The 57671-nt window shown below is 59.9% G+C and carries 56 protein-coding genes (1 of these 56 running past the window's edge); 30 read left to right on the top strand and 26 right to left on the bottom strand.

The genetic code is table 11. The annotated features are described in order from the left end of the window. The 5 genes from queC to L1075_RS11400 form a co-directional block, all read right to left on the bottom strand. On the bottom strand, window positions 1-142 hold the start of the coding sequence (queC, locus tag L1075_RS11420; protein ID WP_246894494.1) for a 7-cyano-7-deazaguanine synthase QueC. The gene continues 614 nt to the left of window position 1, outside the view; the window shows 142 of its 756 coding nt (coding positions 1-142); the start codon lies at window positions 140-142; its stop codon lies beyond the left edge, outside the window. A gap of 132 nt (window positions 143-274) precedes the next feature. Beyond that, a complete protein-coding gene (locus L1075_RS11415) occupies window positions 275-1312 on the bottom strand; it encodes an asparaginase (protein ID WP_040241481.1) in 1038 nt (345 codons plus the stop codon). A 45-nt stretch (window positions 1313-1357) separates the two neighbouring features. After that, window positions 1358-1846, bottom strand: coding sequence for a hypothetical protein (locus L1075_RS11410; protein WP_040241478.1), 489 nt, complete (start codon window positions 1844-1846; stop codon window positions 1358-1360). 30 nt (window positions 1847-1876) lie between these two features. Continuing rightward, the gene (locus tag L1075_RS11405; protein ID WP_040241475.1) at window positions 1877-2491 is read right to left on the bottom strand and encodes a CBS domain-containing protein; all 615 of its coding nucleotides are present in this window, start codon (window positions 2489-2491) and stop codon (window positions 1877-1879) included. Window positions 2492-2562: 71 nt separating this feature from the next. Continuing rightward, a complete protein-coding gene (locus L1075_RS11400; RefSeq protein WP_040241471.1) occupies window positions 2563-3063 on the bottom strand; it encodes a hypothetical protein in 501 nt (166 codons plus the stop codon). Window positions 3064-3310: 247 nt separating this feature from the next. On the opposite strand from L1075_RS11400, the gene fliD reads away from it, so the two are divergent. The 23 genes from fliD to L1075_RS11280 all read left to right on the top strand — a co-directional run bounded on the left by fliD (window position 3311) and on the right by L1075_RS11280 (window position 27738). Beyond that, a complete protein-coding gene (gene fliD / locus L1075_RS11395; protein WP_281504156.1) occupies window positions 3311-4684 on the top strand; it encodes a flagellar filament capping protein FliD in 1374 nt (457 codons plus the stop codon). A gap of 10 nt (window positions 4685-4694) precedes the next feature. Beyond that, entirely contained in the window at window positions 4695-5093 is a 399-nt protein-coding gene (gene fliS, locus L1075_RS11390) for a flagellar export chaperone FliS (RefSeq protein WP_246894496.1), read from the top strand. Window position 5094: 1 nt separating this feature from the next. Then, entirely contained in the window at window positions 5095-5478 is a 384-nt protein-coding gene (fliT, locus tag L1075_RS11385; RefSeq protein WP_246894497.1) for a flagellar protein FliT, read from the top strand. Next, a complete protein-coding gene (gene fliK / locus L1075_RS15810; RefSeq protein WP_246941908.1) occupies window positions 5475-6695 on the top strand; it encodes a flagellar hook-length control protein FliK in 1221 nt (406 codons plus the stop codon). Before fliT ends, fliK begins: the two co-directional genes overlap by 4 nt. Then, window positions 6688-6996: an EscU/YscU/HrcU family type III secretion system export apparatus switch protein gene (locus tag L1075_RS11375; RefSeq protein WP_246941906.1), complete on the top strand. Its 309-nt coding sequence runs from the start codon at window positions 6688-6690 to the stop codon at window positions 6994-6996. Before fliK ends, L1075_RS11375 begins: the two co-directional genes overlap by 8 nt. Window positions 6997-7338: 342 nt before the next feature. Further along, window positions 7339-7668 (top strand): flagellar transcriptional regulator FlhD, encoded by a 330-nt coding sequence (flhD, locus tag L1075_RS11370; RefSeq protein WP_246894500.1) that lies wholly within the window; start codon window positions 7339-7341, stop codon window positions 7666-7668. A gap of 11 nt (window positions 7669-7679) precedes the next feature. Then, window positions 7680-8291 carry a flagellar transcriptional regulator FlhC gene (gene flhC / locus L1075_RS11365; protein WP_246941904.1) on the top strand — a complete coding sequence of 204 codons (612 nt, stop codon included), beginning with the start codon at window positions 7680-7682 and terminating at the stop codon, window positions 8289-8291. A 156-nt stretch (window positions 8292-8447) separates the two neighbouring features. After that, window positions 8448-9329 carry a flagellar motor stator protein MotA gene (motA, locus tag L1075_RS11360; protein WP_246941902.1) on the top strand — a complete coding sequence of 294 codons (882 nt, stop codon included), beginning with the start codon at window positions 8448-8450 and terminating at the stop codon, window positions 9327-9329. A gap of 2 nt (window positions 9330-9331) precedes the next feature. Continuing rightward, the gene (gene motB / locus L1075_RS11355) at window positions 9332-10327 is read left to right on the top strand and encodes a flagellar motor protein MotB (RefSeq protein ID WP_246941900.1); all 996 of its coding nucleotides are present in this window, start codon (window positions 9332-9334) and stop codon (window positions 10325-10327) included. Between the two features lie 24 nt (window positions 10328-10351). Beyond that, window positions 10352-12526: a chemotaxis protein CheA gene (gene cheA / locus L1075_RS11350; protein WP_246941898.1), complete on the top strand. Its 2175-nt coding sequence runs from the start codon at window positions 10352-10354 to the stop codon at window positions 12524-12526. Continuing rightward, window positions 12519-13013 (top strand): chemotaxis protein CheW, encoded by a 495-nt coding sequence (locus tag L1075_RS11345; protein WP_040241454.1) that lies wholly within the window; start codon window positions 12519-12521, stop codon window positions 13011-13013. Before cheA ends, L1075_RS11345 begins: the two co-directional genes overlap by 8 nt. Before the next feature lie 69 nt (window positions 13014-13082). Further along, window positions 13083-15299, top strand: a complete 2217-nt coding sequence (locus L1075_RS11340) for a methyl-accepting chemotaxis protein (protein ID WP_246941896.1) — start codon at window positions 13083-13085, stop codon at window positions 15297-15299. 44 nt (window positions 15300-15343) lie between these two features. Beyond that, window positions 15344-16168: a CheR family methyltransferase gene (locus L1075_RS11335; RefSeq protein ID WP_246941894.1), complete on the top strand. Its 825-nt coding sequence runs from the start codon at window positions 15344-15346 to the stop codon at window positions 16166-16168. Between the two features lie 129 nt (window positions 16169-16297). Continuing rightward, window positions 16298-17362: a protein-glutamate methylesterase/protein-glutamine glutaminase gene (locus tag L1075_RS11330; RefSeq protein ID WP_281504155.1), complete on the top strand. Its 1065-nt coding sequence runs from the start codon at window positions 16298-16300 to the stop codon at window positions 17360-17362. An 89-nt stretch (window positions 17363-17451) separates the two neighbouring features. Further along, window positions 17452-19164, top strand: a complete 1713-nt coding sequence (locus L1075_RS11320) for a methyl-accepting chemotaxis protein (RefSeq protein WP_281504154.1) — start codon at window positions 17452-17454, stop codon at window positions 19162-19164. Between the two features lie 113 nt (window positions 19165-19277). Further along, window positions 19278-19667 carry a chemotaxis response regulator CheY gene (gene cheY / locus L1075_RS11315; protein ID WP_246941892.1) on the top strand — a complete coding sequence of 130 codons (390 nt, stop codon included), beginning with the start codon at window positions 19278-19280 and terminating at the stop codon, window positions 19665-19667. 22 nt (window positions 19668-19689) lie between these two features. Then, window positions 19690-20379, top strand: a complete 690-nt coding sequence (gene cheZ, locus L1075_RS11310) for a protein phosphatase CheZ (RefSeq protein WP_246941890.1) — start codon at window positions 19690-19692, stop codon at window positions 20377-20379. A 199-nt stretch (window positions 20380-20578) separates the two neighbouring features. Beyond that, complete coding sequence (gene flhB, locus L1075_RS11305; RefSeq protein WP_246941888.1) at window positions 20579-21748, top strand: flagellar biosynthesis protein FlhB; 1170 nt, start codon at window positions 20579-20581, stop codon at window positions 21746-21748. Then, a complete protein-coding gene (gene flhA, locus L1075_RS11300) occupies window positions 21745-23832 on the top strand; it encodes a flagellar biosynthesis protein FlhA (protein WP_246941886.1) in 2088 nt (695 codons plus the stop codon). Before flhB ends, flhA begins: the two co-directional genes overlap by 4 nt. Then, complete coding sequence (gene flhF, locus L1075_RS11295) at window positions 23829-26030, top strand: flagellar biosynthesis GTPase FlhF (RefSeq protein WP_246941884.1); 2202 nt, start codon at window positions 23829-23831, stop codon at window positions 26028-26030. Before flhA ends, flhF begins: the two co-directional genes overlap by 4 nt. 7 nt (window positions 26031-26037) lie before the next feature. After that, window positions 26038-26475 carry a hypothetical protein gene (locus L1075_RS11290; protein ID WP_246941883.1) on the top strand — a complete coding sequence of 146 codons (438 nt, stop codon included), beginning with the start codon at window positions 26038-26040 and terminating at the stop codon, window positions 26473-26475. Beyond that, a complete protein-coding gene (locus L1075_RS11285) occupies window positions 26472-26903 on the top strand; it encodes a flagellar protein FlhE (RefSeq protein WP_246941881.1) in 432 nt (143 codons plus the stop codon). Before L1075_RS11290 ends, L1075_RS11285 begins: the two co-directional genes overlap by 4 nt. A 136-nt stretch (window positions 26904-27039) precedes the next feature. Then, window positions 27040-27738, top strand: a complete 699-nt coding sequence (locus tag L1075_RS11280) for an RNA polymerase sigma factor FliA (RefSeq protein WP_040241432.1) — start codon at window positions 27040-27042, stop codon at window positions 27736-27738. A 95-nt stretch (window positions 27739-27833) separates the two neighbouring features. On the opposite strand, the gene L1075_RS11275 is transcribed toward L1075_RS11280, so the two are convergent. From L1075_RS11275 to L1075_RS11265, 3 genes are read right to left on the bottom strand one after another with little or no spacing between them, the layout of a single operon-like run. Further along, window positions 27834-28484 carry a PqiC family protein gene (locus L1075_RS11275; protein WP_246941879.1) on the bottom strand — a complete coding sequence of 217 codons (651 nt, stop codon included), beginning with the start codon at window positions 28482-28484 and terminating at the stop codon, window positions 27834-27836. After that, window positions 28481-30124, bottom strand: a complete 1644-nt coding sequence (gene pqiB, locus L1075_RS11270) for an intermembrane transport protein PqiB (RefSeq protein WP_246941877.1) — start codon at window positions 30122-30124, stop codon at window positions 28481-28483. Before pqiB ends, L1075_RS11275 begins: the two co-directional genes overlap by 4 nt. After that, entirely contained in the window at window positions 30117-31451 is a 1335-nt protein-coding gene (locus L1075_RS11265; protein WP_040241428.1) for a paraquat-inducible protein A, read from the bottom strand. Before L1075_RS11265 ends, pqiB begins: the two co-directional genes overlap by 8 nt. A gap of 292 nt (window positions 31452-31743) precedes the next feature. Here L1075_RS11265 and L1075_RS11260 point away from each other — a divergent pair, with 292 nt between their 5' ends. Next, window positions 31744-32718, top strand: a complete 975-nt coding sequence (locus L1075_RS11260) for a calcium/sodium antiporter (RefSeq protein ID WP_246894512.1) — start codon at window positions 31744-31746, stop codon at window positions 32716-32718. A gap of 24 nt (window positions 32719-32742) precedes the next feature. On the opposite strand, the gene L1075_RS11255 is transcribed toward L1075_RS11260, so the two are convergent. From L1075_RS11255 to L1075_RS11245, 3 genes are read right to left on the bottom strand one after another with little or no spacing between them, the layout of a single operon-like run. After that, on the bottom strand, window positions 32743-33684 hold the full coding sequence (locus tag L1075_RS11255) for an ArsA family ATPase (RefSeq protein WP_246894513.1): 942 nt from the start codon (window positions 33682-33684) through the stop codon (window positions 32743-32745). A gap of 42 nt (window positions 33685-33726) precedes the next feature. Next, window positions 33727-34023, bottom strand: coding sequence for a cory-CC-star protein (locus tag L1075_RS11250; protein ID WP_052444949.1), 297 nt, complete (start codon window positions 34021-34023; stop codon window positions 33727-33729). Next, entirely contained in the window at window positions 34010-35764 is a 1755-nt protein-coding gene (locus L1075_RS11245; protein WP_246941874.1) for a carbon starvation CstA family protein, read from the bottom strand. Before L1075_RS11245 ends, L1075_RS11250 begins: the two co-directional genes overlap by 14 nt. A gap of 324 nt (window positions 35765-36088) precedes the next feature. Between L1075_RS11245 and L1075_RS11240 the strand changes: the two genes are divergently transcribed. The 4 genes from L1075_RS11240 to cydC are packed head-to-tail and all read left to right on the top strand — an operon-like array spanning window position 36089 to window position 41979. Continuing rightward, window positions 36089-37510, top strand: a complete 1422-nt coding sequence (locus tag L1075_RS11240; RefSeq protein WP_040241421.1) for a cytochrome ubiquinol oxidase subunit I — start codon at window positions 36089-36091, stop codon at window positions 37508-37510. Window positions 37511-37513: 3 nt separating this feature from the next. Next, window positions 37514-38515: a cytochrome d ubiquinol oxidase subunit II gene (gene cydB, locus L1075_RS11235; protein ID WP_040241418.1), complete on the top strand. Its 1002-nt coding sequence runs from the start codon at window positions 37514-37516 to the stop codon at window positions 38513-38515. A gap of 3 nt (window positions 38516-38518) precedes the next feature. After that, entirely contained in the window at window positions 38519-40234 is a 1716-nt protein-coding gene (gene cydD, locus L1075_RS11230; protein WP_246941872.1) for a thiol reductant ABC exporter subunit CydD, read from the top strand. A 14-nt stretch (window positions 40235-40248) separates the two neighbouring features. Next, window positions 40249-41979 carry a thiol reductant ABC exporter subunit CydC gene (gene cydC / locus L1075_RS11225; protein WP_246941871.1) on the top strand — a complete coding sequence of 577 codons (1731 nt, stop codon included), beginning with the start codon at window positions 40249-40251 and terminating at the stop codon, window positions 41977-41979. 22 nt (window positions 41980-42001) lie between these two features. Here the strand turns inward: cydC and glpK are convergent, their stop codons facing one another. The 4 genes from glpK to csiR all read right to left on the bottom strand — a co-directional run bounded on the left by glpK (window position 42002) and on the right by csiR (window position 46968). Next, window positions 42002-43510, bottom strand: coding sequence for a glycerol kinase GlpK (gene glpK, locus L1075_RS11220; RefSeq protein WP_246941869.1), 1509 nt, complete (start codon window positions 43508-43510; stop codon window positions 42002-42004). Between the two features lie 50 nt (window positions 43511-43560). Further along, window positions 43561-44289 (bottom strand): MIP/aquaporin family protein, encoded by a 729-nt coding sequence (locus L1075_RS11215; RefSeq protein WP_246941867.1) that lies wholly within the window; start codon window positions 44287-44289, stop codon window positions 43561-43563. Between the two features lie 196 nt (window positions 44290-44485). After that, window positions 44486-46006: a glycerol-3-phosphate dehydrogenase gene (glpD, locus tag L1075_RS11210; RefSeq protein ID WP_246941865.1), complete on the bottom strand. Its 1521-nt coding sequence runs from the start codon at window positions 46004-46006 to the stop codon at window positions 44486-44488. A 272-nt stretch (window positions 46007-46278) separates the two neighbouring features. Beyond that, a complete protein-coding gene (gene csiR / locus L1075_RS11205; RefSeq protein ID WP_040241406.1) occupies window positions 46279-46968 on the bottom strand; it encodes a DNA-binding transcriptional regulator CsiR in 690 nt (229 codons plus the stop codon). 151 nt (window positions 46969-47119) lie between these two features. On the opposite strand from csiR, the gene glaH reads away from it, so the two are divergent. Together glaH and lhgO are read left to right on the top strand one after the other, a co-directional pair. After that, window positions 47120-48082: a glutarate dioxygenase GlaH gene (gene glaH, locus L1075_RS11200; protein WP_246941864.1), complete on the top strand. Its 963-nt coding sequence runs from the start codon at window positions 47120-47122 to the stop codon at window positions 48080-48082. Between the two features lie 128 nt (window positions 48083-48210). Next, entirely contained in the window at window positions 48211-49407 is a 1197-nt protein-coding gene (gene lhgO / locus L1075_RS11195) for an L-2-hydroxyglutarate oxidase (protein WP_246941862.1), read from the top strand. A gap of 23 nt (window positions 49408-49430) precedes the next feature. Here lhgO and L1075_RS11190 read toward each other — a convergent pair whose 3' ends face one another. The 11 genes from L1075_RS11190 to L1075_RS11135 form a co-directional block, all read right to left on the bottom strand. Further along, entirely contained in the window at window positions 49431-49862 is a 432-nt protein-coding gene (locus tag L1075_RS11190; protein WP_246894532.1) for a helix-turn-helix domain-containing protein, read from the bottom strand. An 8-nt stretch (window positions 49863-49870) separates the two neighbouring features. Next, on the bottom strand, window positions 49871-50155 hold the full coding sequence (locus L1075_RS11185; protein ID WP_040241399.1) for a type II toxin-antitoxin system HigB family toxin: 285 nt from the start codon (window positions 50153-50155) through the stop codon (window positions 49871-49873). 132 nt (window positions 50156-50287) lie between these two features. Next, window positions 50288-52030, bottom strand: a complete 1743-nt coding sequence (locus tag L1075_RS11180; RefSeq protein WP_246941860.1) for a SulP family inorganic anion transporter — start codon at window positions 52028-52030, stop codon at window positions 50288-50290. Between the two features lie 230 nt (window positions 52031-52260). After that, window positions 52261-52635 carry a flagellar protein FlaG gene (locus tag L1075_RS11175; RefSeq protein WP_246941858.1) on the bottom strand — a complete coding sequence of 125 codons (375 nt, stop codon included), beginning with the start codon at window positions 52633-52635 and terminating at the stop codon, window positions 52261-52263. 109 nt (window positions 52636-52744) lie between these two features. Continuing rightward, the gene (locus L1075_RS11170; protein WP_246894522.1) at window positions 52745-53080 is read right to left on the bottom strand and encodes a hypothetical protein; all 336 of its coding nucleotides are present in this window, start codon (window positions 53078-53080) and stop codon (window positions 52745-52747) included. 272 nt (window positions 53081-53352) lie between these two features. Continuing rightward, window positions 53353-53928, bottom strand: a complete 576-nt coding sequence (locus L1075_RS11165; protein WP_246941856.1) for a hypothetical protein — start codon at window positions 53926-53928, stop codon at window positions 53353-53355. A gap of 137 nt (window positions 53929-54065) precedes the next feature. After that, window positions 54066-54416: a hypothetical protein gene (locus L1075_RS11160; protein ID WP_246894524.1), complete on the bottom strand. Its 351-nt coding sequence runs from the start codon at window positions 54414-54416 to the stop codon at window positions 54066-54068. Window positions 54417-54642: 226 nt separating this feature from the next. Further along, window positions 54643-55008 carry a hypothetical protein gene (locus tag L1075_RS11155; protein WP_246941926.1) on the bottom strand — a complete coding sequence of 122 codons (366 nt, stop codon included), beginning with the start codon at window positions 55006-55008 and terminating at the stop codon, window positions 54643-54645. A 44-nt stretch (window positions 55009-55052) separates the two neighbouring features. Next, complete coding sequence (locus tag L1075_RS11145; protein ID WP_246941852.1) at window positions 55053-56309, bottom strand: PilZ domain-containing protein; 1257 nt, start codon at window positions 56307-56309, stop codon at window positions 55053-55055. A 382-nt stretch (window positions 56310-56691) separates the two neighbouring features. Beyond that, window positions 56692-57186, bottom strand: a complete 495-nt coding sequence (locus tag L1075_RS11140; protein ID WP_246941851.1) for a type II toxin-antitoxin system YhaV family toxin — start codon at window positions 57184-57186, stop codon at window positions 56692-56694. Next, a complete protein-coding gene (locus L1075_RS11135) occupies window positions 57183-57518 on the bottom strand; it encodes a type II toxin-antitoxin system PrlF family antitoxin (protein WP_246941849.1) in 336 nt (111 codons plus the stop codon). The genes L1075_RS11140 and L1075_RS11135 overlap by 4 nt, the downstream gene beginning before the upstream one ends. Window positions 57519-57671 lie beyond the last annotated feature (153 nt).

Raw genomic sequence — 57671 nt, 5'->3', positions numbered from 1 at the left:
CGCGATGCAGAACGGTATAGGAGTCCATCCCGCCGGAGTATATGACCACGGCCTTGGCGGTATCGTCGGGTGTGGTGAGCGCGGTCAGGGCGCTTGCCTCAGTGCCGGAGGGCTGAGGTGCATGGTGCGGTGTATCGGTCATGAAATTTGTCCTGAGCGGAGAATTTGTAGCCTCTCGCAAGTGTCGCGACACTTGCGAGAGACACGCCCGGGATCCGGTCCGGACGAAGCGCGCACAGTGTAACCGGCGAGCCCTTCACCGGCCAGCGTGGCATCAAGCCAGTGCGCTGCGCTCGCCGCATAACGAGGTCAGGAACTGGCGGCGGCGCTGGGCCTCGGGCAGCGATTGTGAGACCAGGTGGACGAGCTTGGTAAAGGCTGCTTCTGGCGTCATGTCGTCGCCGGCGAGCGCGCCGATATCCTTGAGCACATTGCCGCTGGCGTATGTGCCTAGCGTCACGGGGCCGTGCGGGCACTGACTAATGACGGCGAGCAACATGCCACGGCTGCTGGCGGTGGCCAGTTCGCCTGCCAGTGCGGTGTTTTCGGGGATATTACCACTACCCCAACTTTCGAGAACGGCGCCATGTATCGTGTCGTCGTCGAGCAATTGCGCGATCTGGCGTGCCTTAATGCCAGGCCACAATGGCAGGCGTATGACCGCCGACGTGGGTGCCAAGTCGGGGAGCTCGAAGCGTGGCGCGCCAGCGGGTGAAAGGCATCGCGCGGCATAGAGGACCGGCTCGTCATCGATGATCTCGCCCAGCAGCGGCCAGTTGGGGGCGTGAAAGGCATCGAACGCTTGAGTATCCCATTTGCGGGTGCGGCAGCCGCGCATGAGTTTGCCGCCGAAGGCGATGGCGACTTCAGTGAGATCCGTCCGAGCAGCGAAGCGTAGCGCCGTTTCGACGTTGTCGAGTGCATCGCTGTGGGGCGCTTCCAGCGGTTTCTGCGCCCCCGTGACAACGACGGGTTTGCCTAGGCCCTGTAATTGGAAGGCTAGGCTCGAAGCCGACCACGCCAACGTATCGGTGCCATGCAGCACCACAAAGCCGGCATAGTCCGCATAGCGGTCGGCAATGTCACGTGCCAGGCGTTGCCAGTCGGCGGGCGTGGCGCTGCTCGAGTCGATGGGCGTCGTGTATTCGAGCATTTCAAAAGGTGGTATGGCATCGCGCCGGTACGCTGCGAGGTGCGTGAAGGCTTGGCGCAGACGCGCCTCGAAGTCGCTACCGGGGCGAAGTCCTTGAGGCCCATCGAACATGCCGAGGGTGCCGCCGGCATAAAGGACGAGAACGGTGTTGGAGGTCATGGTGTCACGGGTGTCCGGAAAGATATCGGTATGGCGCGATGATAACTAGTCGTCGTCTCGTGCGGCCAGTGACCACCCATCGACGTTGCGCGATGGCGTTGTCGAGGCGCTCGGGGCGGTGGTCTTTTCGCGTATCGCAGCGACGTCTTCATGGCTGACGAAGCGCAATTTGCCGTCGTTGCGCTGAGGGTGAGAAATCAGTGGGCCCTGGAAGCGCCAGCAACGCTCGGGGACCCAGGAAACGTGGTAACGACGACCGGCGTACTCGACTTCACGGTCATCGATCAAGCGTAATTCGTCGCGTAGCGGTAGCCATGCGAAAAGATTGGAATGCAAGACCTCGTGGTGCTCACCGATGCGCACCGGCCCCACGAAAGTGCCGCGACCCAATGCGCGTCGGCGACGCGACACTCGCTCCGTTCCCTCTGCCATCCCCTTGCCGCAAAGATGCAAGGTCGTATCGTCGACTTGTTTGACGACCCAGATGGCAATGCCTTGTTGGCGGGACAGGCGATCTTGCAACCACTCGAGCATGCACAGCTCCTTCGACCGGTGGGGCGTGCGTTACAGGTCGTGCCCGAGAATGACTTGGCAAATGGCGGCGAAGCTACGCGCTTCCGGTGGATGATCGAGGTCGATCCCTAACGACCGGCTGATATCGGAGGCCGACACCAAACCGCGAATGATCGGAGCCTGCTCCCCGGGTGCGGTAATCAGCAAGTGCTGGTCACCGGATGCCTTGAGCGTTTCCACGAGATCACCGACGCGTGCGCTTTCCAACTGTGCTAGCGCCAGTGAGTGCAATTGCGCGCGCGGTGTCTGGATCATGTCCACGGTGACTTCCTCGCGCGGCACGTCATGTTTCTGCATAGCGATGGTGATCTTGCGTCCTCCGACCAGCTCGCGGGCGTTGATGACACCGGTGAATCGCCCGTCCGGCCCCATCACCATGAGCAAGCGCACGCCTGCCTGTTTCATGGTGTTGAGGGCCTGTGAAATGGTATTGGAGGTCAGGATGGTCTGGGCGCGCTGAGTGCTGAAATCGGTCAAGAGCCGCGCCGCCGGGCTGTCTAGCGTCAGTTTGTGCTGGGCAACGCGCGGCTGAGCTATGCCGGTGACGCCGTCGAGCTCCGACAGGGTCAGCGTGGAATAGAGGCGCGGGGTGGGGGATGTCGTCATGGTGAAGTGCCTCGCTTACTGAGCCGCCAGGCCGCGTCGGAATTCGTGGAACGAGGCCTTGGCGACAGGATTCACATGTGCTGGCGAAGATCGCCACGTACACTGTCGAGAAAAGTAATGAAATGGAGGTCTCTATCATCGTCCTGACGGTCGATGCGGCACCCCATCTTCATGGTGCGTTTGACGAGAATTTCATCGTAAATATCCAGTGTGACCTTGAGCGCTGGCTTGTCGCCAGGTGTGAGACTGCCATCTTCGAGCGTGAAACTTTCAAGCAGCGTCCCACGTACGCGCGTAATACCGCCTTCTGAAAGCACGCGGCGTACGAAGAGCCAGCCTTCGCATGTCAGCCAGGCTTCATGGGGGCGCTGGCGCAGGAAGAGAGTACGGTAACAAGCGCCCTCGGAGGCACCTTTTTCCGCCATGCTGCGGTAGCCCTCGGCGACGCGCGACGCCATTGCGCCTGACTCGGCCAGTTTGCGCACGGCAGCGTTATGTTCGCGATGGAGCTGGTCTTGACGTTGAAAGCGTTGCCAACGTGCGTAGTCGGCGAAAAGCGATGTCGAGTCCATCGTGGCTGTGGCTCCTGGGTCGGTTCGAATTGCCTATCATCGCTCATCGAGGCGTGATATTGCCAGCGTCGACGGGGGCGCGGGACGCGTCGCCTTGCCTTAAGCCGCGTGAAATGATGACGAGCCAGCGCTAAAGTTTACGCACGTGGGGCCGATGTATGAATAACGCTCGTAAAGTTAGTCTTTTCGGCGCTAGCGTCGGCGAGCCTCATGGTAAAAAGATCAACCTATTCGCTGAGGGCATGTCATGCCAACGATTACTTCCCTGGGTGTCGGCTCGGGGCTAGATTTGAGTGGCTTGCTGGACGAACTGGAAGAGGCCGAAAGCGCGAAGCTAGAGCCGATTACCGAACAGAAGGAAAGCTACGAAGCCAAGCTGTCAGCCTTTGGGCGCCTGGAAAGCAGGCTGGATTCGCTACGCGAGTCGGCAACTGCGCTCAATGATCCCGAGACCTTCCAGGCGCTGAGCAGCAAAATGCAGGGCGATGCCGTTAGCGTGTCGACCGATAATACGGCTGTTCCGGGACGTTACCAGGTTGAAGTCAGCGCCTTGGCCCGGTCACAGACGCTTGCTTCTGTGGGATTTGAAACAGAGGCCGAGCTCGACATCGGCGAACTTTCTTTCAACGTTGGCGACGAGGCGTTTTCCATCACCCTCGACGATAGCAACAACACTTTGGAAGGCTTGCGGGACGCAATCAATGCAGAAGACGCCGGCATCAGCGCTTCGATTATCAACGATGGCAGCGATATCCCACAGCGTCTGGTGCTGACGGCCACCGAGACGGGTGAAGCGAATCAAATCGCGATCTCCTCCGAAGAGGCGGGGTTGCAGGCGGCTTTCGGTTTTGACGCCGCCGCCCCCGAGGCCAGCGACATGCGTCAAACGGTGGCCGCACAGGATGCGCAGTTGAGCGTGAACGGTATCGCCATCACCAGTGCGTCGAATCATGTCGAGGGGGCGCTGCAAGGGGTGACTTTCGACCTGCAAGCGACCAATGAAGGCGAGTCGGATGCCCTGACGCTGAGTCGCGACGACGGCGCGATCAAGGATTCCCTCAATGATTTCGTCAAAGCCTACAATTCGCTGCAAGAGAGCATGTCGAGCTTGACGTCGTTTGATGCTGAGTCCGGAGTAGCAGGGGAGTTGCTCGGCAACTCCACCCTGCGAGGTGTGGAATCACAACTGCGCAATGCCATGGGGCATGTCGGGGACGGTGATTTTGCGTTGCTGTCCAACATGGGAATTTCCTTGGCGCTCGATGGAACGCTTGAGGTAGACGACGAGGCCTTGGACGAAGCGATCGAAGGCAATCTCGACAGTGTCAGCGCGTTTTTCGTCGGCGATGAAGAAAGTGACGGATTCGCCGCCAGTCTGGACACGGTGTTGGGCAACCTGCTGGATGAGGGAGGAACGCTGGATACGGCTACCAGTGGTATCGATACCTCTATCGAACGTCTCGGCGAGCGTTATACCAGTATGCAAGCCTCCATTGATGCGACGGTAGATCGCTACCGCACACAATTCGCCGATCTGGACGCACTGGTATCGCAAATGAACTCGACGAGTTCTTATCTGACCCAGCAATTCGACAGCTTGAACGCACAAATGAACCAGTAGGGGAACTATTATGAATATGATGCGAGGCGCCCAGGCCTATGCCCGTGTTGGCGTCGAATCCGGGGTGATGTCGGCCAGTCCCCATCAGTTGATCGTGATGCTTTTCGACGGCGCGCAAGCCTCTATCCGGGCCGCTAAGATGCACATGGAGGATGGCAATATCTCTGCCAAGGGACAGGCAATTTCCAAGGCCTTGAATATCGTCAACAACGGGTTGGCGGCGGCGCTTGATCATGAGCGAGGCGGTGAACTCTCGGAGCGCTTGGGAAGTCTGTACGACTATATCGCGCGGTTACTGCTGAGAGCCAACTTGCGCAACGATCAAGCCGCGCTCGACGAGGCCGCGCATCTGTTGGAAGATATCGGTTCGGCCTGGCGCGAAATCGCCCCGCAAGTGGATGGATCGTGACATGAGCAAGGCGTCGGAGCGTCTGGACATCTATGAGAATATGCTCGAGCTTTCTCGGGCGATGCTCGAAAGCGCACGTCACCAAGAGTGGGATGCGCTGATCCAGCAGCGTGCCCGCTATGTGGCCGATGTCGAGACATTACGGCGCGCACCTCAAGGCGAACAGCTCAATGCGCAAGAGCGTCAGTATTGCGCACGCATGATCGAGGAAATTCTCGAGCACGATCACGCCATTCGTGACCAGCTCGATGCCCGCTGCGAGGAACTTACGCAATTGATCGGCAGCTCTCGGCGCCAACAAGCGGTGGTACGTGCCTATAATCAAGGGCAGGGCACGCTATCACAGCGCACGCGCCCCTCTCGGGGCACTGAAGGGCACACGTGAGTAGCATCACGCCCATTATCGACACGCTGCTCCATCAGGTGCTGGGACAGCGTATCGACGCGCCTCGAACGAGCGACCTGCCCGCACCGGTCAAGCCTGTGCTCTCTAGTAATGCCGTCGAATCATTGACCCGTGAAGGCGGCGGTTTTCAGCAGCGAGGCTCCTCACAAGCCGAGTTCATCTCGGCGCGTGCCTCGGCGCTTCTCGAATCTGGCGTGTCTTCAGGCAAGGCGGGAGAGCATACGGCGACGACGCCCGGTTCATCCACGACGCATTTCAGTACCGCCGCGCGCACCATTGCCGATGTGCTGGCGCGTTTTCCCGCGCCGCCGTCATCGATTACCTCTCCGCAGCCGTTACTCCAGGAGGGAGAGGCGTCGCCGAGGCTTCTAGCGTCTCAGTTACAGCAAAATATTCAACAAAGTGGCGTGTTCTACGAGTCGCATCTGGCGCGTTGGCTGAAGGGCGAATGGTCGACGGCTGCGTTGGCGCGCGAACCGCAGATGGCGTTGGCGCCGCGTATGTCGGCGGCAGCCGGTCTTGCCACGGCCGAAACGCCTCATGCGGCGCGTATGGGGGACGCGGGACCGCCCGCTTCACGTGCGGCTATGGCTGAGATGGCATCACCGGTCACGTTGACTTCCTTGCGCCCCGCGACCGCTGTCAATCGTTTCGCCGAGGCGCCCTTGCTCGCTCAGCAAGGCGCTTCTCCTGAAGTGCTGTCGGCGCGTGGGGAGATGCTGGGGAGCGAACAGCGCCATGCCCTGGCGAGCTCGGCCTTGCAGCAAATCGGTACGGATCAAAGCGATACCTTGCAGTCTGTCGTCCGCCATCAACTGGAGATGTTGGTGACGCCGACACTACGTTGGGAAGGCATGCTGTGGCCGGGCATCATGCTAGCCATGACCCTACAGCAATGGTCGGGAGGCGACGGTCAAGATGCCGACGGGCAGGAGCAATCGCCGGGGCATGACGCATCGCCCTGGCATAGTGAGATGAATATTTCCTTGCCGCATCTCGGTGATGTGCATATCGCCATGACGCTGCGTGCCGAACAGGCCTCGTTGTCGATTTCGGCGCCTGAAGGGACGGCGTTGGAGCGCCTTTCTGAACAGGCGTCGGCGTTGCATGAGCGCCTGGATGCCCTAGGGGTACAGGCAGTGATCGACGTGCATCGTACGCCTGACAACGACCCAAGTGAGGAGCGTCATGAATGATACGTCCGACGAAAGGCGACGCGCCGTTGCGTTAGCCTATCAAGATACCTCGGCGGCGCCTGTGGTGGTGGCCAAGGGGTACGGTGACCTGGCTGAACGTATTGTCTCGACGGCCAAGAATGATGGCATTTTCGTGCATGATGCCCCCGAGTTGGTGGCACTTTTGATGCAGGTCGATCTGGATTCTCAAATCCCGCCCATGCTGTATCAAGTCATTGCCGAACTGCTGGCCTGGGTCTATGACCTGGAGCGTGAAGAGGCAAGCTTGAATACCGAGTCAGAAACGTCCGCACGTCGTTGAATTGCGACGAAGGGATGCGGTTTATTGACGCACCCCGTATTACATAGCTTGTTAATAATTAACTTGCTGTGGCGGGCCTTCAATTCACCGGCAACCCTTGCCGTTCGCGTATTACCGCCCCTTGAGCAGGGTCGATGCCGTACTAATGGGTGAGTAACCTCATTCTTTTTTTGTAAGTTTTTGTTGGTTTCCATGTAGGAGATGTTGAATCTTTTCATAGAAACGTCTCAAAATGATGCGACAGTAAGTACCGAGTCAGCCGAAAAAAGCAAAAAACTGGCTCATCGAAGAGAGGCCGTAGAAGCCTCCTTCGCCACAATAACGTCGTACGCAGGGATTTATATGGAAACCGATAGCCTTCTGGATGATATCCAAGATATCAACCTGTCCTACCTGCTGCTTACGCAGCGCATGATCAGCGAAGATCGCACCACCGCGCTCTTTCGTCTCAAGATGGACGACGAAATGGCGGATCTCATCGCTTCCTTGTCGATCAAGCAACTGACACAACTCGCGCGAACGAATCAACTGCTCTGCCGGCTCTGCTATGACGAGCCGGAGCAACTGCGCAAGCTGACCCACAATCAGCGGGAGCAGGGGTTGGGGCAGACGCATGCTGCCCTGTTGATGGCGAGCGCACATAACGAGTGCCCGTCCGTCTCTTCGAACTGAGGAGTATCGTCGTGAGCGAGAAAAGTCTAGTGGGCGAAATGCTGCAGGTGCAGCTCGCCATCGAATTGATCGATCTAGGGGCACGCCTGCAGGTGCTCGAGACCGAGACGGATTTGAGTCGTGGGCGCTTGATCAAGCTCTATAAAGAAGTGCGTGGCATGTCGCCCCCCAAGGGCATGCTGCCGTTTTCGACTGACTGGTTCATTACCTGGATGCCGAACATCCACTCCTCGTTGTTTTACAACATTTACTGGAGTCTTCTCGAAGACTGCGGTTGCGAGCGAATGTCGGCCTTCGTCAAGGCTTTCAAGCTTTATCTAGAGCAAGTCAGCCTTGAAGAAGGTGAGCCAGTGCTGGGGTTGACGCGCGCCTGGACGCTCATTCGCTTCTTCGAAAGCGGCATGATGCAGCTATCGGCCTGTACCAGTTGCGGTGGCCAGTTCGTCGCGCACGCGTACAGTCCCGATCGCGACTTCGTGTGCGGTATTTGTCAGCCGCCTTCGCGCGCCGGCAAGACACGCAAGAAACGTCAGGCCGAAGAGCGGGTGACAGTCCCGCGTCCTCAGCCTGTGTCGGCTTCTGAGGCGGATGGTATGACAGCGCGACGTCTCGTCGCTAGATAGGCGTTTTCGTCTCTAGTGTCGTCGCGATTGCCGGGGTAACGACCGAAACCGGGAAGCGATACGCGCATTTCTGCGTTTTTTCATTCAAGGCGTGTCGCTTCCTGCCGATAGAGATATCAACGGGCCAGTCATGCATGCCGCTAGGAGCTTTCTGCTGTGTTGATTCTAATCGGCTATTTGGTTGTTATCGCATCGGTCGGGGGCGGTTATACCCTCGTCGGGGGCCACTTCGGTGCGCTGTTCCAGCCATCCGAAATTCTCATGATCGTCGGTGCCGCCGTAGGCGCCTTCATCGCCGCCAATAATGGCAAGGCGATCAAGGCTACCCTACGGACATTCTCGAAGCTCAGACGTACCAATAAGTACAACAAGACGATGTACATGGAGCTGATGGCATTACAGTACCGCTTGCTGGCCAAGGCTCGGCGAGACGGCATGCTGGCCATCGAGCGCGACATCGATGCCCCTGAGGATAGTGCGATTTTTGCGGACTATCCGAAGATCTCCAATGACCCTTTGATCATGGCGTTTATCACTGACTACTTGCGCCTGATGGTGAGCGGCAATATGGATCCCTTTGAGATCGATACGCTCATGGAGCACGAGATCGACACCTTTCAGCACGAAGCGGAAATCCCCGTGCATACCTTGCACAGTGTTGGCGATGGCTTGCCTGCGTTCGGCATCGTGGCAGCCGTCATGGGTGTGGTACATGCTCTGGGCGCGGCCGATCAAGGCGCCGCAGCGATGGGGCAAATGATCGCCCAGGCGCTGGTGGGGACTTTCCTGGGGATCTTGCTCGCGTACGGGTTCGTGCTTCCCGTTTCGCAACGTTTGCAGTTGCAAGTCACCGAAGCGATCAAGATGTTGCAGTGCGTCCGCGTGACACTCATGGCAAGTCTCAACGGCATGGCGCCGCAGTTGGCGGTAGAGTTCGGGCGTAAGGCACTGTTCATTGCCGAACGCCCCTCGTTTACCGAGCTCGAGGAGCACGTTCGAGCCGAGGGTAGTGCCACGCGCGGCACCGGGACGGGATAAGCATGAGCAGCGAGCGTCGCCCGATCATCGTCAAACGCAAGAAAGTGGTCAGCAAGGGACATCATGGCGGTAATTGGAAGATTGCCTACGCCGATTTCATGACCGCATTGATGGCGCTCTTTCTGGTGCTCTGGATTTTGTCGATGGTACCTAAAAACGAGCTCAACCATATCGCCGAGTATTTCCGCACGCCCTTGGCGGTGGCAATGACAGGCGGCGACAAGTCGACAGCAAGTACCAGCGCGATCCCCGGTGGCGGAGCGGACCCCACTTTCTCTGAAGGCGAAGAGCGGCGCCTGGACATTCGCCAGCAATCCCGGCCCAGTGACGAGATGCGCCGTCTGAGGGTGCTTCGCAACCGTTTGGAACGCCAGGTTCGCGAAGATCCGAACCTGCGTCAGATGAGCTCGCAGTTGAGAACAGACTTCATTCCCGAGGGCCTGCGTATTCAACTCGTCGATACTGACAAGCGACCCATGTTCGAGTTGGGCAGTGCCCGGCTCGCACCTTATATGCGTGATCTCTTGCAGGCTTTGGCGCCGGAGCTCAATACGGTCCCCAATGCGATTAGCCTCACCGGGCATACGGATGACCTGCGTTACGCCGGTGGGGAAGCTGGGTATAGCAACTGGGAGCTTTCTGCCGACCGTGCCAACGCGTCGCGTCGTACCCTGGTCGCTGCCGGGCTTGATTCCGGCAAGCTACTGCGCGTTGCAGGGATGGGGTCACGCGTCAATCTCGAGGGGACACAGCCCAGTGATGCGGTCAATCGGCGTATAAGCATCGTCGTGTTGTCGGAGCACGCCGCCGAGCAGATCCGCGATCAGGGCGAGGCCGGCGCGGCGAACCCCGAGACGATACTCGGCGGCATGGATGATACGCGGCGAGATGGATTGTCGCCGACGCAGGGCGCCGACTCATTAATGCGTAACGCACTCCCGAAAGTGTATGAACGCACCACTGGTGGCGGTGAAGGGCAAGATCAGTCATCGCCCTAACGATCACGATCACGTGGAACGAGCATGGATATAACAGAATTCTACGAGACCTTTTTCGAAGAGGCCGAAGAGCTACTGGGCGACATGGAGCGCCACCTGCTCGAGCTGGATCTCGACGAGCCGGATCCGGAGCAACTCAACGCCATTTTTCGTGCCGCGCATTCGATCAAGGGTGGCGCGGGCACCTTCGGATTCAGCGTGCTGCAAGAAACCACGCACATGCTCGAAAACCTGCTGGATTATGCCAGGCAGGGCGAGCTTACCTTACGCACGGACATCGTCGACCTCTTTCTGGAAACCAAGGATATGCTTCACGACCAGCTTGATGCCTACCGCAATGGCGCCGAACCGGATCCGGAAGCCTATGCCCGTATTTGTCAGACGCTGAAACAGCTAGCGCTGGATGAGCTGGGACATGGCGTGGGCAGCGAGCCCGAGGCCGATATCGCGCCCCCCGAGCGGGCGGCGGATGAAACCGAAGGCCTGACTGCCGGGAATACGGTTGGTGAGGACGCGTCGGAGGATCAAGCGCATGAAGCTCAGGCCGCCGAGGCCGATACTGGCTGGCTCCGCGTCGTGCTCTTGAACGTTTCCGACAAGGACCGTGAACTTCTCGTCGAGGAACTCGGGAATCTGGGCGCCGTGAAAGAGCAGCACGGTGATGCCGCACGTTATGAGGTGGTGCTGGAAAGTGCCTCCAGCCGCGACGATATCGAAGCCGTGATGTGCTTCATCGTCGAGCCTGAGCAACTAGACATCGCTGCGATCGCCGCACCGACCGAGACGACGCAGGCCGAGGCTGCCTCGGTGCCTGCCGTGTCGCAGGGCGATGCACCGGCATCCGAGGCGCCCCCTGCCGAGCAGGTGAAGGCTCCCGCAGAAAAAGCACCAGCCCAGGCAGCGGCCGATGATAAACCTGCGAATGCGGCGCCAGGAAACAAGGGCGGCGGTGCCAAGAAAAAGGCGGGCGGGGAATCGGCGACGATTCGCGTGCCGGTGGAAAAGGTCGATCAGATCATCAACCTCGTCGGTGAGCTGATCATTACCCAGTCCATGCTCGATCAAACCGCCAGTGAACTCGACGTGGCCGCGCATGGGCCGCTGGTCAATGGCATGAACCTGCTACAGCGCAACGCGCGTGACTTGCAGGAGTCGGTGATGTCGATCCGCATGGTGCCGATGGACTACGTGTTCAGTCGCTTTCCTCGCTTGGTGCGCGATCTTACCGGCAAGCTGGGCAAGGACATCGAGCTGGTCACTGAGGGCAAGTCCACCGAGCTCGACAAGAGCCTGACCGAGCGCATCATCGATCCTTTGACGCACCTCGTGCGCAATAGCCTCGACCATGGCATCGAGATGCCTGATGCGCGTGAGGCCGCCGGCAAACCGCGCACCGGCACGCTGACGCTTTCCGCCCAACACCAGGGTGGCAACATCCTCATCGAAGTGAAGGACGATGGCGGCGGTCTCAACCGCGACAAGATCCTCGCCAAGGCGGCCCATAACGGGCTGACCGTTTCCGATAGCATGAGCGACGACGAGGTTTGGCAGCTTATCTTCGCGGCGGGATTTTCGACCGCCGATCAGGTCAGCGACGTCTCCGGTCGTGGCGTGGGCATGGATGTCGTCAAGCGCAATATCCAGGCCATGGGCGGCCACGTCGAGATTCAGTCTTGGCCTGGGAAAGGCACCACGACCCGCGTGGTATTGCCGCTGACCCTGGCCATTCTCGATGGCATGTCGATCAAGAGCGGATCGGAGATCTTCATCTTGCCGCTTTCTGCAGTGCTCGAGTCACTACAGCCCAGCAACGATGATATCTACTCGATGGCGGGCAACGACAAGTTGCTCAAGGTACGCGACGAGTACCTACCGCTGATCGCCTTGCACGACATCCTGAACATAGACGGCTCCGAGCAGGATCCGACCCAATCCATTGCGGTCATCCTGCAGGCCGAGGGGCGGCGCTATGCCTTGTTGGTCGACGATCTCGTCGGTCAGCAACAAGTGGTGGTCAAGAACCTCGAAACCAACTATCGCAAGGTGCCGGCCATTTCCGCCGCGACGATTCTGGGGGATGGCAGCGTGGCGCTGATCCTCGACGTCGCCGATGTCAACCGCTTGCACTGTCAGCGTGCCAACGCTCCCAGGCACGCTGAACTAACCGCATCACGCCAGGAGGACGTAGTTCATGAGTGATATGACCCAAGCCGCCGAAGCGGCTATCGATACGCAAAGTCAGGAATACCTGGTGTTCTCGCTGGGTAGCGAGGAATACGCCGTCGATATCCTGAAAGTTCAGGAAATCCGTGGCTATGAAAACGTAACGCGTATCGCCAATGCCCCCGACTTCATCAAGGGCGTAACCAATCTGCGCGGCGTGATCGTGCCGATCGTCGACCTGCGCATCAAGTTTCATCTCGACAAGATCGAATACGAAGGACAGACCGTGGTGATCGTGGTCAACGTCGCCGACCGGATCGTGGGCATCGTGGTTGATGGGGTATCCGATGTCATGACGCTTACCTCCGACCAGATCAAGCCTGCGCCCGAGTTCGGTGAGACGTTATCCGCCGATTATCTCAGCGGCCTGGGCAGTCTTGAGGACCGCATGCTGGTCATCGTCGATATCGAGAAACTGCTGACCAGCGAGGAAATGGCATTGGTCGAGCAACAAGCACAATAACGCTGTCGCGAGGCGTCACGAGAAAACGCCAACGCCAACCAATAAAAACGAACACCAGGGAACCGTATCATGCGCAATAACCAGCCCGTTACTCAGCGCGAGCATGAGCTCGCGGATGAAGATTACCTGTTGTCCCGCACCAATTTGAAAGGGGTCGTCACCTACGCGAATCCGGCTTTCGTCGAGATCAGCGGCTTTAGCTATGAAGAGCTCGTGGGGGCGCCACACAATCTCGTACGTCATCCGGACATGCCGCCGCCGGCGTTCGAAAACTTTTGGGTCACTCTGAAGAAGGGAGAGATCTGGAGCGGGGTGATTAAGAACCGTTGCAAGAATGGTGACTTCTACTGGGTGCATGCCACCGTGACGCCGATTTTCGAAGGCGGCGAGATCGTTGGCTATACCTCGGTGCGCGTCAAACCCACTGCCAAGGCCCGTGCCGATGCGGAGCGCGCCTATGCGGCCATGTCAGCGGGCAAACGTCGTGGGGTCAAGCTCGACCATGGCCAGATTCAGCATACCGGTGTCTTGGCGCGTCTCAAGGGTCTCAAGTTCAATACCTTCAAGGGCCGGCTGGTGACCATGATCGTCGCGGCGGTGCTGATGCTAGCGGTCAGCAGTGTCCTGTCCATGGTCAGCTTGCAGCGCGCCGGTGACAAGTTGCAGGCACACTCAGAGCAAGGCCTGGAAGACGTTGCCCGCTTGCAGAAAATCGATCAGCTGATGTCCAGCGGTCGAAACCTGGTCGATAAGCCCGTGAGCAACCCGATGTCGGGTGACATGGAAGCGGTAACGGCCGAGGCCGAAGCACTGATGACCCGGCTTTCCGAAACCTGGAGCGCGTATTACGACGGCCGTCCCGCCAATCACAGTGATGCCGCAGAAAGCTTCGATGCTTCCGTCCAGCGTTATCTGGACGATGGGCTGCGGGTAGTGTTGGATACTCTGAATGCCGGCGACTTCTATGAAGCCTATGTGGCTTACAACGATGTGTTGGAAGGCGAACGCGATCAGGTTAGCGAGCAGCTCAATAGCCTGGTCGACGAAAAGCGCAACGATGCCATGAGCATGGCCAAAGAAGCGGCCGAGACACAGCACGATATGCTGCTGTGGCAGGCGGGTGTCTTCATCTTCGGGCTGCTCATGCTGGTGGTGCTAGGGATCATCACGGTGCGCTCGACGCTGCGCCCGGTGCGCGAGGCCCTGGATTTCTCACTACAGATCGCAGCCGGTAACCTCGGCGCCAGTCTCAAAGGCGGCAAGCAAGATGAAATCGGTCGCCTCACCCGTGCGCTGGATACCATGCGTCGCAGCCTTGGCAATATCGTCAAGGAAGTCAACGAAAACGTGGGCGTGGTGACACCGGCGACCCGCAACATTGCCGAAGGCAACGAAGACCTGTCCTCGCGGACCGAGCAGCAAGCCGCATCGCTTGCCCAGACGGCCTCAAGCATGGAAGAAATGACCGCCACCGTGAAGCAGAATGCCGACAACGCGCGTCAGGCTAGCCAGCTCTCGAGCACGGCGAGCGAGACGGTGCGGCAGAGCGGCGAGGTCATGGGGCAGGTGGTCAGTACCATGGGGCGTATCCGCGACAGCTCTCATCAGGTAGCCGATATCGTCGGGATGATCGACTCGATTGCCTTTCAGACCAATATCCTAGCCTTGAACGCTTCAGTCGAAGCAGCCCGTGCGGGTGAGCAGGGGCGTGGCTTCGCCGTCGTCGCTGGCGAGGTCCGTAACCTGGCGAGCCGTAGCGCCCAAGCATCGAAGGAAATTCGCGAGCTGATCGACAACTCCACGAAGGAAGTCGAAGGCGGTACCGATCTGGTACGCAAGGCCGAGGGCAGCATCGAGGAGGTGGTCAACTCTGTCACGCGTGTCAACGACATCATGAACGAGATCACTGCGGCGTCCGACGAGCAGAGCAGCGGTATCGAACAGATCAATCAGGCCATCACGCAGATGGACGATGTCACCCAGCAGAACGCTCATCGCGTACAGCAAACGGCCTCGGTGGCTGCCGATCTCGAGTCAAGCGTCAACGAGCTGTCGCGCTCCGTGGCTGTCTTCCGCCTCGCCGGCAGTGGTGTTGAAACGGTGCGTCGCAACAAGAATTCGGCGAGTCTCGCCAAGCCGCAGGCCTCCGCAAGTACCAGTGGCGACAAGCAGGCGACGTCACATTCAGCGCAGCGTCAAGAGACTTCACTGGTGTCTCGGCGTCAGGAATCACAGGAGGCGGGCGCTCACCAGGCATCACATGAAGAAGAGTGGGAGTCCTTTTGAGCGAATTTCGTCAGTCCCCTGCGCCGCAGGAAGAGCATCCTAGCTTGTTCGGAGCCGCCGACCGGGATCTTGAATTCACGGAGGCGGATTTCGACAAGATACGCACGCTCATTTATCAGCGCGCCGGCCTCGTGCTGGCGTCGCACAAGCGTGAAATGGTCTACAGCCGCTTGGCAAAGCGGCTGCGGCTGCATGGTATGCGCCGCTTCAGTGATTATCTGGCGCGTCTGGACCAACATCCTGAGTCGCCAGAGTGGGAGGCGTTTACCAACGCACTGACGACGAATTTGACGTCTTTTTTCCGCGAGGCACATCACTTCTCGTTGCTCGCGGAGCACGTCAAGCAAGCGACCTCTCCCGTACGGATCTGGTGTGCTGCGGCGTCGACGGGAGAAGAACCCTACTCGTTGGCGATTACCCTGAGTGAGGCGCTGGGTAGCCGGGCCTCTCAGGCGCAGATTTTGGCCACCGACATCGATACCGACGCGCTGGCCAAAGCGCGCAAGGGGATCTATGCGCTGGACCAGCTTGAGAAGGTTTCCGAAGCGTGCCGTCGGCAGTTTTTCCTGCGGGGCAGTGGTGCACGTGCCGGGATGGCGAAGATTCGTCCTGAACTGGCCTCGATGATCGACTTTCAATCACTCAACCTGACATCGGGCAATTGGGTGGCGAAGGGGCCATTCGATGCCATCTTTTGCCGTAACGTGATGATTTATTTCGACAAGGAGACACAGGCGCGCATTTTGGAGCGCTTCGCTCCGTTGTTGAAATCCAATGGGCTGTTGTTTACCGGCCACTCGGAAAATTTCTCCTACCTGACGCAGCGCTTCAAGTTGCGAGGGCAGACCGTGTACGAATTATCGCGCTGACCCTTCAGCGTACATGGTACTGGCCGATAGTGGATCTATATGAGTGTGTCGTGCTCGACATCGTGACGGCCGACGTGACGTGCGTGGCCCCGCGTCACATGTGTGCATGAAGATTAAGGAGTAGTGGCGTTGACCTCGAACAAGATCAAGGTGCTATGTGTCGATGATTCGGCGCTGATTCGCGACCTGATGAGCAAGATCATCGACAGTCAGCCGGATATGGAGGTCGTTGCCACGGCACCCGACCCTCTAGTGGCCAGGGATCTGATCAAGCGCACCAACCCCGACGTATTGACCCTGGATGTGGAAATGCCGCGCATGGACGGTCTCGATTTCCTCGAGCGTTTGATGCGTTTGCGTCCCATGCCGGTGCTGATGGTGTCCTCGCTGACCCAGAAGGGCTCAGAAATCACCCTGCGTGCCCTGGAACTCGGTGCGGTCGATTTCGTCGCCAAGCCGGAAATGGGCATCCGCGAAGGCATGCTTGAATACACTCAGATGATCGCCGACATGATCCGCGCGGCAGCACGCTCGCGTCCCAAAGCCGTGGCCAAGCAACCGCCGGCGAAGGATCAGGCACCGCTAAAGGCGCCGATCCTCTCGAGTGAGAAAATCATTATCATCGGGGCCTCGACGGGCGGCACCGAAGCCATCCGCCATGTGCTGGAGCCTCTGCCAGCCAATTGCCCGGCGATTCTTATAACCCAGCACATGCCGGGCGGATTCACGAAATCCTTCGCCGAACGTCTCGACAAGCTATGTCGCATCTCGGTCAAGGAAGCAGTGGACGGTGAGCGTGTTCTACCCGGCCACGTCTATATCGCGCCGGGGGACTGGCACATGAAGCTGGCGCGCTCGGGCGCCAACTACGTCATTCGCTTGGACGCTGCGCCGCCTGTCAACCGGCACCGTCCGTCGGTGGATGTGTTGTTTCATTCCGCCGCGCAAAGCGCAGGTCGCAATGCCATCGGTGTGATTCTCACCGGCATGGGTAAGGACGGTGCGGCGGGTCTGCTCGAAATGCATCAGGCAGGCGCCTATACGATTGCCCAGGATGAAGCGAGTTGCGTGGTCTTTGGCATGCCGCGCGAAGCGGTCATCCTCGGTGGTGCCGCCGATACCATTGCACTTTCCGATATCCCCGCTGCGCTGATGAAACGCGCCGAAGCCTCCGGGCGCGCGCAGCGGGTATGACCGCGATCTAGACAATAAACCGGGGCAATCCTTACTTATCACCGATTCAACCACTGCAACCGACGCCAGGGAACTCATCAGGAGACGACATGGGAAAAATGCTGAACGACCTTTCGGTCAGGGCTAGTCTGACAATTGCGCTGACGATCATGGTCGTCATGTGCGCGATCATCAGTGCATTGGGGTTCTACTCCAACCAAAAAAGTGCCGAGGCACTGGATACCATCGGTACCATTGGTTTCGAGCAGACCAACACCGTCAACCGGGCCACCTTGAACCTGGTGCGTGCGCGCAGCCTACTGGCCAGCTATCGCAATGCCGTGGAGGACGGCGATAGCGATCGGGCGGCAAGTTTACAGGGAAGAGTCGAGGATGCCCTGGATAGCGCCCAGACCCGTTTCACCGAGTTTTCGCAAGTTTCCAAGACCGATACCGGGGAGCAATACGCCGCACGTATTGGTGAGGCCTATGCGGCATTCCGCGATGAAGTCGGTCGCCAGATGAACGAAGGTGAAGATGCTGTGCGTGCCGAGGACGATCAGCGTATCAATTCCCTGATGGATAATCTGGATGGTAGCGTGCGTGACTTCATCCAATACGCTGAAGCACGTGTCGATAACGCTATCGTAGCCGATGCCGATAACAGCCAGTTGATGGAAATTTTGTCCATCGTGTTGCTGATTCTCGCCATCGTCGTGGCGATTCTGGTGCGTCTGGTGCTCGTCAAGTCCGTGGTCAAGCCGCTGGATGAAGCCGTCGAGCATTGCGAGCACATCGCCAAAGGTGATCTTTCTCATCGCATCGCCGAGCGTGGCAAGAACGAGATCGGTCGCCTGTTTGCTGCCATGCGTGACATGCAAAGTGGTTTGGTGGGTACGGTGACGTCCGTACGTGACGCCAGCGGGTCGATTCATGGCGGAGCTCGCGAGATCGCCTCCGGTAATGCCGACCTGTCGTCGCGCACCGAACAGCAGGCTGCCTCGCTCGAGGAAACCGCTTCGAGCATGGAAGAGCTGACCTCCACCGTGCGCCAGAACGCCGACAATGCGCGTCAAGCGAGTTCCCTGGCCAGCGATGCCTCGACCACGGCCGGACGCGGCGGCGATGTCATGCAGGAGGTCTCCACGACCATGCAAGGCATCACCGAAAGCTCAAAGCAGATCTCCGACATCATCGGCATGATCGATTCGATTGCCTTCCAGACCAACATCCTCGCACTGAACGCCTCGGTCGAGGCGGCGCGTGCCGGTGAACAGGGTCGTGGCTTCGCGGTGGTCGCCAGTGAAGTACGTAACTTGGCCAGCCGCAGTGCCGAGGCCGCCAAGGAAATCAAAGGCTTGATTCATACATCGACCACTCAGATCGAGCAGGGCTCCGAGCTGGTGGGCAACGCCGAAACCACCATGCGCGATGTCGTCCAGGCGGTGAAGCGCGTCAGCGATATCATGGACGAGATCTCCGCTGCCTCGCAGGAACAGAGCGATGGCATCGAGCAGGTCAGCCAGGCCGTGACGCAGATGGATCAGGTGACACAGCAGAACGCCTCTCTCGTCCAAGAAGCATCGAGTGCTTCTGCATCGCTGGAAGAGCAGGCGCAGCGCTTGGAAGACGTCGTCTCGGTCTTCCGTTTGCCGGGCGGTGCATCGCACCAAGCGTTGCCGGGGACACGTGCGACGGCGACCAGAGCGTCGGTCTCCGCACCAAGATCGACATCAGGTGCCTCGACTCAGGCGTCGACGCGTCAAGTACCGTCGCAGCAAGCCTCGACGAGGCAGGAAGAAGACGAGTGGGAAGAATTCTAGGCCCTTTCTGAAAAGCGCCTAAGCCATGTCGCCGGGGGGCGTGTCGGATGCGCCCCGTCAAGCACCAGCTCGCGCAGCGAATGATTAGCCAGATTGAATGAATCGGAGGATGTATGGCAGACAAGAATATGCGCATTCTGGTCGTGGATGATTTCCCGACCATGCGGCGCATCGTGCGCAGTTTGCTCAAGGAACTGGGCTTCAATAATGTCGATGAAGCGGAAGATGGCCAGGAAGCGCTCAATAAGCTACGTGCCGGCGGCTTCGAGTTCGTGGTCTCTGACTGGAACATGCCCAACCTCGATGGTCTCGCGATGCTCAAGGAGATCCGCCAGGATGATGCGCTGTCGGAACTGCCAGTATTGATGGTGACGGCGGAGGCCAAGAAGGAAAATATCATTGCCGCTGCACAGGCCGGAGCGAATGGGTATGTCGTGAAGCCGTTCACCGCGGCAACGCTGGAAGAGAAGCTGGACAAGATTTTCGAGAAACTGGGCAAGTAAGTTCGCACGAGGAGGGCAGGCCATGAGCGGTGAAACGCAGCCGGAGAACAGTGCGGATGGCACCCCCGCTGACGATCTGATCCACAAGATCGGCAAGATGACACGCATGCTCCACGAGAGTATGCGTGAGCTGGGGCTGGACAAGGAGATCGAAAAGGCAGCTGAAGCGATTCCCGATGCACGGGATCGTCTCAGTTACGTCGCGGCCATGACTGAGCAAGCAGCGGAACGGTCACTGAACGCCATCGATCAGGCACAGCCGTTGCAGGAGCGTATGGAGTCGGGGGCCGAGAAACTCGATCAACGCTGGGAAGAATGGTTCGCCGCGCCTGTCGAACTGGACGACGCCAAGGAGTTGGTGAAGGATACGCGTGACTTCCTGCGTGATGTGCCGACTCAGACAAAGGCAACCAATGCGCAGTTGCTCGAAATCATGATGGCCCAGGATTTCCAGGATTTGACCGGTCAGGTCATCAAGAAAATGATGGATGTCATTCGTGAGATGGAGCAGCAATTGGTGCAGGTGCTGATCGATACCGCTCCTGAGAGCCATGACAAGGAAGAGCTGCAGCAACTTGCCGACGAGCGTTCGCGTAAATCTCAGAAGGGCGATGAGGCGTTGCTCAACGGGCCGCAGATCAAGCCCGAAGGTACCGATGTTGTCAATAACCAGAACCAGGTCGACGACCTCCTCGATAGCCTGGGTTTCTGATCCCTCCCTGCGCTGCCGGTGCCCGCCGGCAGCGTTTCAGTCTCGCGTCCCCTGAATAGCAAGGCTAAGTAGCCGCTATTCCAGTGATCGGCTGTCTCACGTTCCCGAGAAAATAGCCCGCATTCGATGAATGCGGTTGTTCGGCGCCTGGGTATTTGCCTTGGCGAAGGGCTTCTAGCGCCACGACGTCAGAGGGCCCATGGCCGAGGGTAGCGACAGCGACGAGGAAAAGACTGAAGACCCGACACCTCGACGACTCGACAAGGCGAAGGAAGACGGTGAGGTTGCGCGCTCGCGCGAGCTGACCACCTTCATGCTATTGGCGGCGGGGGTGATGGCGCTATGGTCGCTGGGTGGCCACCTCTACGAGAGTTTAGGAGGGGTCATGGAGCAGTCATTCATGTTTTCACGCGCTGAAGCGTTCGATACCGCCGTACTGATGTCGCATGTCTGGGCGTTGGGCAAAAACACGCTGGTGTCCTTGTTGCCGTTGTTTCTCATTGTATCGGTCGTCGCGCTGGCAGCACCGGTAATGCTGGGGGGATGGCTGATGACGGCGAAGTCGTTGCAGCCCCAAGTGTCCAAGCTCAATCCCCTGAAAGGATTGAAGCGCATGTTTTCATCGCAGGCGGTAGCGGAATTGGGCAAGGCCGTCGCCAAGTCGACGCTGGTGGGTGGTGTCGCCGTGATCTTTCTATGGTGGCATCGTGGCGACCTTTTAGGCTTGATGAACCTGCCGTTGAGCGAAGCTCTCGCGAAGGGCATGGAGCTCGCCGCGCTATGCCTGGCTTTCTGTGTGGCGACACTCATCGTAGTGGTGTTGATCGATGTGCCTTTCCAGTTATGGAGCTTTACCAAGAAGCTTCGCATGACTAAAGACGAGATCAAGAAAGAGCACAAAGAAAGTGAAGGCGACCCTCAGGTGAAGGCCCGCATGCGCGCCCAGCAGCAGTCCATGGCACGGCGGCGGATGATGGCCAAGGTGCCGGATGCTGATGTCATCGTGACCAACCCCACGCATTATGCCGTGGCGCTGATGTACGAGGGGAGTCAAATGGAGGCGCCGCGCGTCGTTGCCAAGGGCTCGGATATGGTCGCCACGCGCATTCGTGAGCTGGGCGAAGCGCATGGTGTGCCCTTGCTGGAAGCGCCGCCGTTGGCGCGTGCCCTGCATCAGCATGTGGACATCGATCACGAAGTCCCCGCGAATCTATATACCGCCGTGGCGGAGGTGCTGGCTTGGGCCTACCGCTTGAAACGTGTGCGCGAGGAAGGGGGTGACTGGCCGCAAACGCCATATGACCTGCCCGTGCCCGACGAGTTAGACCCGTCTCGGCAAAACGTTGCCGACGCCAAGGACACACCATGAATGCGTTGAGTCAGTTATGGGGCCGTCGTGAGTGGCTGAACGACACCCGCTTGAAGGTGCTGGCCGGCCCCGTGCTGATCATCATGATCCTGAGCATGATGATCCTGCCGTTGCCGGCGTTTGTGCTGGACCTGCTGTTTACCTTCAATATCACCCTGGCCGTCATGGTGCTGCTGGTGAGCATGTTCACGCAGAAGCCGCTCGATTTCGCGGCCTTCCCGGCGGTCTTGTTGTTTTCGACCCTACTGCGGTTGTCGTTGAACGTCGCTTCCACGCGTGTGGTCTTGATGGAGGGCCATGAAGGCGGCGATGCAGCTGGCAAAGTGATCGAGGCCTTCGGTGCCTTCTTGATCGGGGGTAACTTTGCCGTCGGTCTGGTCGTGTTCATGATCCTGGTGGTGATCAACTTCATGGTTATCACCAAGGGGGCCGGGCGTATTGCCGAGGTTGGCGCACGCTTCACACTGGATGCCATGCCCGGTAAGCAGATGGCCATCGATGCCGACCTCAACGCCGGTTTGATCGGCGAGGAAGATGCGCGGGCGCGACGCCAAGAGACCTCCCAAGAAGCCGATTTCTACGGGTCCATGGACGGGGCCAGCAAGTTCGTGCGCGGTGATGCCATCGCCGGCATCATCATCATGCTCATCAATTTGATCGGTGGCCTGGCGATCGGCATGGCGCAGCACAGCCTAAGCTTTTCCGAGGCGGCGCACACCTACACCTTGCTGACCATCGGCGATGGCCTGGTGGCGCAGATTCCGGCGCTGGTGATCTCCACGGCGGCGGGCGTCACCGTGTCGCGCGTCAATACCGACCAGGACGTCGGCCAACAGCTGATCAGCCAACTGTTCAACAACCCACAGGTATTGATGCTGGCCGCAGGCGTCATGGGGTTGCTGGGTCTCGTGCCGGGGATGCCCAATCTGGTCTTCTTGCTGTTTACGGTATTGCTGGGCAGCTTGGCGTGGTGGATGTGGCGGCGCAACCAGCGTGAGGCCGAGCCCTCGGCGTCGACACCGCAGACACCGCCACCGCAGCCCGAGGTGCCCGAGGCCAGTTGGGATGACGTGCAACTGGTCGATACCCTGGGCCTCGAAGTCGGCCATCGTTTGATCCCGCTCGTCGACCATCGCCAGAAGGGCGAACTGCTGGGGCGCATCAAGAGCGTCCGCAAAAAATTCGCCCAGGATGTCGGCTTTCTACCGCCAGTGGTACATATTCGCGACAATCTCGAGCTGGGGCCGTCGACCTACGTCATCACGCTCAAGGGAGTCGAAGTGGGGCGCGCCGATGCGCATCCGGGGCAATGGCTGGCCATCGACCCGGGGCAGGTCTCGGGCAAGGTGGAAGGCTCGGAGACTCAGGACCCGGCCTTCGGCCTGCCCGCCGTGTGGATCGACGCCGCGCAGCGTGAACGTGCCCAGGTTTACGGTTATACCGTGGTCGATGCGAGTACAGTGGTGGCCACGCATCTCAACCACCTGCTGCATCGTCATGCCAATGACATGCTGGGGCGTCAGGAAGTACAGCAATTGCTCGACAAGATTGCCGCCGAGAACAAGTCGCTGGTCGAGGACGTGGTGCCCAAGCTTCTGACTCTAACCGCGATGCAGCGCATCCTGCAGAATCTGCTCGCCGAGGAGGTCTCGATTCGCGACATGCGTACCATCCTCGATACGTTGGCCGAGCATGCGCCACAACAGAACGATCCCCACGAGCTGACCGCGGTGGTGCGTGTGGCGCTGGGACGTTCGATCACCCAGCAGTGGTTCCCCGGGGACCAAGAGATGCATGTCATCGGCTTGGAAGCCAATCTCGAACAAGTCCTCACCCAGGCGCTGAGCAATGGCGGTGGCCTGGAACCGGGCCTGGCCGACACCCTCATGGAGCAGTCGATGGCTGCCGTGGAACGTCAGGAAGCGCGTGGCGAGCCGACGGTGCTGGTTGTCCAGCATGGTCTGCGCGCGTTGCTGGCCCGCTTCCTGCGTCGCCGCATCACCCACTTGGTGGTGATGTCCAATGCCGAAATTCCCGATGACCGCACCTTGCGTGTCACCGCTACCGTCGGAGCCCGTTCATGAGCGTGATGCGTTTTCTCGGTGCTACTAGTCGCGAGGCGATGCGACAGGTACGAGACGCGTTGGGGGATGACGCCCTGATCCTCTCCAACCGGCGCGTGGATGACGGTGTCGAGGTCGTGGCCGTGGCCGAAGAGGCCCAGTCGTCACTGGTCGAGCAGGCAGAGGACGTCGCCGCGCCCGCGCAGGCTAGTGCTCCTTCAGTCGAGACCTCGCCCGCGCCGGGGCAAGATCGCCTGTATGCTGAAATGCAGGCCATGCGCGAATTGTTGATGTCGCATATCGCCGAGACACCACGCCCGCGCAGTGCAAGTCCCGGCGTGCGCGGCGTCTTGCGCCAGCGCTTGATCACCGCCGGCTTCAGCGCCCGTCTGGTGCGCGAAATGCTCGAGACGTTGCCCGACGAACTCGCCGATGTCGATGCCGATGACCCGCGTTTACTGGCCTGGAGCCGACGTCAACTCGAGACCCGGCTCGCGGTGCTCGATGACGAGGCGACGATGCTCGAGGAGGGCGGTGTGTTCGCCCTGGTGGGGCCGACCGGTGTAGGCAAGACCACGACCACCGCCAAGTTTGCGGCGCGTTACGTGATGCGCTTCGGCGGGGATGACGTGGCCCTGGTAACCACCGACGATTATCGTATCGGTGCGCATGAACAGTTGCGTATCTATGCCCGGCTGCTGGGTGTCGATGTGCATGCCGTACACCATGAAGATGACCTCGAAGGCTTGCTGTCGCGCCTTGAAGGCAAGCGCATGGTGATCGTCGATACCGTGGGCATGAGCCAGCGCGATCAGCGGGTGACGGGGCAGATCGCGCGACTCGGCGGTGCCGCCCGGCCGGTACGGCGTCTTTTGCTGCTGAATGCGGCCAGCCACGGCGATACGCTCGAAGAGGTTGTCGAGACCTATCAACGAGCCTCGCGGGACGCCGGTGCGCCGCTTTATGGTTGCCTGTTGACCAAGGTCGATGAAGCGCCACGCCTGGGGGCCGCGCTGGATGTCGTGATGCGCCATCGGCTGCGCCTTTATTACGTCTTGCATGGTCAGCGCGTGCCCGAAGACATTCGCCTGGCCGAAGCGCCAGCATTATTGGACGAAGCGCTGGCGGTGGGGCAAGGCTCGCCGTTCACCTTCGACGAAGGTGTGCTCACCGAGATGTTGCGGCCCACTGCCTCCGGACAGGGGCTGCAAGCACTATCGCGGGATCTCTTGGCACAGCGCGATCAACTGGTGCGGGTGATGGAAACGCTGCAGCGCAGCGTACCGGGGGTGGCCTGGCTCGATGCCGCGTGGCGCCGTCGCGAGTCGCCACGTGCCATACAGCAAGCCTGGCTCGAAGAGCACCTCGCACCGCCGTCGATGATCAAGGCGTGGCATGACGCCGAGGCAACTGGCCTGTTCTGGCCGGGTGGGAAGCCGCGAGGAATGGATTGGGCGGCGCCGATGCTCCCACTGGACGCCAATGGCGATGTCTTGCCGCTGGCCTGGCCTCTCCATCGTTGGCCGCCGTCCGACACGCAGCGCCTGACCCTGGCGCGTCGCCATCTGGGCAGTCATTGGCATGTGTTCGCGCGGGTACCCGATGCCGACGTCAGGAAACAGTTGCGCGAGACGGATAGCCCCTGGCTAGCACGCACACGAGTGCAGCAGCGCGTCTGGCATGCCGGGGAACGTCTGGCGATCGGCGAGCTGGTCGATCTAGCCGAACCCTGTGGCCAGCATACCTGTCGCCTGCGTGGCCGCGCACGACGCGTGACGCTGTCGCGCTTGCCCGTGGCCTTGGCCGAGACCGACGCGGACACCCTGCAACTGTGGATTGCGATGAGTCATGATTCCGAAAGCGGGCGTCGGCGGGGCGTCTATCACTGGTTGGGGCATGGGGGCGACGCGCTGGATATCGACATGCGCGCCTTCGTTTATCGCCAGCTCGAACAGGATGATCTATCGCGTTTGATGCGCACGGCGTGGCAACAGTTGGGCGCATCGGCACCTCTGGATTGCGAACTGCGCGTCTATCTTGCAGCGCAATTGGCGGCCTTGGCGCTACGGATGGACTTGAGCGAGGATGGCTGGGCGGTGGATGCGCGCCCGGTGGTGAGGCGTCTTGCCGGTGAGCGCAAGCGACGCAGTCCCGATACCCTGCTGCATGGGTTGTTGCACTTGCTGACGGCGCATGCGGCGCTGTCACAGGCCGCGTGAGGTGACGATGAACGATCAAGCGGCAGGGTTGCGCGCCTATGCGAGCCAACGACGCGACAAAGCGGCGCTGGTGACGATCGGCCATCCGTCGCCTCAGGCGGTGACGGCGATCTGCGAACGCCTTGCGTCACTCAGCGGTCTTGCCTGGGAGACCTTGCCGCTGGCCGTCGGTGATGTGACCGCCACCCAGCGTTCTTCGCCGCATTGGGGCATCTGGGTCGCCTCCGGTGCGGAAGGTTTACAGCGCGCCTATCGCGAACTCAAACAATGGTCGCAGCGCGAACGTCTGCCACGTCTGCTGGTGATACGCGATCCGGCCAGCGCGGGCGATATGCCGCTTGGCAACTTGGTGGATACGGCACGCCGCTTCCTTGCAGTCGAACTTGTCGTCGACCCCGCCGAGTGGCTGGCGCAGACGCGACCATCAAGCGAGCGCCGGTCGTGAAATCCCTTGGTTGCGTCCTGGCATTGCTGGTGGCGTTAGGGGCCACGCTGAGCATGGCACCGTTCGCGAAAGCCGTCGAAGCCGGCAGTTGGGCGGTGACGTTGCCGCGTGGGCCGCTGTTGACGACGCCGGGGCGTGACGAGCGAACGGCGCCCCTGCGTCCGCCTGAGGCTCACACGGTCGGCGATGGCCATATCACGCGGGTGTCCTGGCGTTACGTCACGAAGAGACCGAGCGATGTGCGGGCGTGGCTGTGTCATCCGCGTCGTTGTGTCGAAATGGCGACGCGTCGCGGGGGCACGCGGGCTTTGCAAGGCCTTTCCGCGCAAGGGCCTTTTGTCCTGCGCTTTCGGCGTGCCGCCTCGCGGAACGCCCCGCGCGCGGGCGTACGCATCGAAGACTTGCAACTGATCGTGAATTACCGCTGAGAGAAGGCGGTATAGACGAATTCGGGAAAAGGCCTATCAAGCGGGGGTTATTCCGGCCTTGGGTATCGGGCCGGAAGCTCGATAATGTCAGCGGGCGTCGCGTCGAGCGTCGACCCGAACATCCGAGGCGATAGAGATGTATACGGCACAGGGCAAAATCGACCAACGCGCACTGCTGGAACAATACATGCCGCTCGTACGGCGTCATGCGCTGGCATTGCAAGTACGCTTACCGGCCAGTGTCGAACTCGATGATTTGATTCAAGCCGGCATGGTGGGGTTACTCGACGCGCTGGAACGCTTCGATACCGCTCAAGGGGCGAGTTTTTCCACTTTCGCCAATCAGCGCGTGCGCGGCGCGATGATCGATGAACTGCGCAGTCGTGACTGGATGCCGCGCAGCGTGCGGCGCAGCGTGCGGGCGCTGGATCAGGTGGTACACAAGCTCGAGCAGTCATTAGGACGTTCCCCAGACGAGCGCGAGATCGCCAGTGCTCTGGATATGAGCGTCGATGAATATCATCAGCTGCTGCTGGATGCCAACAACGGCTATCTGCTGGGCTTCGACGAGGTCGTGTCCGAACTCGGCGAGCCCCCGGCGGGAGAGACCGCGCCAGCGACCCCGCTCGATGCATTGCTGAAAGGCGATGCGCGTACCCATCTAGTCGAGGCCATCGAACAACTCCCCGAACGTGAAAAGCTATTGCTGGGGCTTTATTACCAGGAAGAGCTCAACCTCAAGGAAATCGGCGCCGTGTTGGGTGTCAGCGAATCGCGGGTATGCCAATTGCATAGCCAGGCCGTTGCACGCCTCAGGGGGCGGCTCGCGGCCTGAGGCTCACTCTTCCTCATCCGCGGCGACGGGTAACGGCTGTAGCATGACCGTCCGTCCGGTTGCGACCATGTGACCTGGCTTCATAAAGCGCCGTGTCAGTTCGTCTCCGCTGTGACGGCCACCTCTGCCAGGGTATCGGCCAAGCGTTCGCCGAGCGTATCCCAGGCCGCCCCCAGCGCCCTTACCAGCGCAGGATAGCCATCGTCCTCCAGCGGGCGCTCGATCTCAAAGGATTCGCGCGACAATGTGCGGTCGTTGTCGTCACGGATACGCCACTGGCCGTCGACCACGGCCATGCCGTCGTCGCGACCCTGGAAACGGTCGACGTCGAGCTGGACATGCAGCGCCGGTGTAGATGCCTCGGAGGATTGACCGCTACGTAGCACGTCGGCGTTGGGCAAGGCCTGGCTGAGATGCTGGCGCATGCGTTCCTGCAGTTGACGATCAAGGGGTTCGGCCCATAGATGGTGGCGTGCCTGATGGATACGAATGTCATTGAGCTGCATGACGATGCCGTCATCCTTCAGGTAGCTCGCCATGCGTGGCGGCGCGAGCGAGACTCTGCCCTTGAAGTCGCTGGCGACGTCGACGTTTTGCGTTTCACTGGGGAGCGTATAGCGCGACTCGTCGATGCTTTGTCCGGCACAGCCGATCAGCATCGACAGGAAAACTCCCAGCCCGGCGGCGGCGAGAAACCGCACCGGGCGTGTCGGGCGTTGAGCATGAAGGACGGTCATCTCGGTCATTGGCGAGGGGCCCTCGGTTGTGGATCTGGAGCGTCTTCGCTGTCGAAGATCAGGGCGTTGGGCTTTTCGCTTAGCGTGCGCGCCACGGGTTGCAGGTCGCGCATCAACGACTCGAGCCGCGAGAGCGTATCGTTGAGTTCACGGTAACCCTGCGAGTCGGGAGAGAAGCCCTCCAGCGTGTCGCGAGTCTGGCGCAGTGTTTCGTTGAGATTGCCAGGCAGCTCGCGCGTGGCCGGATCGTCGAGCAGCGCATCCACTGAGTCGGCGATCTCGTTGACTTGCTGCATCGTATTCTGCGTGGTTGCCAGCGTCTCGTTCAGCGAGTCGAGGACAGGCTCGATCTGCACGTCGTTGAGCTTGTCGAGCAGGTTCGAGACCTTCTCCTCGATCTGCGCGAGGCTACCGGTGGTCGTCGGGAAGACCTTCTTGCCCTCGAAGGTGAGCGGCTCGTAAGGCTCGGGATCGTCGTGGAAGTTCAAGTCCACGAAAAGCGCCCCGGTCAGCAGATTGCCTCGTTTGAGCGTCGCCCGCAGGCCGTGTTCGAACATGCCTTGGAGGCGCGTACGCCATTCATCGGCGTCGAAATCTTGCAAGGTGTTGTCGAAGCGCTGTGGCTCGATGCGGATCAGCACAGGAATCGCAAAGCGGTCCAAGGTGTTGGGCTGCGGCGCTGCGAAACGCCACGGCACGGTTTCCACGGTACCGACGCGCACGCCGCGATATTCCACGGGGTCGCCGTGGCTAAGCCCGCGCACGGTATCGTCGACCATGAGTACATAGTCGAGATAACGATCGAAGGTCCCTTCACGGGCGCTTTCCTCGTCGCCAAACAATTGATAGGTCGCCTCCGGTTCGGCGGGGTGCCCCATCTCCACGTCCTCGGGGACCCCGAAGGTCACGCCGCCGCCGATGAGCGACTCCATTGACTCGATATTGACGCGGAAGCCCTGCGAGTTCAGACGCAGGTCGACTCCCGACGAGACCCAGAAGCGTGTGGTGTCGGTGACCAGCACATCATAAGGCGACTGAATGTAAAGACGGTGGCGCATTTCCTTCTTGTCGGGATCGAACTCGGTGTTTTCCACGCGTCCCACCGTGAAGCCTTGATAGGTGATCGGGTCGCCGGCGCTCAACGAGCTGCCTACCTGGCTGACCAGGTTGATGCGGATTCCCGGGGCGTCGGGGGGCGCGACCGGGGGCTGTTCGAGCACATCGAAGTCGCGTTGGGGCTCCCCGCCGTGACCGGGCAGCAATTGAATGTAAGCCCCTGATAGGACGGTCCCCAGGCCGCTGATGCCTTCGCGATCGATGCGTGGCTTGACCACCCAGAAACGCGCATCGTCATTGAGCATGCGCTCGGTATCGGGCTGCATTCGCGCGGTAATGACGGTATGCGACATGTCGTCGGAGAGTGTCACATCCTCGACGCGGCCGACCTCGACATTGCGTGTCTTGATCAACGTCTTGCCGGCTTCAATGCCTTCGGCGTTTTCCATCTGCAGTGTGATCGTGGGGCCAAGGCCGGAAAGATTGTCGTAAAGCATCCATAAGCCGATGAGGACCGCCACCAAAGGCACGATCCAGATCGGCGATAGGCGTCGGCGATATTGGCGTGTCGCGCGCTGTGGAGCTTCAGGCATCGTCGGATTCCTTGCGTGATGAAACGGTAGCGATACGTCGCGGCAGGCGATCCCGCCATGCGCGTCGAGGGCGCTGGGGGAGGTCGTCCCAGATCATGCGCGGGTCGAAACTGTGGGCCGCCAACATGGTGATGATCACGACGCTGGCGAAGGAGAGCGCGGCAGGTCCTGGTTCGACCGAGATCAACTCGCCCGCGCGGATCAGCGCGACGAGGATGGCGACGACGAAAACATCGACCATCGACCAGCGGCCAATGAACTCGGTGATGCGATAGAGGCGTACGCGGGTAACGTTGCTCAATGGCTCGCCGCGATGGCGTACTGCGTAGCACAACCAGCCGAGCGCGAGAATCTTGCCGATGGGCACTACCACGCTGGCGGTGAAGATGATGACGGCGATGGGTATGTCACCATGCTGCAGAAACAGCATCACACCGCCGATGATGGTCGAGGGCGAAGTGTTGCCGAGCGATGTCGTGCTCATGATCGGGTAAAGGTTCGCCGGGATATACATCACCACCGCAGCGAGCAGCAAGGCCAGCGTGCGCTGGCGGCTGACGGGTGTTCTCGCGTGGAGCGTTTCTCCGCAGCGTCGACAGCGCCCACGGCCCTGCGCATCGAGACGATTGACCAGCCCACAGGTCGTGCATCCGCTCAGCCCTTGCGGCGCCGCGAGTTCACCCGAGCGGGCGCCTTCCGGTGCCAAGGGCTCGCTGGCCAGCGCGAACCACATCCAGTCGGTGTCGATGGATTGGGTGGTGAGCAGCAGTAACAAGGCGTAGGCGCAAAACGTCCAGAACGATAGCCCCAGGCTGACATCGGCCATTCCGGCAATCTTGATCAGGCTGACCAGCGCGGCGATGACGAAGACGTCGGCCATCATCCACGGCGTCAAGTGTTTCAGGGTACGGGCGATACCACGTGAATAGGGCAGAACGTGGCGCCCGAGAAGTCCCAGCGAGAGCCAGATGACGCCACATAGATAGACCGTGGGCAGGATGATTACGGTCAGCAGCACGCAAATCGCCACCAGCGGCTCATGGAAGCCGACCAGTGTCGAGGCGGTCTCGGTCAGCTCGATGCGGTTGGTGACGCCACGGGCCTCGAAACTGATGAAGGGAAAAGCCACCGACAGCGTTAACATGATCAAGGCGGCGACGGCGAGCGCCAGGCTACGCTCGGCAGGCTTGTCGTGACGCGTGGCCAGCGTATGTTCGCAACGCGGGCAGTCAGCCTTTTCTCTCGGCCGCAAGGGCGGTAGCGCCACTAGCAAATCGCATTCGTGACAGGCACGCAGACGTCGCCTTGAGTGGCGCGTCGTCGCCACCGTCGTCGCGTCGCATGGCGAGTGATGAGGCGCTTGTGACGAAACGTTCTCTGCCAAACTCAGTCTCGCTCATAGGTTTGTGGTGCCGAATGATGCATGCACTATAGCAATTCGGTGCGACGATATTCCGACAGACTTTTGCCTGAAAAAATCAGGAGCGCGAACAGCGTACATTCACGTGCGTATGTTTGTCAGTAGCGTGCTCGGTGGATTGCGTTAGAATAGCGCGGCTTCGCGATAACATGCATGACACGACGACATTCAAGGACAACGACATTCAAGGAGAAGTATCGTGCTAATGGCCATCATTGCCGTAGCGTTGGGATTGGCGGTCCTGGTATGGAGCGCCGATCGATTCGTCGATGGTGCAGCGGCGACCTCGCGCCACCTGGGGTTACCGCCGCTGTTGATCGGCATGGTCATCATCGGCTTTGGCACCTCGGCGCCGGAATTGATGGTCTCAGGGCTTTCCGCCTGGCAAGGCAATCCCGGCCTCGCGCTGGGTAACGCCTATGGCTCCAACATTGCCAATATCGGCCTGATCGTAGGCCTGGTGGCATTGCTCAGCCCGCTGACGATGCACTCCCAAGTGCTGCGTCAGGAGTTGCCACTATTGATGCTAGTGACGGTGGCATCGCTATGGTGCCTGCAGGATGGCGACGTCTCGCGTTGGGACGCCGTATTGCTGTTGGCGATGCTGGCGGCGTTGCTGACCTATAGCGTCATGCGTGGACGCCAGAAGGGAAGTGACGCGCTAGCTGACAATACGACGGCTAATCTTGATGCTCAGGAGATGACACTCAAGCGTGCAATCACCTGGACCCTGGTGGGTCTGGTCATGCTGATCGCCAGTTCACGTTTGTTGGTGTGGGGTGCAGTGGATATTGCCTCGGCATTCGGGGTCAGCGATCTGATCATCGGCTTGACGGTGGTCGCCATCGGGACCTCGCTACCCGAGCTTGCCTCCTCGATCAGCGCGGTGCGCAAGAACGAGCATGATCTTGTCATCGGGAACGTGGTGGGCTCCAACCTCTTCAACACCCTCGCCGTGGTGGGGCTAGCGGGCATCATTGATCCGATCAATGTAGATAGTGCGGTGCTCGTCCGGGACTGGCCGGTCATGGCGGGCCTGACCCTGGCGCTGACCGTGTTTGGCATCGGCTGGAAGGGCCAGGGGCGCATCAACCGTCTGGAAGCGGCCTTGTTATTGGCGACGTTTATCGCTTATACGGCATGGTTGGTCATGTCGGTCATCGGTGGGCGCTAGGTGAATCTGCGACAAGCAACTGGCTCAGGCGTGCGCATGCCAGGGCGAGAGGTCGCCAAGGGCTTCGCAGAGCGGGCGTAGGTCCTCGATCGAGGCGGGTGCGTGGGGCTGATGTTCGATGCGTATACATGTGCGATCCGCGAATGACGCCTCGAGCTGCTCGATCCAGGGGCGTTGCTCCTCGCGCCAATTGGCGAGCCATTGGCTATCGACCGTCGTGGGCAGGCATTTGTTGATGACCACCGCGCCCACATTAAGGCCGTTGGTTTCCAGCAGGTCACGCGTGCGCGCGGTTTCCAGCGCTGGCAGGCGTTCCGGGTTGGCGACCAAGATCATCGCCGAGTGTTCAGGGCAGGTCAGATGTTCGCGAGCGGCGGCGAGACGCCCTCGGCGACGCATCAGTACCTCCTGAATGGGGTCGTCGACCACCTCGCCGTCTCCCAGCCAGGCTTTGTAATCGCTGCGCACTTTATGGCGACGTTGCATCAAGCCGTCCACCCAGGCGCCCATGATCTCCGGCAGCGCGAGCAAACGCACGGTATGGCCGCCTGGCGCGGTGTCGAAGACCAAGCGGTCGTAGTGTTGCCCGGTATCGAGCAACAAGCCGACCAGCGCATCGAACAAGGCAGCTTCCTCGGTGCCCGGAGCATGGCGAGCCAGGTCGAGCTGGCGAAATACCGCTGCGCTGCGTTCGCCGCTCACCATGGGCTTGATGTTGGCCTTGACCTGGTCCAGATAGCGTTTCGTCTCATGATCGGGGTCGAGTTCGACGACATCCAGGCCAGGGCGCATGCGCGTTGGCGTCGGGCCGGGTTGGCGGCCGAATAGATCGGCCAGGTTGTGGGCGGGGTCGGTGGACACCAGCAGGGTGTTCCATCCGGCATCCGCGCAGCTTAGCGCGTAAGCGGTCGCACAGCTGGTTTTGCCGACGCCGCCCTTGCCGCCGAAAAAAAGGCTTTTGGCCATATCGGCTGTTTCTCCTCGGTTGTGCCACGCCATCGGCGTCGTTCAGCAACAGCGAAAACCATCCAGTGGTGAGCGGGGCATGCCCTGGCGCTTATGCCATTCGTGAAAGCGTTCGAGCATGTAGGGATAAAGCTCCAGGGTCATGTCGCCGACGGGGTTGGGGATCCCCATCATGTCGCAGAAGCACAACAGCATGAAAAGATCTTCTTCATCCTGAAGTTCGCGGACGATCTCACGGCGGTGCTGAAGGCTCAGAACCGCGTCGTAGCCCTCGATGAGACGTTTGATCCGCGTCCGCCAACCGGCGGACGCGGTTCGTTCGTCATCAGCGCGAGTCATCGGAACTCAACGACTCTTGCGAGGCTGTCGGGCCCTGGCGGAAGCTGCGCGAGGCCTCGAGCAGGATCCATAGCGTGAACACCATGATCAAGCTGCCAAAGGTGAACAGCAGCAAGTTGCGGTCGGCATCGCCGAAGCCCGACCAGGTGAAGATCACTTGTTGGCCCATGGCCCACAGCGTCATGACCAGCAGGAATAGCATCGGCACCAGCGTGAAGACCACCGGGCGGCCCTGGCGTTTGAGCCACACCGAGACCAGCATCAGGGTGATACCGGCCAGCAACTGGTTGCTGGTGCCGAACAGTGGCCACAGCAGATAACCGCCCGAGCCGAAGCCATTGGGGCCTTCCGGCAGAATCACCAACGCCGCGCTGGTAATGACGGCGATGCTGGTCGCGACATGCTTGCGAGCGATCACTGGCATACCGTATTCGTTACCCAGTTCGGCGATGATGTAACGCATCAGACGTACGGCGGTATCCAGGGTGGTGGCGGCGAAGCTGACCACGATGACGGCGACCAGGGTCGAGCCCATGTGCTCGGGGATGCCGAGGTTGCCGGCCAATTGCCCGGCGCCTTCCACAAACGAGCTCAAACCGCTGGATCCTGCTGCCGAAAAGCTTGAATAGGTAGCAGTAAAGTCGGTGCCGGACGCAAACAGCGTGCCCACGGCGATGATTGCGATCATCGCCAGCATGCCTTCGCCCAAAGCGCCGCCATAACCGATCATGCGTGCATCGGTTTCCTTGTCGAGCTGTTTGGAGGTGGTGCCCGAGGCGACCAAACCATGGAAGCCGGAAATGGCCCCACAGGCGATGGTGATGAACAGCAGCGGATACCAGCTAACCTCGGCTTCGCCGTTGACGCTGGGCGCGGTCATTTCCGGCGCACCAAAAAGTAGCCCCAGATACAAAAGCGCCAGGCCGACGACGAGCTGGTGCGAGTTGATATAATCGCGCGGCTGCAACAGCTTCCAGACGGGGAGTGTCGAAGCGATATACACATACACCATCAACACTACGATCCATACCAAAAAGGCCATCGAGGTGGCATCGAAGTTACCTATCACCTCGGTGTCACCGCCACCGAACCAACTGACCAGATCGAGTTGAAGTATGGGGACCTCGCTGGCCAGGAGCGCTGCGCCATACATGACGGCGAGGGCGATGACCGAGGGCAGGAGCATCGATCCGGAGTGGCGATAGACGCGGTAGCCGATCCACACCGCCAGCGGTATCTGGATGAACACCGAGAGCACGCTAGCGGGGAAGGTGATGAACAGCTTGGCGATGACCCAGGCGAAGACCGCATTGAGCATCAATACCAGGATCAAGATGATGAACAGGAACAATAGTTTGGCGCGTTGGCCGATCAGTTTGTTGGCTAGTGTGCCGACCGAGTGCCCTTTGTGGCGATTGGAAAGCACTACCGCGCCAAAGTCATGCACGCCGGCTGCGAACACGGTCCCTAGCACGACCCACAAGATGGCCGGTAGCCAGCCCCAGTAGATGGCGATGGCCGGCCCCACGATGGGGGCTGCGCCAGCCACTGAGGTAAAGTGGTGGCCCCACAGAATCCACTTGTTGGTGGGCACATAGTCGACGCCATCTTGATAAGTGTGAGCGGGCGTTTGGAAATCGGGGTCAAGCCGGTAAATGCGTTCGGCGATGAACTTCGAATAGAAGCGATAGCCCATCACGAAACACACGGCGCCGAAGATGGCGATCCAGATAGCGTTCATGAGTGATCCTTGTCGAGAGCGGTCGCGCCGGGCGCCGACCATGCTTTGTTGGTACGACTATCCTACCAAAGATGTATGGCATTCTCCGTTAGACGAACGACGCAGAATTAAATCGGCTGCGACATCGGCGCGCATGCGGCAATTTGCCTTGCGGCAACGCGACACATACGAAATCCCGCCACGGCGCTTTTTAAGTCTATATAAACCCTCTACGATGTAGGGGTATTGGAAACGAAACAAGAAGATCCAGGCGGCGGGCCTTTTTCGGCTATGACCACCTCTTTCCGATGACATTCCGACTACGTGGGCTTCAAGGAGTCAGCCATGGCGCTAGATCCGATTCTCCTGTCGCGATTGCAGTTTGCATTCGTGGTTTCTTTTCATGCCATCTTCCCGGTCTTCACGATCGGGCTTGCCTCCTATATCGCCGTGCTGCAGGGCCTTTACGTCACCACGGGGAACCGCGTCTGGGATCGCCTCGGCCTGTTCTGGACCAAGGTCTTCGCCGTGGTCTTTGGCATGGGCGTGGTGTCCGGCATCGTGATGGCGTTCCAGTTCGGGACAAACTGGAGCAACTTCGCGCAGATGGCGGCGAACTTCATTGGTCCGATGCTGAGTTACGAGGTGGTCACGGCGTTCTTCCTCGAAGCTGGCTTCCTGGGCGTATTGCTGTTCGGCCGGCATCGTGTCTCGCCGGCGGTGCACTTTTTTGCCGCGCTGATGGTCGCCGTGGGGACTTTCATCTCGGCGTTCTGGATTCTTGCCACCAACAGTTGGATGCAGACGCCCGATGGCTATGAGATCCGCGAGGGTGTGATCCATGTGACCTCTTGGTTCGATGCGATCTTCAACGCGTCCTTCCCGTATCGCTTCACGCACATGGCCCTGGCGGCGTTCTTGACCGGTGGTTTCGTGGTGACCGGTGTCAGTGCCTGGTTCTTGCTGCGCGGTCGTGAGGTCGATGCTCATAAGCGCGCGCTGTCGATGACACTATGGCTGCTGCTATTTCTGGCGCCGCTACAAGCCTTCGTCGGTGACGAGCACGGTCTCAATACGCTGGAACACCAGCCGATGAAAATCGCTGCCATGGAGGGTAACTGGGAAACCGAGTCGAACGTGCCGTTGTTGCTCTTCGCGTTGCCGGATCGCGATCTGCAGGCTAACCGTTTCGAGATCGGCATTCCCAACGGCGCCAGCCTCATCTTGCGACACGACCCAGACGGCGTCGTCCCCGGGCTCGATCAAATCGACCGCGCGCAACAGCCGCCGGTGTGGATCACCTTCTATAGCTTCCGCGTGATGGTGGCATTAGGGCTCTTGATGATTGCCTTCGCCGTTGCCGGATTGGTGCTACGCAAGGGCGGGCGCGTGTATCGCAGTCGCTGGTTCTTGCGTGGACTGCAGGGCATGAGCCTGGCGCCGTTCGTGGCGGTGGTCGCGGGCTGGGTCGTGACCGAAACCGGGCGCTCGCCGTGGCTGATCTACGGCGTGCTCGACTACGCCGATGCCATCACGCCCTCGCTGAGTGGCGGTATGGTGCTGTTCACGCTGCTGGGCTATATCGCTGTCTATGCCGTGATCTTCATCGCCGGTGTCTATTACCTGTGCAAGGTAATCAATCAGGGCCTTGATGAGCACGACGATACAGAGGATCTGGATAGCCACGACCGCCCGGCGAGGCCCATGTCCGCCGCCCACGTGCCCTTCGATGATGCGCGCGACGACCGCGCCCCGAACAGGAGCTAAGCCATGGAAATATTCGATCTCTCGTTGATCTGGGCCGTCATCATCGCCTTCGGCGTGATCATGTACGTGCTCATGGATGGTTTCGACCTAGGGCTGGGGATTCTGTTTCCCTTCGCCCCGGACGAAGATGCGCGTGACGTGATGATGAACTCCGTCGCGCCGGTATGGGACGGCAACGAGACGTGGCTGGTACTGGGGGGCGCCGGGCTGATCGGGGCCTTCCCGCTGGTTTATTCGATCCTGTTGCCGGCGATGTACATTGGGGTCTTCCTGATGTTGGCGGGCTTGATCTTTCGTGGCGTGGCCTTCGAATTCCGCTTCAAGTCGCGGCGCACGCGTAACTGGTGGAATGCCGCCTTTGCTGGTGGCTCCTTCGTGGCGGCCTTCGCCCAGGGCGCCGTGGTGGGGGCCTATATTGAAGGCTTCGAAACCGCCGATCGCGTGTTCACCGGCGGAGCGCTCGACTGGCTGACGCCGTTTTCGGTGATCACCGGCTTGGGGCTGGTGGCCGGCTATGCGCTGCTGGGATCGACCTGGCTGGTGCTCAAGTCGGAAGGGCATGTGCGTGAATGGGCGCGTGGCCTGGTGCCCAAGTTGCTCATCGGGGTCGTGGTCGTCTTCGCCGTCGTCAGCCTGTGGACGCCATGGATCGATCCCGGCGTCTGGGAACGCTGGTTCGACCACATGCAGGTGATCTGGCTGCTGCCGGCGCTAGCCTTGGCCTGCGTGATCGGCATCTATGCCGCCAACCGCAAGGGGCGTGAGCTGCTGGCATTCCTGCTCACTCTGGGGATGTTCATCTTTACCTACCTGGGGCTGCTGGTGAGTCGCTGGCCGTATGTCATTCCGCCTGATTACACCTTGTGGGATGCCGCTTCGGCACCCGAGTCGCAGTTCTTCCTGCTGATCGGCGTGCTGTTCGTGGTGCCCATCATTCTGACCTATACCGCCTGGTCGTACTGGGTATTCCGCGGCAAGGTGCGTGTCGGCGATGGGTATCACTGAGCCGTGTCTCGATCTCAAGCCCAAACCTCGGCGCGCGCGTCGCGCCAATGGCTGGCCGCGCAATCCCGTGAGGTGCGCGGCTGGCTGAGCCTCGCCATCGCCGCCGGTGTCATCGGCGGACTCGCGACACTCGCGCAACTGGGCCTGATGGCATGGTTGATCAGCGCGGTCGTGGTCCACGACACGGCCTTGGTGATGCTATGGCCCTATGCGGTGGCGCTGGCTGGCGCGGTGATCGTGCGCGGGCTCGCGCAGTGGCTGCAGGAGACCAGTGGTATGGAAGCCGGACTGCGTGTCAAGGCAGACGTGCGCGCTCAGGTGCTCGATCAACTCGCGGCGCTGGGGCCGGTGCATCTCGCCGAGCGGCATAGCGCCGGGAGTACCGCGCAACTGGTCGATCAGGTCGAAGCGCTGGAAGGCTATATCGCGCGTTACGTGCCCCAGGCCACGCTGGCGGTGGTGCTGCCGCTGATCTTTCTCGGCGTGGCGTTCTCGCTGGACTGGCTGGCAGCGTCGTTCTTCCTGATTGCGGCGCCGCTGATTCCGCTTTTCATGGCGCTGATCGGCATGGGCGCCCAGCGCCTCAACGAGCAGCAGTTCCAGGCCATGACGCGTCTCGCAGGACATTTCCTCGACCGCGTGCGCGGGCTGACCACCTTGCAGATGTTTGGGCGCACCCGTCAGGCCACCGAGGAGGTCACGGCGGTGGCCGACGACTACCGGCGGCGCAACATGAAAACGCTACGCGTGGCGTTTCTCTCCTCGGCGGTGCTGGAGTTCTTCGCCTCGGTGTCGATTGCGGTGATCGCCATCTACATCGGTTTTGGATTGCTGGGCTATATCCAGTTCGGCCCCGCCGATCAACTGACACTGTTCAGCGGTTTGTTCTTGCTGTTCATGGCACCGGACTTCTTCCAGCCGCTGCGCTTGCTGGCCCAGCATTATCATGACCGCGCCAGTGCTCTGGGGGCTGCCGAGGGCTTGCGCACATTGTTGTCGCAGACGCCACCACAGGGTCCGCGAATGGAGTCTCTAGACAGTGAGCTCGACGACACGCTGCCACTGCGGGCGCGCCTGACCGATGTCAGTGTGGCGCATGCCGGACGCGGCCGGGTGCTGGGGCCGCTCGATCTCGATATCGCCGATGGCGAGGTGGTGGCGCTGGTCGGGCCCTCGGGCACCGGCAAGTCGACGTTGCTACAGGTGCTCGCCGGCTTCGTCGATGCCGAGGCGGGCGAAGTTGCGTTGCGTACGGAGACACGCGTGGCCTGGCTCGATCAACGTCCGTTCTTGATGCAGGGCACGCTGGCCGAGAATTTGCGCCTGGTCGCGCCCGATGCCAATGACGACCGGTTGCGCGAGGCGCTGAGCGCGGCACAGCTCGGTGACTTGCTGAGCGCTTTGCCCGAAGGACTCGACACGTCCCTCGGGGAACGCGGTCTGGGGCTTTCCGGCGGGCAGGCCAGCCGCCTGGCGCTGGCCCGGGTATTTCTCAGTGATGCGCCCCTGGTGCTGCTCGACGAACCCACGGCCAGCCTCGACCCCGACAGCGAGCAACGCGTGATCGAGGGGCTGACGCAACTGGCCGCACAAGGCCGCACTCTGGTCATCGCCACACACCATCCCGCCGTGATGGGTATGGCCGACCGCGTGCTGCGTCTCGAGGCGGGGCAGTTGCATGCACACGAAGTACCGGCATCGTCGGAGGCCTTGTCATGAAGGAGCCCACTAACATGAAGGGGTCTACTAGCATGAAGGGGGCTACGATAAAAGCGCTAGGCCCTTGGTTGCGCCTGATGGGCGAGCGGCGTGCACGCTTGATGTTCGGGGCGTTGCTGATGTTGGCGACGCTGCTGTTCGCAATCGGGCTGCTGACGCTGTCGGGCTGGTTCATCACCGCGACCGCGCTGACCGGGATGACACTCGCGGCGGGCGGCGCGGCGACGATCGATGTCTTCACGCCGGGTAGCGGCATTCGCTTCTTCGCCGTGGGGCGCACCGCTGCGCGTTACGCCGAGCGCCTTTATAACCACGACACCGTGCTGCGCCTGCTGGCGGATATTCGCGGGCGCACCTTTGCCGGCTTGTCACGGTTGTCGGGCCGTGAACTGGCGCGCTACCGCGCCGGCGAATGGCTCAACCGGCTGACCGCCGACATCGACGCGCTCGATAATCTCTATCTGCGCTTGCTGGCGCCGCCGTTGGTGGGACTGCTCGCGGTTCTCGTCGTAAGCGGCATCCTGGCGCTGGCGATGCCAGCGCTCGGCGGCGTGCTGCTGGCGATCATGCTGCCGTTATGGGTGATCGTCACGCTGGGCATGGCGGTGGCGGGGCGCGGCCCCAGTGCGCGACGCGTCGAGACGCTGGAACGCCTGCGCGTCCGAGCCCTGGAGCATCTACAGGGCCTGGCCGAGCTTCGCACCTTCGGCGTACTCGGTGCCCACCGAGCGAGAGTGGAACGCGAGCAGCGGACGTTGCTTGACGATCAGCGGCGTCTGGGCCGCCGCACCGCGCTGGGCAATGCGCTGGTTACCTTGACCGTGCAAGGCGCCGCCGTGGCGATACTCTGCTTGGCGCTGCTTGCATTCGCCGCGGGCAAGCTTTCGGCGCCGGTGGCGAGCATGTTGCCACTGGCGGTGCTGGCGCTGAATGAAGGACTCGCCATGCTGCCGGGCGCCTTCGTGCAATTGGGAGCCACGCGCACGGCTGCCGCGCGGCTCAATGCCGAGGCGGCGCCTGCGAGTGATGAAGGTGAGGGTTCTCTAGCTGACGAAGCTGAGGGCTCCCTGGCGAGCGCCGAGTCGCCTTCGATCACCTTCGAGGCGGTGACGCTACGTTATCCGGGTATGGGCACCACGCCTGCGCTGGAAGACGTCAATCTGCATGTAGCCGCCGGCGAGCGGCTTACCGTGCTGGGCCCTTCGGGCAGCGGCAAGTCGAGCCTTGCCCAGCTCGTCGTCCGCGCATTCGACCCCGATACGGGCAGCGTGCAGCTGGCAGGGAAGGATCTATGCAGCCTGGCGTCGCAGGCATTGCGTTCGCGGCTCGCCTATCTGACCCAGCACACCGAGCTCTTTCATGCGTCGCTGCGTGACAATCTGCACCTGGGACTGCCTGTTGACCATGACCTTGAGGAAGCGGCCGTCGAAAGTGCTCTATGGCAGGCGCTATGGATCGTCGATCTGGATGACTGGGCACGCGAGCTGCCGCATGGGCTCGAGACCTGGGTCGGTGAAGCCGGGCGTCAGCTTTCCGGCGGGCAGGCACGCCGCGTGGCGCTGGCCCGGGTGATCCTCCGCGATGCACCGCTGGTATTGCTCGACGAACCGCTGGCGGGACTGGATGCCGCAACGGCAGCGATGGTGGCCGAACGTCTCGACACCTGGCTAGACGGGCGCACTGTGCTGATGTTCGCCCACCGCCGCGACGCCCTACCGCGTTGCGATAGGGCGTTAGTGCTATAGCTATAAGCGCGGCAATGGTGTCTTATGAGGCGACATGAAAGCCCATGGTCGCGTGGACGGCATGCTTCCAACCCGCATAGAGCTCGTCGCGCTTTTCCACGCTCATCGCGGGTGTGAAGCGGCGGTCTATGGCCCATTGTTTGGCAATCTGTTCACGCGATTCCCAGAAGCCGAGTGCTAGGCCGGCCAGGTAGGCTGCGCCCAGTGCGGTGGTCTCATTGATCGCGCAACGCAGAACATCCACGCCCAGGATGTCGGCCTGAAACTGAGCGAGAAAATCGTTGGCGATGGCGCCACCGTCGGCACGCAGTTCGGTAAGCTCGAGACCGGCATCGGCCTGCATGGCGTGGAGGACGTCCGCGCTCTGGTAGGCCATGGATTCCACCGCCGCACGGATGAAATGCTCCTTACTCGTGCCACGCGACAGGCCGAACATCGCGCCGCGTACGTTAGAGTCCCAGTAGGGCGCGCCCAGACCGGTGAAAGCCGGTACGAGGTAGACGCCATCGTTGTCGCCGGCGCGCTCGGCATAGGCTTCTGAATCGGAAGACTTGCCCAGCATGCGAAGGCCGTCGCGCAGCCACTGGATCACCGAACCGGCCACGAACACACTGCCTTCCAGGGCGTATTCGAGCTGGCCGTCTATCTCCCAGGCCACGGTCGTGAGCAGCCCGTTTTCAGAGGGCGTGGCTTCCGGACCGGTGTTCATCAGCGTGAAGCAACCGGTGCCATAGGTGTTCTTGGCCATCCCGGGGTTGAAGCAGGCCTGGCCGAACAGGGCGGCTTGCTGGTCACCGGCCATGCCGGCGATCGGCAGTTCATTGCCGAAGAAATATTTCGGCAGCACCTTGCCATAGACTTCACTGCTGGATTTGACCTCGGGCAGCATCGATTCGGGTACGCCGAACAGCTCGAGGAGTTCCGGGTCCCATTGGCGAGTTCGGATGTTGAACATCATGGTGCGCGACGCATTGGTCACGTCGGTGACATGCACCTTGCCGCCGGTCAGGTTCCATACAAGCCAGGAGTCGATGGTGCCAAACAGCAGGTCGCCGTTGTCGGCTTTTTGCTTGACGCCTTCGACATTATCGAAGATCCACTTGAGTTTGGTGCCCGAGAAATACGCATCGATGACCAGCCCGGTCTTGTCGCGGACCATCTCCGCATGCCCGGCTTCACGCAACTCATCACAGATCTCGGCCGAATGACGTGATTGCCAGACGATGGCGTTATAGACCGGCTGGCCGGTGTGCTTGTCCCAGACGACGGTGGTTTCACGCTGGTTGGTGATGCCGATCCCGGCAATTTCCGAGACATCGACCTGCGTGTTATTGATCACTTCGGTAAGCGTCGTCAGCACACTGGTCATGATATCGCGCGGGTTGTGCTCCACCCAGCCCGGCTGCGGGAAGATCTGTTCGAACTCGCGCTGGGCGATGCCGGCGATCTGGCCGTCATGATCGAACAGCATTGAGCGGGAACTGGTCGTACCCTGGTCGATTGCGAGTATGTATTTCTTTGCATTGCTCATGGCAAGTCACTCCTCGTGTTCGTTACAAAAAATCGGTCAATCTGAACGGGTTAGTAGATGTAAGCAACAAGCGCCGCCAACGTGCTGCCGATGACAGGGCCGACCACTGGCACCCAGGCATAGCGCCAGTCGTTAGAGCCCTTGTTCTGGATTGGCAGTATGGCGTGGGCAATGCGCGGGCCGAGATCGCGCGCCGGATTGATGGCATAACCGGTGGGACCGCCCAGCGACGCCCCGATCGAGACCACCAATAGGGCGACCGCCAAAGGCCCGAGGCCGGACGGCGTGTGACCGAACATGATGATGACGAAGATCAGCACGAAGGTGCCGATGATCTCGCTGATCAGGTTCCAGCCATAGGATCGGATGGTCGGTGCCGTGGAAAACGTGGCGAGTTTCAGTGCGCGGTCGTCGGTGTCATCGTACTGTTTCTTGTAGGCTAGATAGCAAACCACGGCCCCGAGAAAACCACCGGTGAGTTCGGCCACAAAGTAGGTGAGGGTGGTGACGAAATTGATCGGAATGCCGTCGGCGTACTCTTTGGCTGGGCCAATGAGTAAACCGAGCGTCACTGCTGGATTGATATGTGCACCGGTATCGTAGGCGACGTAAACACCGCAGAACACGGCAAGCCCCCAGCCGAAGAAGATCACGATGCCATCGCTGCCGTTACCGTTCGTCTTGTTCAGCAGGACGTTGGCCACCACGCCGCAACCCAGTAGTGTCAGGAACGCCGTGCCAGCGATCTCGTGGACCAGTATCGTTTCTACGATTCCCATAAATATGCCTTGCGGTAATGAGTGTCACGGTCGGATGAGGCGGGATTCGCATGTCCTGCCATGTTGATGGGAATGTGAGCAATGGGGTGGCGAGTCATGGTATTCCTCCTCTTTGTTGCGCCATCCGCATCGATGGCAGTTGGGTTGTGTCGTTATTCACGACGGCTGGGTTCGTTGCTAAATCTTTAGATGCATTTTAAGTAGCTGAACCGGCTTTAGTCGGCTCAGCTAAGGAACGGTCGAGATAGTCGGCGAGTCGGCGCTGTTCGCTGTCATCGAGACGCAGCCCCAGCTTGGATCGCCGCCAGAGAACGTCCTCGGCCGTGCGCGCCCATTCGTGATCGCGCAGGTAATCGACCTCGGCGGCATACAGGTCGGCACCAAAATGCTCACCCAGGTCGCCCAGACTTTTTGCATCGCCGACGATGTTCATGACCCGTGTGCCGTAGTTGAAGACCATCCGATTGGCCATGCCCAGTGGAATGAAGGGGTGACTGGCCTGTAGCGACTCGAACAGGTGCTGTGGTTTCGCTTCTTCGCCGCCGGGGAGTGGATGGCCTTTGTCGGTCCAGGCTTTTTCCTGGTTGCCGAGCTCAGGTGCCAATTGATCGACGGCGTCTTCAGCCAGCCGCCGATAGGTCGTCAGCTTGCCGCCGAAGACGTTGAGCAGCACCGCACCGCCGGAGGTATCGAGCTGGATGCGGTAATCGCGGGTAATCTCGCTGGCATTGTCCTCACGGTCATCGAGGAGGGGGCGTACACCGGAGTAGTTCCAGACGACATCGTCGGGCCCGATGGGCTGTTCGAAATAGCGATTGGCCGACTCGCATAGATAGCCGATCTCGTCTTCCTCGATGGCGATATTGCCGGGAGCGCCCTCATGCTCGACGTCGGTCGTCCCGATGAGCGTGAAATCGCGCTCGTAGGGAATGGCGAACACGATGCGGCCATCGGGTTGCTGGAAGATATAGGAGTAGTCGTGGTCGAACAGCTTGTTGACGACGATATGACTGCCCTTGATCAGGCGCAGCGAATACGTGTGATCCAGCGACGCGATTTCGTCGAGAAAACGCACGGCCCAGGGCCCGGCCGCATTGACCAGTCCGCGAGCGGCGACCTGGAAAGTATCGCCTTCGGCGGTACGCAGGGTGACGGTCCATCCGTCGCTGCCGCGTACCGCAGCCTCGGCACGCGTGCGCGTCATGATGCAGGCGCCACGGCTGGCCGCATCCATGCAGTTGAGCACCACCAGCCTGGCATCCTGTACCCAGGCGTCCGAGTAGACGAAGCCCTTGGTGAATTCGGGCTTGAGTGGTGTCCCGGCCGGATGATCGGCGAACTTGATGCCGTGCGAGCCCGCTAGCGTCTGTCGGCCCCCGAGATGGTCATACATGAAAAGCCCGGTTCGGATCATCCAGGCCGGCCGTAGATGCTTCTGGTGAGGCAAGATGAACCGCATCGGCCAGATGATGTGTGGCGCAGCCTTGAGCAGTATTTCGCGCTCGGAGAGAGCTTTGGCCACGAGCTTGAATTCGTACTGCTCGAGATAACGCAAGCCACCGTGGATCAGCTTGGTCGAAGCCGATGATGTGTGGCTGGCGAGATCATCTGCCTCGATGACGAGCACCGAAAGTCCACGGCCTGCAGCATCACGCGCGATGCCTGCACCGTTAATGCCGCCGCCGATGACGATCAGATCGTAGGTTTCGTTGCGCATGTTCGGATCCGCTCACCTGTGTTCGAGATAGATCATTGTGGCGCGGATTCGAACATTTTTAATTAGGCAAAAAGTCGTAGAAGCTATTTCGTTCTATGGCTGAGGTCGGCCAAATGGATCGAAAAGCCGTCTGGTAGAGCTACAACCAGCTCATGGGAAGGGTTCGCCAGTGAAAAAGTGGAGCGATGTGAAAATTCGAGATTCGGATAAGAACATTGCTGCCAGATTCGCACTACGACCGTGCGCTGACCGGCCGTGGTCGACTCAAGGATTTATACGAGCCCCTGTTCGCGTAACACCTCCTTGATAATCGGGACCGGCGTCATCAGATGTTCGCGCATCATCGTGCAGGCTGTCGCTGCGTCGCGGGCGAGGATAGCGTCGGTCAGCGCCGCATGCTCGTGGCGCTTGGCGTCAAGCGCCTCTGCCGAGAACACGGTTTGGCACAGCCATAGATGGCGATAGCGTTCGGCTTGATCGAATAGCCAGGCTCGTGTCTGCAGCAAGTGCGGCGAGTCGCAGCCCGCCGCGATTGCGCCGTGAAAGGCCTGGTGACGGGCGTCCCAGATATCCAGCATGTCGTCGGCGCTATGCACTTCCACGACCTTGCTCAAGGCATGCGCCTTAGCCAGGATCTGTGCTTCCCAGTCGTCGCCGCCCCGGGCGATGGCCAGTTCCAGTACCAAGCCTTCCAGCTGCGCGCGTGCGTCGTAGAGATCCTCGAGTTCCTTGATCGACATCTCGGCGACGCGATAGCCGCGTTGGCTCACCGCCGTCACCAGACGCTCGCTGACCAGTTGCGACAGGGCCTCGCGCATGGGTCCCACGCCAAGATCGTAGCGTGTCTTCAGATCGCTCATGCGCAACTTTTCGCCCGGCGCGTAGACGCCGCGGATGATGTCGCGTTTGAGATGTCGATACGCGCCGATGGCGAGGTTAGGGCGCGGCAAGGCACTGGTCATGGGGCGGTTCCACCAGATATGTGGGCACCATGATACCGGACGTCACCGGAAGCGGGGAACGTTCTTGCGTCGATGCATGGGAATAATTTTGACGTTTTATAAAAATATAGATATTTTTTAGAGGACATCTAGAACAACACGGAGACCGCCCATGACTGTCCTCGATACGCTTGCCGACCGCGCTCCTCAGGGATTCAGCGCCGCGCCTTCCGCCCAATCGCCGCGCTTGTTGCAGCTGACCCTGGATGCGGCGACCGTGCGAGCCTTCCTCGATGCGACCGCCGAATGGCCGATTCAGGCGCTTGAGTACAAGTCGATGCTGCGTTTTCGCGTCGCCAAGATTCTCGATGACCTGTGCGCCAATACGCTCAAGCCGTGGCTGGCGGATACCCTGGTGGATCGTGCCACCGGTGGCCTGCTGGTAACGCCGGAAGGGCTCGATGAAGTGGCGCAAGCCGATGACATGGTGAAGGTGGCCACGGCGGTGGCGCATTGCATCGGACGTTCCAACTTCGATGCCATGAGCGGTCAGTATTACGCACGCTTCGTGGTCAAGAACGTCGATGAATCCGACAGCTATCTGCGTCAGCCGCATCGCGTAATGGAACTGCATAACGACGGCACCTTCGTCGAGCAGGACACCGACTACGTGCTGATGATGAAAATCGACGAGCAGCACATGCAAGGTGGCAATTCGCTGTTGCTGCATCTCGATGATTGGGCGGGTCTCGAGCGTTTCCATGCGCATCCCATGGCGTGTCGCGAAATGCGCTGGGCGGCGCCGCCGAGCAAGAACGTCGGCAAGGACGTCTATCATTCCGTGTTCGATGTCGATGCCGAGGGGCGTCCGGTGATGTCCTACATCGACCAGTTCGTGCAGCCGCGCGATTTCGAGGAGGGCAACTGGCTGTGCGATCTTTCCGAGTCGCTGGAAAGTAGCGAGGCGCGGCTTTCAGTACCCGTCCCCATCGGCAGCTTCCTGCTGCTCAACAATCACTTCTGGCTGCACGGGCGCGACCGCTTCACGCCGCATCCCGACCTCCGCCGCGAGTTGATGCGCCAACGCGGCTACTTCACACAGCGGCAGACGCTCGCCAACCCCAAGAACGCTTGAGTGGCCAACGCCTGTGAGTGGTCAAGTACGCCTGAGGGTAGTGAGTGCGAGATGAGTGAGGGATGTCTTGAACGCCGAGGGGGCGTTGCGCAGGCTATAACGATTCGACTCTGACAAGCGAGAATGCGGTGTACGATTTCATCATCATCGGCGGCGGCATCCTGGGGATGTCCACCGCCATGCAACTGATCGAGGCCTATCCCGACAAGCGCATACTGCTCGTCGAGAAGGAAAGCGGCCCGGCGCGTCACCAGACCGGCCATAATAGTGGGGTAATCCATGCTGGCGTCTATTACACGCCGGGGAGCCTCAAGGCGCGTTTCTGTCTGGAAGGCAATCGCGCCACCAAGGCGTTTTGCGACACTCACGGCATCGCCTATGAGAGCTGCGGCAAGCTACTAGTCGCCACTAACGAGGTGGAAATGCAGCGCATGCAGGCGCTGTGGGAACGCACCGCCGCCAATGGCCTGGAGCGCGAATGGCTCGATGCCGACCAACTCCGCGAGCGTGAGCCCAACATCACCGGGCAGGGCGGCATTTTCGTACCCGCCAGTGGCATCGTCGACTACCGTCAGGTCACCGCTAAGATGGCTGAGGTGTTCCAGAACGCCGGCGGCGAGATACGTTACGCGGCGCCGGTGACGGCCCTCGAAGAACGCAGCGAAGAGATTGTGGTCACCACCGATCAGGGCACGTTCACAACACGGCACCTGGTCTCATGCTCGGGGTTGATGGCCGACCGCGTGGTGCGCATGTTGGGTGTCACGCCGGAGTTCAGCATCTGCCCGTTCCGGGGCGAATATTATCGATTGCCGCCCGAGCACAATCGCATCGTCAATCATCTGATCTACCCGATTCCCGATCCGTCGATGCCGTTTCTCGGCGTGCATCTCACGCGCATGATCGACGGCAGCGTCACCGTGGGGCCGAACGCCGTACTGGCCTTGAAGCGCGAGGGGTATCGCAAGCGCGACGTGTCGTTCGGCGATCTGGCGGCCATGGCCGGCGATCCGGGCATTCGCAAGGTGCTGCGTGCCAACCTCAAGCCGGGGCTTCACGAAATGAAGAATTCGCTTTTCAAGGGCGGCTATCTGGAAGAAGTGCGCAAGTACTGTCCGCGCCTGACCCGCGACGACCTGCGCCCGTACCCGGCAGGCGTGCGCGCTCAAGCCGTGGCCAAGGACGGCAAGATGATCGACGACTTCCTGTTCGTCAACACGCGCCGCAGTGTCAACGTCTGCAACGCGCCATCGCCCGCCGCCACCTCGGCGATTCCCATCGGTGCGCATATCGTCGACCAGGTGAAGGCGCTGGTGGACGGCTAAGTACCTCCCTTGACGGGAGATACTCAACCGGCAACGCGGCGCGTGGGGTTTGGCTCCTTGAACGTATCGGTCGAGAGGCCGAAGCGTTCAGACAGCCCACAAATTTGGCGCCAATTCAGCTGGCGACGCCCGGCGAGAATGGCTGAGACCACTGACTGGGCGCCGACTTCGGGTAATCCGCTTTGCGAGATCTGATGTTCCTGCATGAGGTAACGAAGCACATCGCTGCCTGCCACATCGGGTATGGGGCGGTGCTCTTCATCATAGGCTTCGAGGACATCTCCCAGGCGGCTGGCCAAGCTTGCGAGAGGATGTGACTCATCGTCGCCGATAAGCTCAAGAAGTTCGTCCAACGCGTCAACGCGTGCATCATAGGCGGCATCGTCGGATGGCATGCTGAGAAGCGGAGCAAGATAGCCCCAATGCTTTGTGGCCTGTTCTACGAGCGTTTGCATGGTCACTCCTATTTCCACTTGCCTTTATCGTATTCCACATGCGTAAGAATATGGCGGATATATACTTTCTTGGCTTGATAATGAACGATCGCAATCAAGCGTAACTTGTTGCCGCCTATGTCAAAGACATGGAACTTTCCCACTTTGTCGGTGGCGGGAAACAAGCGTTTCATGGCGTCGAAGTCTTTGGGATCGTTCGCTTTGATTAGCCGATACCATGCATCCAGTGCATTAGCTGTGTTGGGATGTGCCTTTTTGGCGTCCCATATGCGCCTTTGTGTAATCACATGCACTGCATGATGCTCCCTGTATGATGGCAAGAGTATAGCAAACTGCTATATATAGCAAGCTGCTATGCGTCGCTATGGCTTGTGCACTCATTCCTTATCTGGCTTGGCTATTGCTCGAAAACGTTAGAAAGCGGCCTAGCGGGGAGCGTCGTCTCCCAACGGTCTCACCGCGGTTTTCTCGTCGTGTAGCGCTTCCCAGGCGTGATATGTGCTGAGGAAGACTTCGCCGGTGAGATGGTCGAGAAAATCGCTTTGCTTGAGCTGGTCCATCACCGGGCCTTTTACCTCGGCGAGATGCAGTTTGACCTGTGAATCGTCGAGGCGAGCGTTGATCGCTTCCAGGCTTTCCAGCGCCGAGGCGTCGATCAAGTTGACGGCCGAACTGATCAACACGACATGCTTCAGCGCCGGGCGTTCGGCGACCATGGCGTAAACGGTGTCTTCCAAGTAACGCGCGTTGGCGAAGTACAGGCTCTCGTCGACGCGCAGCAGTGCCACGGTGGGGTCGTGCTCGGTGGTGTGGCGCTCGACGTTGCGGAAATGCTCGGTACCGGGGACGCGGCCTACCAAGGCGCTATGTGGGCGGCTGGTGCGATACAGGAACAATGCCAGTGACAGCCCCACGCCGGCCATCACGCCGACTTCGACGCCGCTGACGAAGGTCAGCACGATGGTCGCCAGCATGGCGGCGAAATCGCGCTTCGAATAACGCCAAGTACGCTTGAGACCGCGCGCATCGAGCAGCGTGAAGGTCGAGACGATGATGCTGGCGGCGAGCGTGGCGATAGGCAGAAAGTGAATCAGCGGCGTGAGATAGAGCGTCACCAGTGCCACGCCCAGCGCGGCGAAGCTGCCTGCGGCCGGTGTACGCGCGCCGGCATCGAAGTTGATCACCGTGCGCGATAGGCTGCCCGTCACCGGCATGCTACTGCTCAAGGCGGCGGCGAGGTTGCTGCCGCCTAGCGCGAACAGTTCCTGGTCGGGCGAGATGCGCTGGCGACGCTTGGCGGCCAGCATCTGCGCCAGCGATACCGACTCGATAAAGCCCACCAAGCTGATCAGAAACGCCGGCATGAGCAGCGTGCCGATCAGGCTCGGGTCGAGCGAAGGCAGCGCGAGCGGCGGTAGATGGCGCGGAATCTCGCCGACCACGGCGACGCCGTGCGCCTCCAGGTCGAATGCCCATACCAGCAGGGTCGAGATCATCACCGCAATGATCGGCCCCGCCTTGGTGATGAAGCCACTCAACGTGGCGGTCATGCCCAGGCGGCGCAGCGTGGGGCCGGCGCGGCGCATCACCATCAGAAACACCAGCGAGCCGAGACCGATCAACGCCGTGAGTACATTGAAATCCTGCCAATGCGCGACCAGCCCGGTGAGCTGTTCGATCAGTGTGAACCCGGACATCGTGATGCCCAGAAGATTGCCCAACTGGCTGGTGGCGATCAACACGCCCGAGGCGCTGAGCAGGCCGGAAACGACCGGATGGCTCAGGAAATTGGCGAAAAAGCCCAGCCGGAAGATGCCCATCAGCATCAGCATGACGCCGGAAAGGAACGCCAGTGTGGCGGCGGCCTCGCTGTAGGCGACGGTCCCCGTGGCGACGATGCCCGATAACGCTGCAGCCGTCATCAGGGCGACGATCGCCATGGGGCCCACCGCCAGCGTGCGGCTGGTGCCGAAAACCGTATACGCCACCAACGGCAGCATGCTGGCATACAGGCCCGTCACCGCCGGCAACCCGGCGAGAAAGGCATAGGCCAGCGCTTGTGGGATGACCATCAAAGTAACGATGACGGCGGCGAAGAGATCCTGGGATAGCGTGTGGCGATCATAGCTTGGCAGCCACTCGACGATGGGAAAGTAACGCTTGAGCATCCGGGTCTCGTTGGTATGCAAGGAAGTCAGATTTCTGAGCGAAAAGATATAACGCTAGAAGTGTTTCTACTAGACGCTAATGGTGCGGTTTGCGGGCTGTGTGTGCAAGCGCGGGGGCTGACTCAAGGCTTTGTTTATTGGTGGGGTAGGGGAGAAGGGTATTACTGATGCCGAGCTGCAAGCGCGACACCGGCGAAGCTATGCATGCCTCTCGGTGCCGGCCTTCTTAATCACACTTCCCAATCGACCAGCCGGCCCTGGCGTTGCTCCAGGGTTTCGGCGATGCGCAGCACTTCCTCGCTGGGAATCTGACGGATCAGTTCCTGGCTGTCGCGGTCGACGATACGTGTCACGATCCGCCCCTCGTATTCCGATAGCTCGAACTGGACGTTATAGGCGCGCATTACGTCGTTGATGCGATCGATGGGCTTGGCGAGTTCGCTCATGGTCAAGGCCGATGGCGCTGAGGTTCCCTGCGCGTCATTGTTGGGTTGGATATGGGCCAGGGCCATGTCCAATCGCTGGCGACCGCTCAGCGGGTTGGGTGTGATGTTGGCGGTGGCGGGACCGCTGTTGACGGGAAATTCAGGAATGTTCGACGACATATGCGTTCCCCTGCGTTGTTATCGCTTTTGTTGTTGAGCGTGGCATAGCGCTCAGGTGGTTGAGGCTTAAGACAGGTGGTTGAGACTTAAGACATAGTGGCTCGCGAAATCACGTCATCATGTCGATGTTCGTATGCCCGGCATCGTCGCCGACACCGATGCCGACGAAGAAGGCATGCCGAAAGTTGCTATCGCGCTTGTAAGCCTGGATCTTCTTGATGTCCTGATGCTTACCGAAGCTATTGGTACTTTTCTGCACCTCGATGGCGGCGAGATTCTCGTGGGTTCCGCGATGATGAATGATGATGTCGGGGTAGGCGGTACGCGCGTCGGTATCGGCGGTATTGGTCACGCTCGTCATATGGCGGGTGCGCTTGCAGGGGCCCGTCCAGCGATTGTATTCGCAATCGATATCCCAATCGGGAAACGCTTGCTGCAGGTACATGGCCAAGCGGAAGGAGAGCGAACGCTCCGTCGCCGACGCCTTGAGCAGAGAGGCGTCGCGCGAAGCGTTTCGAGGGCGTGGTTCAGCTTCTCGTGAATACTGGTGTCGGATTCGGTGATGAATGTGCCGATATGGGTCATCGGGTGCCTCGCTTTGTTTTTCTTCGCTTTCGCTAGCGTAATAAAAGTCAGTAACGTCCTTGCCTAGCAGTTATCGGCCATGATAGGCCAGACTTTAACGGCTTTTTTAGCGACGTTTTTAACGACGTAGTATCAAACAGGGCGAAACTCAGCATGTAGCTTGCCATCGCGAACCATGACATACGCCATATTGCGCTTGCCGGTATCATCCCGCCAGTCGAGTTCATTGACCCCCGGTTTGAGCACTGACTCCGCTGCGGCGAGCGATGTCGCGGGCGTACCGTTGACCGACTCCACTACTGCGCCGATGGGCAAACGACTCTGTAGCGGGCTCTCCGCCCCGATCTCGACTAATTGCAGGCCAGTTGCGGTAGCGGCCTCGGCGGGGGGCTCGGTGTTTGGACTGGACGAGCGTGAGGAGCGCGCCTTGGGTTTGGGGGTAGGCCGCGGTGATGATGGTGCTTCATGCCGGCTCCGCGAACGCCCTTGACGCAACTGTGAATGAGCGGAGGTGATTAGCAGCAATAGGCCGACCAGCAGCACGATCATGGCAATATTGGCAAAGAGCAACGCGGGCAAGTGGGCGCTGAGTAGTGACGGTGCCTGGCGCTGAAATAGCAATATCTTGTACGTCGTGTAAGGCAGGGTCGCCATGACCACGCCCCATAGCACGATGAGAAAGATTTGACTGCGTAATAATGTCCGCATGGTGTGCTAGCCACGTTCAAAGAAGTTCAGCAGGTTTAACGCATTACAAGAAAAAATCAAGTCTCCCCCGCCTAAAGTACGAGCGACCATCGCGATATGAGCCCGCCATAATATGCGCCGCGACGTTACTAGCGTGACTAGCGTGCATGCGCTTTGACCTGATCGTACAACGACCTTGCATTATCCAGGGCAATCGCCTCGTTCTCATCCAACTGCAAGAGAGAACCGCCAGTGCGGTCGCCGTTCTGGGCGGCGCGGATCACCGTTGCATGACGACGCGATACACTGGCGACATTCATGCGAATGGACAGCAGCATCAGCTCGAAACGGCGTTTTTGATCCTCGCGCCGTTCGCGTTCCTCGACGGATTCGGTGGTTTCGATGAGCGACGCCAGGGTCGTATTGATCAACTTCTCGACCAGATCGAGGCGCGGCACGATCTCGTCATTCAGCTCATTAACGGTGATTTGGGTATGGGGAGAAGACATGACGTTGCCTTTAGTGAGGTAAGGCCATAAACAAACGACGAGAAAAAAGGCCAGCTAAGCTGGCCCAAGGCTTGCTGAGCAAGCGTCATACGCAGCGAGTGAGGCATTCAAAAAGTTTGAATGACGATACCCACCTTCCAGTTATCGGCACACCCCGCTGTGCCTTGAGGCTATGTCAGCATTTTTTTCAGGCCATCGACCTCTGAACGGTGATGCTCACCGCCGCTCATGGTTTATGGCTGATCGAATAGTCGTTGGGATTGGCGGTGCCTTCCAACTTGCCGATTTGACTGAAATCATTGGATGATAAATGCGTGTCGATACTGGCGTCGATGAATGCCAGGTTCTTGACGACATGCACCTTGTTGGGCATTCCCTTGTTGTCGATATCCATCACCCATGCAAGAAATCCGCCGGAGAACTTAGCCAGGCTGCCAATGGGATATAAGCCATATTGTTGGATATAGTCGATGATGACCGTGCGCTCATACTTATCTCCATTCTCATGTGCCCAGCGGTATGCATCCAGCGGTGTGCTTGACGAACTCCGAGAGCTCATCCCCCGTCTTGCCCGCAGGATAACCGCTACCATCGAGCAGCTCGTTGGCGTTTTGGATGACATCCAAGCACCCTTCGCTAGGGCTGCCAGCCCAGTTCCGCGATCTTTTCGAGCAGCTTGTCGACATGGCCTCTCAATATTTCCTTTTGTTGAGGAGTCATGTTGGTCTTCAGCGAGGGCAGCTTGTCGCTCATGAGTAGCGGTTTGCCCATGGTATGCATCAGAGTGCCTGCCAGGGCCTCGCGCAAGTGGGGTGAATGAGGATCACGCGACGTGACCATGTCTGCCAGGAGGCCGGCGACCTGGATGGCATGTCGTACCCACTCCGGCTGATCGCGCAGGAAGGAAAGCGCGTACAAAAACTCCTTGCGATTCTGCCTGACGAGATAAAGCAACGAATCGGTGCAGTCGTAAAGCGTTTCTTCAGGAAAGGCATTCCAGTTCTTGATGAAGATCAGAACGGCCTGAAGTTGACGCGCGATGGTGCGCACGCCCTTGACCATCGGCGGCGTGTTGGGCGACTCGTTCGACTTCTGGCTGGCATGTTTCAGAATGCTATCTTCCTTTTTCCGGGGGATGTAAACGGCTGACTGGCTGACACTGCGGCCATCGACGCCGGCCCGGTAAGCGGCTTCACGTTCAGACTCGGAAACGACATGGAATAGCGCATTCTCCATGTCGCGTTCCACCTCGACGAATTGAATGCCCAAGGCCGCATGCCCCTCGCTACCGAAAGGGCGCATGTGGCGTATGCACCCTCGGGCGTAGAAATACTCGCCATTGGGAAATTCCAGCGTGACGCTGGGCAGCACTTGGTTCACGTAAAGTGGCAGACTATCTTCTATGTCGATATCGAGCATGCAGCCGCCGGTCGAGATATTGCGTAGTCGCCCCTTGATGGTCAACTCATTGGGAAATACCTCGAGCGTGGCACGCGCAGACATGCCGAGAATCAGCGGGATGCGTACCGCCCCGCGCGTTTCCTCCGTGAACAATGCATCTGCCAGTTGGCACTTGATCTCGTAGGCACCGGTCTCTTTCTTGAGCGGCTGGGCCTTGATTTTTTCGAAATTGTAGATCTCCGTGACCTCCTCGTCGGATGGCGCGGGAATCTCGATATCGAAGGACAAATACCCTTGGTAGATATACGACTCTATGTCGGCCTTGTCATAGGTGACGCTAAGCTCAAAAGCCCCGGTGTCCATATCCAGGTTAAGAATTTCGCCTTGAAGCGGATTGGTCGTCTTCTTGGAAAACACCGTGATGGTGTGCTCCTTGGCGATCAGGGTGCGAAGCACACCCGCCAGGTGATTGCCCGAGTAGTGAGACAGCATATGCGTACCTTTGAGTCCATAGCCAAGGCGTTGTTTGGGATGGTTGCAATTCTTTTATAGTAGATTTATTTAATTTTTAATTTCTTTAATCTAGCTAGCTTTCACTGCCGAGCCGCATGGGCCGATACGTTACCGACGGTAACCATGGCCCCTTATATCATAGATAGGCGGGATAGGGAGTGGGGCGGATTGCGTATGTTCAGTGAGTGTCAAAACCGGCGAGATGCACGACACATGGCCATACATCTCACGGGCTCGTCGTGAACGTCTACTACCCAAGGTAGCCGTGGCTTTGCAGATAGCGGACAAACTTCATTGGCGTTGATAGCCGGTTATGGCTTTTGAGGGAGGGGGCTTGTTCCCGATGGTTTTTAGCCACCCTTTATCGTGACGCGCTCGAGCCCAACAGCGCTTTGATGTGTTCACCCTCACTGCTAGCAGTTTCCCACAAGTCATCCCAGCTATCTGGTGGGTTACCGTTCTCGAGCATCTTGCTGAAGACAGCATAAGCGTCGTACTTGCTGCCATAGGCACGTTTGGTGGATTCGTCGTTGACCCAGGCATAGATGAGTATTCTGCTGGCGAGGTCGTAACGAAAGAATAGCCGGTACTGCTGGTAGAATTTTGCCCGTTGCCAATGGGTATGAGCCGTTCCGAGCGTGTTCCCCTGTCGATACTGTGGGCCTGATGGATCCTGTGGGATGTCGTTCAAGGCCAGTTTAACAATGGCTGCCAGACGTTTGGTGGCGGGTTTGGCGCGGTATCCCACCGGGTCTTTCGCTTGTAGTCGCTTTACCTTATCGGTCAGCGCCTCGACCTGCGCCAGGAAGAGTGGATGTGCGTAGATCGTCCACCCGTTGATCACCAGAGGACTCATGCGTCGTCATCGTCTTCTGGTAGTGCCTCATCGAGGTCTACCTCGATGCCTGTCGTCAGGCGTTTCGCCTCAGCAAAGGTGCCAGCAGTGACAGGACGAATATTTTCTGGATGCGCCTGTAGGTCGCGTTCCAGGAATGCCAAGAAGCTAGCCATCACAGGATCTTGGCTGGGCTCATCGCTGGCACGGGAGAGCACCACTTCCCCATTGGGGCGGACCGTGTAATGAATCCGGTCGCGGCGCTTCAGCTTCAGTGCACGTCGAACCGATGCCGGCACGGTCGTCTGGTAGCGATCCGTCAGGGTGGAATCATCCTCAATGGCTGTGTTCATGATGGGTCTCCGCTCGTTGGCAACGCAGTGGCATATAGAGAAGGTAATGCAAGTGCATTGCATGGTCAACATTCCCTTGCCTAACTGCGCTATTGCCTGTGCAGCTATGGAGTTGGAATACCCATCTAATCTCATTCTGTCAGATATTGATAC

The organism is Chromohalobacter beijerinckii, from assembly GCF_023061185.1.
GTDB classification, from domain to species: Bacteria; Pseudomonadota; Gammaproteobacteria; order Pseudomonadales; family Halomonadaceae; genus Chromohalobacter; species Chromohalobacter beijerinckii.
Note: the sequence above shows the minus strand (reverse complement) of the source record. Positions and strands in the feature narration are given on the sequence as shown.

What these genes read in the sequence shown, in the direction of transcription:
- L1075_RS11135 (WP_246941849.1), bottom strand. Translation starts at nt 57,518, where the DNA reads ATGAACACAGCCATTGAGGATGATTCCACCCTGACGGATCGCTACCAG.
- L1075_RS11170 (WP_246894522.1), bottom strand. Translation starts at nt 53,080, where the DNA reads ATGTACCTGCAGCAAGCGTTTCCCGATTGGGATATCGATTGCGAATAC.
- L1075_RS11345 (WP_040241454.1), top strand. Translation starts at nt 12,519, where the DNA reads ATGAGTGATATGACCCAAGCCGCCGAAGCGGCTATCGATACGCAAAGT.
- motB (WP_246941900.1), top strand. Translation starts at nt 9,332, where the DNA reads ATGAGCAGCGAGCGTCGCCCGATCATCGTCAAACGCAAGAAAGTGGTC.
- L1075_RS11375 (WP_246941906.1), top strand. Translation starts at nt 6,688, where the DNA reads ATGAATGATACGTCCGACGAAAGGCGACGCGCCGTTGCGTTAGCCTAT.
- pqiB (WP_246941877.1), bottom strand. Translation starts at nt 30,124, where the DNA reads ATGCCTGAAGCTCCACAGCGCGCGACACGCCAATATCGCCGACGCCTA.
- L1075_RS11255 (WP_246894513.1), bottom strand. Translation starts at nt 33,684, where the DNA reads ATGGCCAAAAGCCTTTTTTTCGGCGGCAAGGGCGGCGTCGGCAAAACC.
- glpK (WP_246941869.1), bottom strand. Translation starts at nt 43,510, where the DNA reads ATGAGCAATGCAAAGAAATACATACTCGCAATCGACCAGGGTACGACC.
- flhB (WP_246941888.1), top strand. Translation starts at nt 20,579, where the DNA reads ATGGCCGAGGGTAGCGACAGCGACGAGGAAAAGACTGAAGACCCGACA.
- L1075_RS11250 (WP_052444949.1), bottom strand. Translation starts at nt 34,023, where the DNA reads ATGACTCGCGCTGATGACGAACGAACCGCGTCCGCCGGTTGGCGGACG.
- L1075_RS11145 (WP_246941852.1), bottom strand. Translation starts at nt 56,309, where the DNA reads ATGCTGTCTCACTACTCGGGCAATCACCTGGCGGGTGTGCTTCGCACC.
- flhD (WP_246894500.1), top strand. Translation starts at nt 7,339, where the DNA reads ATGGAAACCGATAGCCTTCTGGATGATATCCAAGATATCAACCTGTCC.
- flhA (WP_246941886.1), top strand. Translation starts at nt 21,745, where the DNA reads ATGAATGCGTTGAGTCAGTTATGGGGCCGTCGTGAGTGGCTGAACGAC.
- L1075_RS11280 (WP_040241432.1), top strand. Translation starts at nt 27,040, where the DNA reads ATGTATACGGCACAGGGCAAAATCGACCAACGCGCACTGCTGGAACAA.
- glpD (WP_246941865.1), bottom strand. Translation starts at nt 46,006, where the DNA reads ATGCGCAACGAAACCTACGATCTGATCGTCATCGGCGGCGGCATTAAC.
- flhF (WP_246941884.1), top strand. Translation starts at nt 23,829, where the DNA reads ATGAGCGTGATGCGTTTTCTCGGTGCTACTAGTCGCGAGGCGATGCGA.
- cheZ (WP_246941890.1), top strand. Translation starts at nt 19,690, where the DNA reads ATGAGCGGTGAAACGCAGCCGGAGAACAGTGCGGATGGCACCCCCGCT.
- L1075_RS11160 (WP_246894524.1), bottom strand. Translation starts at nt 54,416, where the DNA reads ATGTCTTCTCCCCATACCCAAATCACCGTTAATGAGCTGAATGACGAG.
- L1075_RS11240 (WP_040241421.1), top strand. Translation starts at nt 36,089, where the DNA reads ATGGCGCTAGATCCGATTCTCCTGTCGCGATTGCAGTTTGCATTCGTG.
- cydC (WP_246941871.1), top strand. Translation starts at nt 40,249, where the DNA reads ATGAAGGGGTCTACTAGCATGAAGGGGGCTACGATAAAAGCGCTAGGC.
- L1075_RS11275 (WP_246941879.1), bottom strand. Translation starts at nt 28,484, where the DNA reads ATGACCGAGATGACCGTCCTTCATGCTCAACGCCCGACACGCCCGGTG.
- L1075_RS11340 (WP_246941896.1), top strand. Translation starts at nt 13,083, where the DNA reads ATGCGCAATAACCAGCCCGTTACTCAGCGCGAGCATGAGCTCGCGGAT.
- L1075_RS11180 (WP_246941860.1), bottom strand. Translation starts at nt 52,030, where the DNA reads ATGCTCAAGCGTTACTTTCCCATCGTCGAGTGGCTGCCAAGCTATGAT.
- L1075_RS11290 (WP_246941883.1), top strand. Translation starts at nt 26,038, where the DNA reads ATGAACGATCAAGCGGCAGGGTTGCGCGCCTATGCGAGCCAACGACGC.
- cheA (WP_246941898.1), top strand. Translation starts at nt 10,352, where the DNA reads ATGGATATAACAGAATTCTACGAGACCTTTTTCGAAGAGGCCGAAGAG.
- L1075_RS11415 (WP_040241481.1), bottom strand. Translation starts at nt 1,312, where the DNA reads ATGACCTCCAACACCGTTCTCGTCCTTTATGCCGGCGGCACCCTCGGC.
- L1075_RS11215 (WP_246941867.1), bottom strand. Translation starts at nt 44,289, where the DNA reads ATGGGAATCGTAGAAACGATACTGGTCCACGAGATCGCTGGCACGGCG.
- csiR (WP_040241406.1), bottom strand. Translation starts at nt 46,968, where the DNA reads ATGACCAGTGCCTTGCCGCGCCCTAACCTCGCCATCGGCGCGTATCGA.
- fliT (WP_246894497.1), top strand. Translation starts at nt 5,095, where the DNA reads ATGAGCAAGGCGTCGGAGCGTCTGGACATCTATGAGAATATGCTCGAG.
- fliS (WP_246894496.1), top strand. Translation starts at nt 4,695, where the DNA reads ATGAATATGATGCGAGGCGCCCAGGCCTATGCCCGTGTTGGCGTCGAA.
- glaH (WP_246941864.1), top strand. Translation starts at nt 47,120, where the DNA reads ATGACTGTCCTCGATACGCTTGCCGACCGCGCTCCTCAGGGATTCAGC.
- L1075_RS11175 (WP_246941858.1), bottom strand. Translation starts at nt 52,635, where the DNA reads ATGTCGTCGAACATTCCTGAATTTCCCGTCAACAGCGGTCCCGCCACC.
- L1075_RS11400 (WP_040241471.1), bottom strand. Translation starts at nt 3,063, where the DNA reads ATGGACTCGACATCGCTTTTCGCCGACTACGCACGTTGGCAACGCTTT.
- L1075_RS11140 (WP_246941851.1), bottom strand. Translation starts at nt 57,186, where the DNA reads ATGAGTCCTCTGGTGATCAACGGGTGGACGATCTACGCACATCCACTC.
- L1075_RS11165 (WP_246941856.1), bottom strand. Translation starts at nt 53,928, where the DNA reads ATGCGGACATTATTACGCAGTCAAATCTTTCTCATCGTGCTATGGGGC.
- cydB (WP_040241418.1), top strand. Translation starts at nt 37,514, where the DNA reads ATGGAAATATTCGATCTCTCGTTGATCTGGGCCGTCATCATCGCCTTC.
- fliD (WP_281504156.1), top strand. Translation starts at nt 3,311, where the DNA reads ATGCCAACGATTACTTCCCTGGGTGTCGGCTCGGGGCTAGATTTGAGT.
- L1075_RS11410 (WP_040241478.1), bottom strand. Translation starts at nt 1,846, where the DNA reads ATGCTCGAGTGGTTGCAAGATCGCCTGTCCCGCCAACAAGGCATTGCC.
- L1075_RS11245 (WP_246941874.1), bottom strand. Translation starts at nt 35,764, where the DNA reads ATGAACGCTATCTGGATCGCCATCTTCGGCGCCGTGTGTTTCGTGATG.
- L1075_RS11320 (WP_281504154.1), top strand. Translation starts at nt 17,452, where the DNA reads ATGGGAAAAATGCTGAACGACCTTTCGGTCAGGGCTAGTCTGACAATT.
- L1075_RS11155 (WP_246941926.1), bottom strand. Translation starts at nt 55,008, where the DNA reads ATGGTAGCGGTTATCCTGCGGGCAAGACGGGGGATGAGCTCTCGGAGT.
- cheY (WP_246941892.1), top strand. Translation starts at nt 19,278, where the DNA reads ATGGCAGACAAGAATATGCGCATTCTGGTCGTGGATGATTTCCCGACC.
- L1075_RS11405 (WP_040241475.1), bottom strand. Translation starts at nt 2,491, where the DNA reads ATGACGACATCCCCCACCCCGCGCCTCTATTCCACGCTGACCCTGTCG.
- L1075_RS11190 (WP_246894532.1), bottom strand. Translation starts at nt 49,862, where the DNA reads ATGCAAACGCTCGTAGAACAGGCCACAAAGCATTGGGGCTATCTTGCT.